At 49.0% G+C, this 56,721-nt stretch carries 58 protein-coding genes, 4 tRNA genes, 1 pseudogene and 2 CRISPR repeat arrays (2 of these 65 running past the window's edge); of the genes and pseudogenes, 47 read left to right on the top strand and 16 right to left on the bottom strand.

Annotated features, from left to right (window positions below; translation table 11 throughout):
* From ACX1DY_RS12895 to ACX1DY_RS12875, 5 genes are all read left to right on the top strand, one after another.
* A protein-coding gene (locus tag ACX1DY_RS12895; RefSeq protein ID WP_458964627.1) for an MFS transporter crosses the window boundary here: on the top strand, positions 1-555 show its end. Its footprint begins 606 nt before the window's first position; 555 of the gene's 1,161 nt are visible here — the last part of the coding sequence; the start codon falls outside the window, past its left edge; the stop codon is at positions 553-555.
* Positions 556-745: 190 nt separating this feature from the next.
* Positions 746-1,330 (top strand): sigma-70 family RNA polymerase sigma factor, encoded by a 585-nt coding sequence (locus tag ACX1DY_RS12890; RefSeq protein ID WP_458964590.1) that lies wholly within the window; start codon positions 746-748, stop codon positions 1,328-1,330.
* Positions 1,327-2,292 (top strand): DUF4367 domain-containing protein, encoded by a 966-nt coding sequence (locus tag ACX1DY_RS12885; protein ID WP_458964589.1) that lies wholly within the window; start codon positions 1,327-1,329, stop codon positions 2,290-2,292. Before ACX1DY_RS12890 ends, ACX1DY_RS12885 begins: the two co-directional genes overlap by 4 nt.
* Before the next feature lie 457 nt (positions 2,293-2,749).
* Positions 2,750-3,136: a MerR family transcriptional regulator gene (locus ACX1DY_RS12880; RefSeq protein WP_458964588.1), complete on the top strand. Its 387-nt coding sequence runs from the start codon at positions 2,750-2,752 to the stop codon at positions 3,134-3,136.
* Positions 3,137-3,197: 61 nt separating this feature from the next.
* Positions 3,198-4,022 carry an NAD(P)-dependent oxidoreductase gene (locus tag ACX1DY_RS12875; protein ID WP_024630035.1) on the top strand — a complete coding sequence of 275 codons (825 nt, stop codon included), beginning with the start codon at positions 3,198-3,200 and terminating at the stop codon, positions 4,020-4,022.
* A 318-nt stretch (positions 4,023-4,340) separates the two neighbouring features.
* Here the strand turns inward: ACX1DY_RS12875 and tnpC are convergent, their stop codons facing one another.
* The 3 genes from tnpC to tnpA form a co-directional block, all read right to left on the bottom strand.
* A complete protein-coding gene (tnpC, locus tag ACX1DY_RS12870; RefSeq protein ID WP_458964587.1) occupies positions 4,341-5,909 on the bottom strand; it encodes an IS66 family transposase in 1,569 nt (522 codons plus the stop codon).
* Positions 5,910-5,971: 62 nt separating this feature from the next.
* Positions 5,972-6,325, bottom strand: coding sequence for an IS66 family insertion sequence element accessory protein TnpB (gene tnpB / locus ACX1DY_RS12865; RefSeq protein ID WP_458964586.1), 354 nt, complete (start codon positions 6,323-6,325; stop codon positions 5,972-5,974).
* Positions 6,319-6,645: an IS66 family insertion sequence element accessory protein TnpA gene (tnpA, locus tag ACX1DY_RS12860; RefSeq protein ID WP_458964585.1), complete on the bottom strand. Its 327-nt coding sequence runs from the start codon at positions 6,643-6,645 to the stop codon at positions 6,319-6,321. The genes tnpB and tnpA overlap by 7 nt, the downstream gene beginning before the upstream one ends.
* A 37-nt stretch (positions 6,646-6,682) precedes the next feature.
* On the opposite strand from tnpA, the gene ACX1DY_RS12855 reads away from it, so the two are divergent.
* Positions 6,683-7,027, top strand: coding sequence for a hypothetical protein (locus ACX1DY_RS12855; protein ID WP_458964584.1), 345 nt, complete (start codon positions 6,683-6,685; stop codon positions 7,025-7,027).
* 266 nt (positions 7,028-7,293) lie between these two features.
* On the top strand, positions 7,294-8,157 hold the full coding sequence (locus ACX1DY_RS12850) for an AraC family transcriptional regulator (RefSeq protein WP_458964583.1): 864 nt from the start codon (positions 7,294-7,296) through the stop codon (positions 8,155-8,157).
* A gap of 92 nt (positions 8,158-8,249) precedes the next feature.
* Here ACX1DY_RS12850 and ACX1DY_RS12845 read toward each other — a convergent pair whose 3' ends face one another.
* Complete coding sequence (locus ACX1DY_RS12845; protein ID WP_458964582.1) at positions 8,250-10,313, bottom strand: methyl-accepting chemotaxis protein; 2,064 nt, start codon at positions 10,311-10,313, stop codon at positions 8,250-8,252.
* A gap of 239 nt (positions 10,314-10,552) precedes the next feature.
* Between ACX1DY_RS12845 and ACX1DY_RS12840 the strand changes: the two genes are divergently transcribed.
* The 14 genes from ACX1DY_RS12840 (at position 10,553) to ACX1DY_RS12775 (ending at position 28,099) form a co-directional block, all read left to right on the top strand.
* Positions 10,553-11,869, top strand: a complete 1,317-nt coding sequence (locus ACX1DY_RS12840; protein WP_458964581.1) for an ABC transporter substrate-binding protein — start codon at positions 10,553-10,555, stop codon at positions 11,867-11,869.
* Positions 11,866-13,569, top strand: a complete 1,704-nt coding sequence (locus tag ACX1DY_RS12835) for a methyl-accepting chemotaxis protein (protein WP_458964580.1) — start codon at positions 11,866-11,868, stop codon at positions 13,567-13,569. The genes ACX1DY_RS12840 and ACX1DY_RS12835 overlap by 4 nt, the downstream gene beginning before the upstream one ends.
* Before the next feature lie 135 nt (positions 13,570-13,704).
* A complete protein-coding gene (locus ACX1DY_RS12830) occupies positions 13,705-14,547 on the top strand; it encodes a methyl-accepting chemotaxis protein (protein ID WP_458964579.1) in 843 nt (280 codons plus the stop codon).
* 11 nt (positions 14,548-14,558) lie between these two features.
* Positions 14,559-15,767, top strand: a complete 1,209-nt coding sequence (locus ACX1DY_RS12825) for a hypothetical protein (protein WP_458964578.1) — start codon at positions 14,559-14,561, stop codon at positions 15,765-15,767.
* A gap of 161 nt (positions 15,768-15,928) precedes the next feature.
* Positions 15,929-17,014, top strand: coding sequence for an outer membrane lipoprotein-sorting protein (locus tag ACX1DY_RS12820; protein ID WP_458964577.1), 1,086 nt, complete (start codon positions 15,929-15,931; stop codon positions 17,012-17,014).
* Positions 17,015-17,250: 236 nt separating this feature from the next.
* Positions 17,251-18,432, top strand: coding sequence for an alanine racemase (alr, locus tag ACX1DY_RS12815; protein WP_458964576.1), 1,182 nt, complete (start codon positions 17,251-17,253; stop codon positions 18,430-18,432).
* A 211-nt stretch (positions 18,433-18,643) separates the two neighbouring features.
* Positions 18,644-18,925 carry a CopG family ribbon-helix-helix protein gene (locus ACX1DY_RS12810; RefSeq protein ID WP_028530971.1) on the top strand — a complete coding sequence of 94 codons (282 nt, stop codon included), beginning with the start codon at positions 18,644-18,646 and terminating at the stop codon, positions 18,923-18,925.
* A gap of 3 nt (positions 18,926-18,928) precedes the next feature.
* Entirely contained in the window at positions 18,929-19,279 is a 351-nt protein-coding gene (locus ACX1DY_RS12805) for a type II toxin-antitoxin system PemK/MazF family toxin (RefSeq protein WP_019913013.1), read from the top strand.
* Between the two features lie 379 nt (positions 19,280-19,658).
* A complete protein-coding gene (locus tag ACX1DY_RS12800) occupies positions 19,659-20,261 on the top strand; it encodes a TetR/AcrR family transcriptional regulator (protein WP_458964575.1) in 603 nt (200 codons plus the stop codon).
* Between the two features lie 151 nt (positions 20,262-20,412).
* A complete protein-coding gene (locus ACX1DY_RS12795; RefSeq protein ID WP_458964574.1) occupies positions 20,413-21,624 on the top strand; it encodes an MFS transporter in 1,212 nt (403 codons plus the stop codon).
* A gap of 144 nt (positions 21,625-21,768) precedes the next feature.
* Positions 21,769-23,934, top strand: a complete 2,166-nt coding sequence (locus ACX1DY_RS12790; protein WP_458964626.1) for a Tex family protein — start codon at positions 21,769-21,771, stop codon at positions 23,932-23,934.
* A 525-nt stretch (positions 23,935-24,459) separates the two neighbouring features.
* Positions 24,460-25,374, top strand: a complete 915-nt coding sequence (locus ACX1DY_RS12785; RefSeq protein ID WP_458964573.1) for a GNAT family N-acetyltransferase — start codon at positions 24,460-24,462, stop codon at positions 25,372-25,374.
* Positions 25,375-25,604: 230 nt separating this feature from the next.
* On the top strand, positions 25,605-26,900 hold the full coding sequence (locus ACX1DY_RS12780) for a GntP family permease (protein ID WP_458964572.1): 1,296 nt from the start codon (positions 25,605-25,607) through the stop codon (positions 26,898-26,900).
* A gap of 50 nt (positions 26,901-26,950) precedes the next feature.
* The gene (locus ACX1DY_RS12775) at positions 26,951-28,099 is read left to right on the top strand and encodes a glycerate kinase family protein (protein WP_458964571.1); all 1,149 of its coding nucleotides are present in this window, start codon (positions 26,951-26,953) and stop codon (positions 28,097-28,099) included.
* Between the two features lie 149 nt (positions 28,100-28,248).
* On the opposite strand, the gene ACX1DY_RS12770 is transcribed toward ACX1DY_RS12775, so the two are convergent.
* Positions 28,249-29,277, bottom strand: a complete 1,029-nt coding sequence (locus ACX1DY_RS12770; protein WP_458964570.1) for a CdaR family transcriptional regulator — start codon at positions 29,275-29,277, stop codon at positions 28,249-28,251.
* 174 nt (positions 29,278-29,451) lie between these two features.
* Here ACX1DY_RS12770 and ACX1DY_RS12765 point away from each other — a divergent pair, with 174 nt between their 5' ends.
* Positions 29,452-30,186, top strand: coding sequence for a hypothetical protein (locus ACX1DY_RS12765; protein WP_458964569.1), 735 nt, complete (start codon positions 29,452-29,454; stop codon positions 30,184-30,186).
* A 675-nt stretch (positions 30,187-30,861) separates the two neighbouring features.
* Here the strand turns inward: ACX1DY_RS12765 and ACX1DY_RS12760 are convergent.
* On the bottom strand, positions 30,862-31,737 hold the full coding sequence (locus tag ACX1DY_RS12760; RefSeq protein ID WP_458964568.1) for an S-layer homology domain-containing protein: 876 nt from the start codon (positions 31,735-31,737) through the stop codon (positions 30,862-30,864).
* A 205-nt stretch (positions 31,738-31,942) separates the two neighbouring features.
* Positions 31,943-32,920, bottom strand: a complete 978-nt coding sequence (locus tag ACX1DY_RS12755; RefSeq protein WP_458964567.1) for an S-layer homology domain-containing protein — start codon at positions 32,918-32,920, stop codon at positions 31,943-31,945.
* Positions 32,921-33,148: 228 nt separating this feature from the next.
* Between ACX1DY_RS12755 and ACX1DY_RS12750 the strand changes: the two genes are divergently transcribed.
* The 3 genes from ACX1DY_RS12750 (at position 33,149) to ACX1DY_RS12740 (ending at position 35,181) form a co-directional block, all read left to right on the top strand.
* Positions 33,149-33,418 carry a hypothetical protein gene (locus ACX1DY_RS12750; RefSeq protein WP_458964566.1) on the top strand — a complete coding sequence of 90 codons (270 nt, stop codon included), beginning with the start codon at positions 33,149-33,151 and terminating at the stop codon, positions 33,416-33,418.
* Positions 33,419-34,131: 713 nt separating this feature from the next.
* A complete protein-coding gene (locus tag ACX1DY_RS12745) occupies positions 34,132-34,581 on the top strand; it encodes an NUDIX hydrolase (RefSeq protein WP_458964565.1) in 450 nt (149 codons plus the stop codon).
* Positions 34,582-34,611: 30 nt separating this feature from the next.
* Positions 34,612-35,181, top strand: a complete 570-nt coding sequence (locus tag ACX1DY_RS12740) for a histidine phosphatase family protein (RefSeq protein WP_458964564.1) — start codon at positions 34,612-34,614, stop codon at positions 35,179-35,181.
* A 245-nt stretch (positions 35,182-35,426) separates the two neighbouring features.
* A CRISPR array of direct repeats spans positions 35,427-36,191; the repeat unit is 32 nt; unit sequence GTCGCTCCCCGTGCGGGAGCGTGGATTGAAAT.
* Positions 36,192-36,271: 80 nt separating this feature from the next.
* Here the strand turns inward: ACX1DY_RS12740 and ACX1DY_RS12735 are convergent.
* Positions 36,272-36,514: a hypothetical protein gene (locus ACX1DY_RS12735; RefSeq protein WP_458964563.1), complete on the bottom strand. Its 243-nt coding sequence runs from the start codon at positions 36,512-36,514 to the stop codon at positions 36,272-36,274.
* Between the two features lie 126 nt (positions 36,515-36,640).
* Here ACX1DY_RS12735 and ACX1DY_RS12730 point away from each other — a divergent pair, with 126 nt between their 5' ends.
* Positions 36,641-36,934 carry a phosphatidylinositol kinase gene (locus tag ACX1DY_RS12730; RefSeq protein WP_458964562.1) on the top strand — a complete coding sequence of 98 codons (294 nt, stop codon included), beginning with the start codon at positions 36,641-36,643 and terminating at the stop codon, positions 36,932-36,934.
* 153 nt (positions 36,935-37,087) lie between these two features.
* Here ACX1DY_RS12730 and ACX1DY_RS12725 read toward each other — a convergent pair whose 3' ends face one another.
* The gene (locus ACX1DY_RS12725; protein ID WP_458964561.1) at positions 37,088-37,321 is read right to left on the bottom strand and encodes a helix-turn-helix domain-containing protein; all 234 of its coding nucleotides are present in this window, start codon (positions 37,319-37,321) and stop codon (positions 37,088-37,090) included.
* A 157-nt stretch (positions 37,322-37,478) separates the two neighbouring features.
* Between ACX1DY_RS12725 and ACX1DY_RS12720 the strand changes: the two genes are divergently transcribed.
* The 7 genes and pseudogenes from ACX1DY_RS12720 (at position 37,479) to ACX1DY_RS12690 (ending at position 43,476) form a co-directional block, all read left to right on the top strand.
* Positions 37,479-38,138, top strand: a complete 660-nt coding sequence (locus tag ACX1DY_RS12720; RefSeq protein WP_458964560.1) for a hypothetical protein — start codon at positions 37,479-37,481, stop codon at positions 38,136-38,138.
* A 411-nt stretch (positions 38,139-38,549) separates the two neighbouring features.
* Positions 38,550-39,373: a CRISPR direct-repeat array (repeat unit 32 nt; unit sequence GTCGCTCCTTATGCGGGAGCGTGGATTGAAAT).
* Positions 39,374-39,493: 120 nt separating this feature from the next.
* Complete coding sequence (locus ACX1DY_RS12715; protein WP_458964559.1) at positions 39,494-39,748, top strand: hypothetical protein; 255 nt, start codon at positions 39,494-39,496, stop codon at positions 39,746-39,748.
* Between the two features lie 294 nt (positions 39,749-40,042).
* Positions 40,043-40,444: a DUF6809 family protein gene (locus ACX1DY_RS12710; RefSeq protein ID WP_458964558.1), complete on the top strand. Its 402-nt coding sequence runs from the start codon at positions 40,043-40,045 to the stop codon at positions 40,442-40,444.
* Between the two features lie 56 nt (positions 40,445-40,500).
* Positions 40,501-40,758 (top strand): hypothetical protein, encoded by a 258-nt coding sequence (locus tag ACX1DY_RS12705; protein ID WP_074110628.1) that lies wholly within the window; start codon positions 40,501-40,503, stop codon positions 40,756-40,758.
* Positions 40,755-41,141, top strand: coding sequence for a retropepsin-like aspartic protease (locus ACX1DY_RS12700; RefSeq protein WP_458964557.1), 387 nt, complete (start codon positions 40,755-40,757; stop codon positions 41,139-41,141). The genes ACX1DY_RS12705 and ACX1DY_RS12700 overlap by 4 nt, the downstream gene beginning before the upstream one ends.
* Positions 41,142-41,331: 190 nt before the next feature.
* Positions 41,332-41,418, top strand: a pseudogene (locus ACX1DY_RS12695) (Rpn family recombination-promoting nuclease/putative transposase); the annotation flags it as partial.
* A gap of 1,014 nt (positions 41,419-42,432) precedes the next feature.
* Complete coding sequence (locus tag ACX1DY_RS12690) at positions 42,433-43,476, top strand: GGDEF domain-containing protein (protein ID WP_458964625.1); 1,044 nt, start codon at positions 42,433-42,435, stop codon at positions 43,474-43,476.
* Between the two features lie 34 nt (positions 43,477-43,510).
* Here the strand turns inward: ACX1DY_RS12690 and ACX1DY_RS12685 are convergent, their stop codons facing one another.
* Positions 43,511-44,086: a CGNR zinc finger domain-containing protein gene (locus ACX1DY_RS12685; RefSeq protein ID WP_458964556.1), complete on the bottom strand. Its 576-nt coding sequence runs from the start codon at positions 44,084-44,086 to the stop codon at positions 43,511-43,513.
* Positions 44,087-44,297: 211 nt separating this feature from the next.
* Here ACX1DY_RS12685 and ACX1DY_RS12680 point away from each other — a divergent pair, with 211 nt between their 5' ends.
* Positions 44,298-44,789: a DinB family protein gene (locus ACX1DY_RS12680; RefSeq protein ID WP_458964555.1), complete on the top strand. Its 492-nt coding sequence runs from the start codon at positions 44,298-44,300 to the stop codon at positions 44,787-44,789.
* A gap of 128 nt (positions 44,790-44,917) precedes the next feature.
* Here ACX1DY_RS12680 and cmpA read toward each other — a convergent pair whose 3' ends face one another.
* Both cmpA and ACX1DY_RS12670 read right to left on the bottom strand, forming a co-directional pair.
* Positions 44,918-45,055 (bottom strand): cortex morphogenetic protein CmpA, encoded by a 138-nt coding sequence (gene cmpA / locus ACX1DY_RS12675; protein WP_458964554.1) that lies wholly within the window; start codon positions 45,053-45,055, stop codon positions 44,918-44,920.
* Positions 45,056-45,175: 120 nt separating this feature from the next.
* Entirely contained in the window at positions 45,176-45,535 is a 360-nt protein-coding gene (locus ACX1DY_RS12670; RefSeq protein ID WP_458964553.1) for a hydrolase/acyltransferase, read from the bottom strand.
* 119 nt (positions 45,536-45,654) lie between these two features.
* Here ACX1DY_RS12670 and ACX1DY_RS12665 point away from each other — a divergent pair, with 119 nt between their 5' ends.
* Positions 45,655-46,140: a SprT family protein gene (locus ACX1DY_RS12665; RefSeq protein ID WP_458964624.1), complete on the top strand. Its 486-nt coding sequence runs from the start codon at positions 45,655-45,657 to the stop codon at positions 46,138-46,140.
* On the opposite strand, the gene ACX1DY_RS12660 is transcribed toward ACX1DY_RS12665, so the two are convergent.
* Positions 46,133-46,771 carry a pentapeptide repeat-containing protein gene (locus ACX1DY_RS12660; protein WP_458964552.1) on the bottom strand — a complete coding sequence of 213 codons (639 nt, stop codon included), beginning with the start codon at positions 46,769-46,771 and terminating at the stop codon, positions 46,133-46,135. The genes ACX1DY_RS12665 and ACX1DY_RS12660 overlap by 8 nt on opposite strands.
* A 37-nt stretch (positions 46,772-46,808) precedes the next feature.
* Complete coding sequence (locus ACX1DY_RS12655) at positions 46,809-47,237, bottom strand: Lrp/AsnC family transcriptional regulator (RefSeq protein WP_458964551.1); 429 nt, start codon at positions 47,235-47,237, stop codon at positions 46,809-46,811.
* A gap of 127 nt (positions 47,238-47,364) precedes the next feature.
* Between ACX1DY_RS12655 and ACX1DY_RS12650 the strand changes: the two genes are divergently transcribed.
* From ACX1DY_RS12650 to ACX1DY_RS12640, 3 genes are all read left to right on the top strand, one after another.
* Positions 47,365-48,117, top strand: coding sequence for an MBL fold metallo-hydrolase (locus tag ACX1DY_RS12650; protein WP_458964550.1), 753 nt, complete (start codon positions 47,365-47,367; stop codon positions 48,115-48,117).
* A gap of 88 nt (positions 48,118-48,205) precedes the next feature.
* Positions 48,206-48,281 (top strand) — tRNA-Asn (locus ACX1DY_RS12645).
* An 8-nt stretch (positions 48,282-48,289) separates the two neighbouring features.
* A tRNA-Ser gene (locus ACX1DY_RS12640) sits at positions 48,290-48,378 on the top strand.
* A 370-nt stretch (positions 48,379-48,748) separates the two neighbouring features.
* Here ACX1DY_RS12640 and ACX1DY_RS12635 read toward each other — a convergent pair.
* Positions 48,749-49,336 carry a TetR/AcrR family transcriptional regulator gene (locus tag ACX1DY_RS12635; protein ID WP_458964549.1) on the bottom strand — a complete coding sequence of 196 codons (588 nt, stop codon included), beginning with the start codon at positions 49,334-49,336 and terminating at the stop codon, positions 48,749-48,751.
* Positions 49,337-49,494: 158 nt separating this feature from the next.
* Between ACX1DY_RS12635 and ACX1DY_RS12630 the strand changes: the two genes are divergently transcribed.
* The 8 genes from ACX1DY_RS12630 to ACX1DY_RS12595 all read left to right on the top strand — a co-directional run bounded on the left by ACX1DY_RS12630 (position 49,495) and on the right by ACX1DY_RS12595 (position 55,790).
* The gene (locus ACX1DY_RS12630; protein ID WP_458964548.1) at positions 49,495-50,379 is read left to right on the top strand and encodes a ketopantoate reductase family protein; all 885 of its coding nucleotides are present in this window, start codon (positions 49,495-49,497) and stop codon (positions 50,377-50,379) included.
* Between the two features lie 416 nt (positions 50,380-50,795).
* Positions 50,796-51,707: a branched-chain amino acid ABC transporter permease gene (locus tag ACX1DY_RS12625; protein WP_458964547.1), complete on the top strand. Its 912-nt coding sequence runs from the start codon at positions 50,796-50,798 to the stop codon at positions 51,705-51,707.
* Between the two features lie 12 nt (positions 51,708-51,719).
* Positions 51,720-52,688 carry a branched-chain amino acid ABC transporter permease gene (locus ACX1DY_RS12620; protein WP_458964546.1) on the top strand — a complete coding sequence of 323 codons (969 nt, stop codon included), beginning with the start codon at positions 51,720-51,722 and terminating at the stop codon, positions 52,686-52,688.
* The gene (locus ACX1DY_RS12615; RefSeq protein ID WP_458964545.1) at positions 52,657-53,439 is read left to right on the top strand and encodes an ABC transporter ATP-binding protein; all 783 of its coding nucleotides are present in this window, start codon (positions 52,657-52,659) and stop codon (positions 53,437-53,439) included. The genes ACX1DY_RS12620 and ACX1DY_RS12615 overlap by 32 nt, the downstream gene beginning before the upstream one ends.
* A 5-nt stretch (positions 53,440-53,444) precedes the next feature.
* Positions 53,445-54,146 carry an ABC transporter ATP-binding protein gene (locus ACX1DY_RS12610; protein WP_458964544.1) on the top strand — a complete coding sequence of 234 codons (702 nt, stop codon included), beginning with the start codon at positions 53,445-53,447 and terminating at the stop codon, positions 54,144-54,146.
* A 73-nt stretch (positions 54,147-54,219) separates the two neighbouring features.
* Positions 54,220-55,419, top strand: coding sequence for an ABC transporter substrate-binding protein (locus ACX1DY_RS12605; protein ID WP_458964543.1), 1,200 nt, complete (start codon positions 54,220-54,222; stop codon positions 55,417-55,419).
* A 163-nt stretch (positions 55,420-55,582) separates the two neighbouring features.
* Positions 55,583-55,657 (top strand) — tRNA-Glu (locus ACX1DY_RS12600).
* A 50-nt stretch (positions 55,658-55,707) separates the two neighbouring features.
* Positions 55,708-55,790 (top strand) — tRNA-Leu (locus ACX1DY_RS12595).
* A 156-nt stretch (positions 55,791-55,946) separates the two neighbouring features.
* On the opposite strand, the gene ACX1DY_RS12590 is transcribed toward ACX1DY_RS12595, so the two are convergent.
* Positions 55,947-56,426: a glutathione peroxidase gene (locus tag ACX1DY_RS12590; protein ID WP_458964542.1), complete on the bottom strand. Its 480-nt coding sequence runs from the start codon at positions 56,424-56,426 to the stop codon at positions 55,947-55,949.
* A gap of 286 nt (positions 56,427-56,712) precedes the next feature.
* On the opposite strand from ACX1DY_RS12590, the gene ACX1DY_RS12585 reads away from it, so the two are divergent.
* Positions 56,713-56,721, top strand: partial view of a hypothetical protein gene (locus tag ACX1DY_RS12585; RefSeq protein ID WP_458964541.1) — the start only. Its footprint extends 270 nt past the window's final position; the window shows 9 of its 279 coding nt (coding positions 1-9); the start codon lies at positions 56,713-56,715; its stop codon lies off the right edge, out of view.

The following is a 56,721-nucleotide window of genomic DNA, read 5'->3' as shown; positions in this document are numbered from 1 at the left end:
ACTCCTGTGCTGCGCCGCCGGGCGATTTATCAAGCCAGTCTGTTCGGAACCTTCAGCTTGTTCTGGACTACCGTTTCCTTGCGGCTGGCCGATACGTATCATCTGACCCAGCAGGGTATTGCGCTGTTTGCTCTGGCCGGTGTGGCTGGGGCCGTCGCCGCTCCAATCGCCGGGAGATGGGCTGACCGGGGCTGGACGAGACCACTGACCGGGCTTGCGTTTATACTTGCGGCGGCGGCTTTTTTACTCGCATATCTGTTTCAGAATGATTCCAGAGTCACTCTCGGGCTGCTGGTTCTGGCGGCTATTCTGCTGGATATGGGCGTTTCGGGCAATTTGGTGCTTGGCCAACGGGCGATTTATTCACTCGGCAGCGAAGCAAGAGGCCGCTTGAACGGACTGTTTATGGCGATTTTCTTCATCGGCGGAGCCATTGGCTCCTCACTGGGGGGCTGGGCATATGCTTACGGCGGCTGGGGGTTGACCACCCTGCTCGGAATGGCCCTGCCGATTGTGGCATTCCTGTACTATTTAACGGAGCGTAAACAAGCGTAAGGCATCAGCGTAAAGGTTGTATTGTTTGAAGAAGTGCCCCGGCAGGCTGCATGAGTCAGTCTGCCGGGGCACTTCTTTTTTTGCGAAACAATCCATGATACTAATGTAATGAAACAGCAAATACTTGCGTATTAGCTGGAGTAAAATTACTTGGCCAAGTGAAATTATGCAGGAAAGGAGAGCTTGAAGGATGCAAGAGCGCGCATTGTTACAATCTTTTAGGCAAAAGAGCATAAAGGAAGAGACAGATACAGATACAGCAGCAGAGGCAGACAGGTTCTTTACGACGATTTTTGAAACGTACTATACAAGAATATTCAACTATACCGCCTACCGTGTCAGTTGCCGTTATACGGCCGAGGATCTGACCAGTCTGGTCTTCGAAAAGACATTGTCCAAGCTGCACAGCTACTCCCCGGATAAAGCACCGCTGGAGGTATGGCTGTTTGCCATAGCCAGAAATGTAGTGAACGACTATTACAGAAGCTTGAAGCGGACCCGTTTCTTCCCCCTAGAGATGATCCGGGAACTGGTTTCGAGCAGACAGGTGCCGGAGGAGCAAATGCTTGAGGGAGAGCGAAGCGACCGGTTGAGCCGTGCGCTGGACACCCTGAGTGCGAAAGAGCGGAATATTGTGGCGCTGAAATTCGGGGCTGATCTGAAGAATAAGGAAATTGCCAGCCTCACAGGGATTTCCGAGAGCAACGTCGGCGTCATTCTTTACCGAAGCATGAGAAAGTTAAAATCTGAAATAGGGAGTGTGGAGCGGCTGTGAATACCAAAGATACGGTAGAGAGATTCTCCAGGGATATCGACGGAGGCCTTCATCATAAGGAACCCGCCCAGTGGAACGGTTCACCGGAATATCTTGAGCTGCTGGAGCTGAGCAAGGCTCTGTCCGGCAAGGATTTCAGCGGCACTTCCCCAAGGGCGGCCGTTCTCTCCAAGGTGCGGAACCGGACCCAATACGAACAGGAGGAAAGAAAAATGAAAATTAGACACAGTGTCAAACGCCCAGCTATGATCCTTGCTTCCATTCTGGTGGCAGGTGTGGTGAGTGTTACCTTCGTCAAACCATCCTTTGCCCAGGAGATGCTGGGCAGAGTACTGCAGACGATCAATTTGGGGAATATCATTGTAAGCGAATACGAGCCCGAGCAGGCTACGAAGTTTCCAGAGGCGTTAAAGGGCAAGCTGTATGACAAGGACGGCAATGTGATAACCTCTTATACAGAGAAGCTTGACAAGGTCTATAACGCCGATGGTGAGCAGATTGTTAACTTTGACGGAGATAAGCTGATTACGAAGAGCGAACAGGAACAGCGCGAAAAGGAAGCGGCGGAGAATGTGTTCGTTGCGAAGGAGCAGGCGGAGCTGGATAAATACGCACTCTTCAAGGTTAAGCTGCCGAAATATTTGCCGGAAGGGTTTGCTTTTGACCGGGGGGAATTTTATACCTCAGAGAAAGGAGCAGTAAACGGCAAGTATCTTAATTTGTACTTCACCAGTAAGAAGGAAGGCCAGGAAATCTCGATGCAGCTGCGCTATTCCGATGAAGAAACGGCTTTTGAAATGTCAACCAGCGGCAAGCTGGAAAAAGTGCAAGTGAACGGCGTCGATGCTGTAATGATGAACGGCAGAAGCCTTGATTGGGAATCGGACGGTGTGCTGTATGGCATCAATACCCGCGGCCTGGACCGGGCTGAAGTGCTGAAAATTGCCGAGTCTATCCGCTGATAAACGAATAGAAAGTGTGTAGAACCTTAATACACGACCCGTAAGCAGGAAACTTTGAAAAAAGCGGCCTGCTTGCGGGTCATTTTTGTCTAGGCGCCCAAGCTTTCTGATCATGAAGAATAAAGATTTATACACTTTTGAAGAGATTTTATTTTCACAAAGGTATATATATATAAATTAAGGACTGGTGAATGGCCTCCACCTGAGTGGAAAGGTTTTGAATGATGAGAGGGGAATATAAGTAAGCGTCAAATCCCGCACACCTAGTAAAGCGACGGGATTCATGCGATCATTTGCGTAGCTGAAAGTTACGCGCGCACGTAAGTAGATGCGAGTTATTTTTTGACCGCGGCCACTAACGGGCAGAATTTCGTGTGCCTTTACATAGCCCAATCAAAGTGCTATGATGCAAACATGACGTTAACGTTATATTCTATCTTGGAAGGAGTGATTGATCATGAACCGCATGCGCATCGGCGAGTTGACAGAACGGGCCGGGGTTACCCAGCGCACGGTGCGCTACTACGAGAGCATCGGACTGCTTCCTTCAGGCGAGCGCGAGGGCAACGGTCATAACTACTACACGGAAGAAACGATCGCCCGTCTGCGGAAGATCGATCAGTTGAAAAAGCTGGGCTTAAGCCTCGAAGAGATTCGGGATGTTATCGAGCTCTACTTCACGGACCCAAGCGGAGTGCAGCCGAAGCGGAAGGTTCTCGGCCTGCTGCGCCGGCATATGGCCGACACAGACGAGAAGCTCGAAGCGCTTGGGCAGTTCCACGCCGAACTACAGTCTCATATCGAACGCTTCGAGCGGTGGCTCGAGGCCAATGATCGTGACTAATTTTTTTTGCTAAAATCATGACGTAAACGTAATGTTTAAAAATTCGAAGGAGGTTATATTCATGAGAGAAAACATTGGTTTTATCGGACTCGGCCAGCTCGGGCTACCCATCGCTGCCAATCTGCTCCAAGCTGGTTATGCGCTGACCGTATACAACCGCACCGCGGACAAAGCGGAGCCGGTCGTTGCTCAGGGCGCGTTGCAGGCGGGAAGTCCCGCTGACGCCGTGACGGCCGGGGGCATCGTCGTCACCTTGGTGTGGGATGATGAAGCATTGGAAGACGTCGTCAGGAGCGAGGGTTTCCTGGAGAGACTGGGACCGGGCGGTATTCATGTGTCGATGAGTACGGTGTCGCCGGATAAGGGCAGGAAGCTGGCGGACTTGCACGCGCGGCACGGCTCCGTATATGTTGAGGCGCCCATCTTTGGGCGGCCTGAGGCAGCAACTGCCAGGCAGTTGTGGATTCCCGTTGCGGGTCCGCAGGAAGCGAAAGAGCGGGTGTGGCCGGTGCTGGAGGCTATGGGAGCCAAAGGGATCTTTGACTTCGGCGAAGGAGCCGGTACCGCCGTGCTAGTCAAGCTGATCGGTAACTTCCTCATCGTCTCCGCCGCACGCTCGCTGGAGGAAGCACTAGGAATGGCCGAGCGCGGTGGGGTCGATCCCAAAGCGGCGGTCAACATGCTTACGAGCACTCTGTTTACCGCCCCAATCTATCAAAGCTATGGCAAAATGATTGCAGAGAAGTCAACAACCATCTCCCAAAGCAAAATTCCGCAGAAGGATGTCGGCCTCTTCCTGTCGGCGGCGCAAAACGTGCAATTCCCTGCTCCGCTCGCCGGTCTGCTGCTCGATATGCTGGAGGACGGGGATCGGAGCAGACAATAGACAAAGCCGATTAGCAAAATTAGAAGGGGCTGTCCCAAGGTCACGAAAGTGATCCGAGGGACACCCCGTTTATTTCTTTCATCTTTCTACCGTATGGGGAGCATATCACCGTAGAGGGATGCTCCTTAAACTTGCCGTTAGAGACAGCGCGGTGAATCGTATCGCAGTAAAACATTACGCAACGGATACGATAGTTCAATGTCCGCCGAGGGCAATCCCAAAAAAGAGTTCCATTTAAACGATTTTATTATCAAGAAACACGAGTATTGAAGGAACACTGAATAGCCCCGTATTGGATGGAACGGAGCTGAACGATGCTTATTTGGAATAGACGCGGCATACAAGCGGCAATGAAGCTGACCAGGGAACAAGCTTGCTCAGTGCTTCAGGATCTGCTGGATTGGGAAGCTGTGGCAGCCGCTCAAACAGATGCTGCAAGTACAGATGTGGCTTGAGACCGTTAGCTTTAGCCGTCTCAACGATGCTGTAAATGATCGCGCTGGCCTTGGCTCCGCGCGGCGTATTGCTGAACAGGAAATTTTTTCGACCGATAACCACGGGCTTAATCGAGCGTTCGCTGCGGTTATTATCGATTTCCAGCCGTCCGTCCTGCAAGAATACGTTCAGCTTCTCCCACTGGTTCGTACAGTAAGTGATCGCCGTACCTAACAAACTTTTGGGCAGTACACGCGACCGCTGAGCTTCTAACCAAGCAGAGAACGCGTCCAAGATCGGTCGACTCTCCGCAAGTCGGGCTTCATAACGCTGCTCGGGCGTCGCATCTTTCCACTTACGTTCCACCTCAAAGAGAGCGTTACACAGGGCCAGTCCTTCCGCAGCCACTGTGTTGGAACGATGACCTGCAGGTAACGCTTGAAGGGCCTCGTGATATTTCCGCCTTGCATGAGCCCAACAACCCAACTGCGTGACACCTTCCACTTGATTGTAGCCGCTGTATCCATCGGTCTGCAGATAACCGGTAAATCCCTTGAGAAATTTGCCCGGATATTCGCTGCCTCGTCCCGTCTGGTAGTCGTACAGAATGATGTCCGGACCAACCCGGCCGGTGCGATACAACCACAGGTACGACTTCGTTTGCGCTGCACGCCCCGGCTCCTTGAGCACTTGAAGGGTTGTTTCATCCGCATGCGCAATGTCTCGTCTCAACAGTTCCTTATGCATGTAGTCATACAGCGGCTTCAGCCAGCGTTCTGCGCCCGCGATCATCCAGTTCGCTAGCGTTTGGCGTGACAGTTCAACGCCCAAACACAGGAACTGCTGCTCCTGCCGGTATAGCGGCAGGCTGTCCACGTACTTCTGGCTCATAACATACGCCATCATCGATGGCGATACCAGACTGCCCGGTACCACCGGTGTGGGCATCGGTGAGGTCACGATTGGCGTGGAAATCGCTTCTTGTTCGCAACGACGGCAACCGTACACATAGCGTATATGCTCCACTACATTCACTTGAGGAGGGATGAGCTTTAACTCCCGCTGCACTTCCGTACTCATTTCGTGCAGTTTTCCCGCGCAACACGAACAAACCTGCTCATCTTCGCTCAGCCGGTATTCAATCGTCTCAACTGGCAGCGATGCGAGTTTCGCTTCTCGACCGCCGACCGTTTTCTTGCGCTTGTAAGTGATCGTCTCCATCGTCGGCTCCGGGGCCGCTGGATTCGCTTCGGCCTCCGCTTCATTGAAAAGTGTGAGTTGATCGGGATGGGTTTGTTCACTTGACGCGCCGAAACGCCGATGCTGCGCCAGACGGAACTGCTCCTCGTACCACTTCAGCTTAGCCGACAATTCTGCAATTTGCTGTTCCTGCCTTGCCGTCTTTTGTTTCAGTTCTTCGATTGTAGGTGAGATTTCCGCACGTTTTTCCATACCGTTTCATTTCGTTTGTTCTTGGCATGATTCCTGCATGCTTATATGACGAAATGGCGAATCTAAATCACGGTTTCCACCATGACTCTTGCATGGGCTTGCCGCTGGCTAAGGGAAAGCCCGTCAAGCAGCCAGCGAAGCTCGCGAGAGGTGACCGTCACAACTTGTTCATTGCCGGTCGGCCACTGAAACGTGCCGTGTTCCAGACGACGGTAAAAAAGCCAGAAGCCGTTGACCTCCCAAAAGAGGAGCTTGAGCTTGTTACGCTCGCGATTGCAAAACACGAACAAGCTCGGAGAGAATGGATTCAGGCCATAACCTTCTTGGACGAGAGCAGCGAGTCCATCGATTGATTTACGCAAGTCCGTGGACCCGACAGCCAGATAGACAGGGTGTGCGTTTGAAAACGTCAGCATGATGAGGTTAAGGCTTCTACCACTTCACGAAGCAACTGCCGGTCAAATCCTTTTTGAAGGGTGATGCAGGCAGGCCCGACATGAATAACAAGCAAAGAAGTGGCAAGAGGAGCGTCGAGCTCCGTGACGGTAACCGGAATAAAGCGTGCCGAAGAAACGATGTCTGACGAGGCGATTTTTTTGAGTTTCCGTGTCCAATATTTCAATTGTTCCAAATTGACTTTATTGGCACTGCACCATGCCACCATCGTTAGTCCGCTGGCCTTATAAGCTTCAATGCGTTTCGCCCACTCATCTTGACGTTGATCTCTATTTGTCATGAGGCAACCTCCTCATCTAGGATGCCTTCATTTTCTCATGAGCTTGAGGCTCTTGAAAGGTGGGGAGTATTTTACGTTTACGAATATAATGGATACTAATTTAACTTTAGATAGGGTTTTAAGCATTGCCCAAGATTATAAAAGTAAATATGAGTTATCAGGTGATATTTCAGATAATTTGGAGCGAACTATAAAATTTTATAGTGAATTCGATGGCATCAATGGTTCAGTTTGGTTGGTTACAGTAAGTGTAGAACCAAATGATTTTTTTGCAGAAAATGAATACACAATTGTCATTTCAGATAAGGAAGCAACCGTCAAATATATTATCGACCCCAATGGTCATGTCTATTGTCCTCATTCAGAAACAATGGCTGAATAATAATTTTGCGTATTTAAAAAGGAAAAAGTGAAGATCGCTAATAGCGGAATATCTGTATGATTTCTGATTTACGAATAACAATGCTTGAAATATATAACCTAATTAACGCTATTCCGTTACACTAAGCAGGTCGATTATGGTCAGATACCACCATGATTGATCTGTTTTTTTGTTATGTTCGTTTTGAATTTAGCAATAAATGTCCTGTGCGGGATGGAAGCGATTAATATAATAAAGGTAATCGTTGCAACGAGGAAGTGAAGCGCTTGGATTATGGGTATATAGAACATTTGCAGAAGACCATTGATTACATCGAAGAAAATCTGAAAGGACCGATTTCCATTGAGGAGTGTGCGCAGCTCTCAGGGTTCTCCAAATTTCATTTTCACCGGATATTTGGCATTTACCTTGAGGTCACTCTGATGGAATATGTCCGCAAGAGGCGGTTAGGCTACGCGATGCTGGATGTTGTGCACGGCAAAAGAATTCTGGACATAGCGCTAGACTACGGCTACAGCTCAGAGAGGACGTTCAGCAGAGCCTTTCAGCAGGAATTTGGCCAATTGCCCAGCAGGTGCAGAAGCGCGAGGTACGCTTTGCCGCCCAAGCCGGTGCTGAAGGAACAAATTAAGCAATTCCAAGGAGGATTTCAGGTGGACTATTTAAGTGAGGTTACGATTGGCAGCTTGGATGCAATGAATGTAGTGAGCGGGGTTCGGATCAGCAATAACCCGGAAGATGAAGTAATCTGCTTTGTAACCGAATGGGCGGAAAAGGCAGGGATACCGCCTGAGGCAAGACGTTTTGGTTTTGATGTCCCTGTCGAGGGCGAGGATCAGGAGAAGGGGCTGCGGGGTTACGAATATTGGGTAGCGGTAGATGAGCAGCCTGCGGTTCTGGAAACCGGGCTTGTGTACAAGCATGTGGAGAGCTGCAAATATGCAATGCTGCGGATTACTGAGCCGATGGTCGATCCTTTCGAGCGTATTCCGCTGGGCTGGAAGAAACTCGCCGATTGGGTGAACAGCAGAGGCTACAAAACCTCCTGTGAGCAGGAACGCTTCTGGCTGGAGGAGGAATTCAAGAACGGTGAATCGGTCTACATGGACCTTTATTTCCCCATCGATTAGGAAAAAGCACATAGCCTGCAGTGATGCAGGCTCGTATATGCAAAGAGGGGGGTTCCGACACCCTGAATCGGCTGCCGGAACCCCCTTGTATGTTATTCCACCTTGAAGGTTGCGGCTGCGTTTGCCAAATCCTTGGTGAGCTGATCAATGGTTTCAACCATTTCAGCCAACTGGCGGACCGTAGCGGATTGCTCCATCATTGTAGCAGTCACTTCCTCCACCGAAGCGGAGACCTCTTCGCCTGTAGCCGAAAGGCTTTGCGCCGACTCCAGAACGCCATCCTTGTCCTTCTGCATATGGGCAACCTCGTCAGCCATTGATTTTATTTGATCCGTAATGTTCGTGATTTTCTCCAGAATGGTCTGGAATGCTTCCTGAGTCTGCGCTACAAGCTTATCCTGTATAGCGGAAATGTTATTGATTTCCATCACGCTATCATTATTCTCAGCTACAAATGCAAGATTCTGCTGAATAATGGAATAGATTTCATTCGATTGCTTCGAGCTTTGCTCAGCGAGCTTCCGAATCTCGGAGGCGACTACAGCAAAACCCCGGCCATGCTCTCCGGCTCTCGAAGCTTCGATGGATGCATTAAGGGCAAGCAGATTGGTCTGATTGGCAATCTGGCTGATTGCACCGGTAATATTGCTGATGCTGTTGGAGCTTTCTTGGAGCTTGATGGTGATGGCCGAGATTTTTTGAACCTCCTGTTCGTTCTTGTCACTGATTTCAATCAAATTCTCGACCACCTGATTGCTCGTATGGAAGACCTCAATAATCTCCTCTGCTCTTTCCCTAACGGATTGAGCTTTGCTGTTCATCTCCGCAAATTTCTCACCAAATCCATAGAACTTATCAACGATATGTTCGGTGTCATTGGACTGCAGCTCCATCGCCTGGGCGATGCCCATGGAGGTTACGGAGGTCTCATTAATAGAGCGGGCAGTCTGCTTGGAGGTTTCCTCAAGCTCATTGGTGCTTGTATGAAGCACATGAATGGAGTTGTTCATATTGGTGATTAGCGCTTTATTTTGCCGGACCATGCTATTGAAGCTGTCAGCCAGATCCTTGAACTCGCTTTGGTATTTTCCGTCGGCTTCTACGGTCAAATCACCCTGGGCTAAAGTCTTGAACAGCTTAGTTAACTTGACGATGGGATTCGTAATTGAACGGGATAACAATAGTCCAAAGCCAACGGCTACAAGCAGCGCCAGAACCGTAATCAGCAACACCTTATTCAGCATCTCGTTTACAGGACGTTTGATGTCGCTATAGGAATCAGTAACAGAAATTGTAAGATCCGCGTTTGGAATTTTACTGATTCGCAAATAATCCTCAGTCGTGTCTACCGTCTGCGTTGCAAGACCACCGGTTGCGCGAACCGCCAGCAATGCCTTCATTTGCGGACTGTCTACGCCGCTTTGCCCCACCTTGGCTGAGTCGGTTGAATGATACAAGAGTATTCCGCTCCGGCTAAGAACCTCGATTTGACCTCTGCCGTTAATTTTAATGTTACCCAGTTTATCGACAAAAAAGCTGCTGTCTACGGTCATGGCGAACACGCCAAGCACCTTGCCGTTCAAATCTTTGATGGGCTGGGCAAAAACAATCAGTATTTTCTCATTGATTTTAGACTTAATCGCATCGCTGATGAACGAAGCCCCTTTTATTGCTTTCGTATAGTATTCACGGTCTGATCTGGACTGCCCGATGGATTCAGCATTTGTTCCTGCAACAATAGTCCCTTTGGTATCGAGAACGATCATAGAGTCGCTTCCCCGTGTTCCTTGTATGCTATCCTTCAGGACCGTATTTGCTTTACTGAAATATGGATTTTCCGCGGAAAAGAATTCCTGATCCGGCAGAGTGCCTCCTGCTCTAAGCTTCAATAGTTCCTTGAAGGTATTATGTACAGAAATCACATAAGAAGTCTGTTCCTGGAGCTGCATTGCTGTCCACAGCCCTTCACTGATACGGTCGCTGTTGGCGTTAATTTCATCCTTGCTTTTTCTGAGCAATAAATCGGATGAGAAAAAATACACCGTAACTGATGTCGCCAGGAGCACGGCAGCAACAAGCAAGCTCAATAAAGCCGGAAGCTTAACCTTCAAAGAAACGTTCCTGATTTTGTTCAATAATTCGTTAGTAGTTCTCATGTAGTTAAGTCTCCCCTGTGATATATGTCATCCTGAAAGCGGATCTGTTAAATTATCGGCAGATTGATATACATTTTTAATGGTGAATATTTTACATTTCTCTGCGTTTTTTCTGCATGTCAGGTTGTTATTCAAAAAGCGTATAGACTATCCGATATAGAAAATAAGTTTTAGACACAAAACTGTGAAAAAGTTAATACTGCAAAGAATTTCAACAAGACGAGGCGGGGGCGTTGGGGATGAAGTCATCAAGGACATTTTTATGGGGATTGATTAGTCTTTTAGCACTATCGGTACTGGCGGGCTGCAATGGCCCGGAGAATGAGGCAAAGGAAAAAACTACAGATCAGCAAGTGAATTTGAAGTTTATTTGGTGGGGAAAAGAGAAGCGGAAGGAAGATACGCTCAAGGTTGTTGAACTGTATATGAAAAAGCATCCCAACGTGAAAATTACTACGGAAGATTTCCCGGGGACAGACGAGGTATCGACTCAATTGTCGATAGAAACTGCCGATCAGCAGACTGCTGATATTATTCAGGGGGATTATGATTTTATCTTTAATTACATTAACCGTGATTTAATTGAACCGCTCAATCCTTATGTAGAGAAGAAGATACTGTCCACCTCGGATATCTCACCGGAAACGCTGGCTCCAGGGATGAAGGGGAAGGAACTGTACGCCTTGAATATCGGAATGAATTCCGAAGCTGTGATGTATGATCCTGAATTCTTTCAGAAAGCGGGCATTGCAGTCCCGACGGAAGACTATACGATTGATGATCTGTACAAGACGCTTGTGCAGTTGAAGCAAACGATAACCACGCCTGATTTTTATCCTTTAGCAAATATGATTAGTGTGAATCATTACCTGAGAACCCGGGGAGTCTCGATGTATAATGCTGAGGGAACGGAGCTTGGGTACAAGGATGATCAGATTGTGGTCGATTATTTCAAGCTGTATAAAAAGTGGGTGGATGAAGGCTTAGTGAGCAGTGACTCATTAAAAACTATATCTGTTGATGAGAATCATCCCCTCATTACCGGCAAGTCTGCATTGTACATGAGCTTCAGCAACCAAACAACGGCACTTAGCAAAATCGCCGGCCATACGATTAAATTGCTGCCTTATCCTAAAATAACAAAGGAAGGAGAAGGAAGGTTTATTAAACCAGGTCAATTCCTGGCGGTTTCTTCCTATTCGAAATATCCCGAGGAAGCTGTCAAATTTCTCGATTTCTTCGTGAACAGTACAGAGGCAAATGATATTCTCTTGGGAGAACGCGGAATTCCTGTATCGAATGTGATCTCTGCAAGACTATCTGCAAAGCTGGATGAAGCGGGCAAACAGCAGTATAAGCTGCTTGACTACGTGAAGGCCCATTCATCACCAATTGATCCGCCGCCGCCGGGCAGTGCGGTAGTCATTAAAAACAGTTTTGATCTGATCCTGAACCACGTTCTCAAGGGCAACACTACCCCTGAGCAAGGGGCAAAGGATTACCGGGCACAGGCGCTTGAGCTGCTGCAGGGTCAAAAGGGGGCGGGAACGAAGTGAGCAAACTACTTGGCAGCTTTACAATAAGAAAGAAGCTCTACAGCGGCTTTGGATTGGTGTTAATCCTCCTGCTCATTGTAGCCTTCAGCAGCTATTCCTATCTCTCGAAGGTGAGCAATTCTTATACACATTTGCTAACGGATCAATCTGAGTCTGTTCAATTAATCAAGGATTTGAGAATCGCTGTGGAAGCGGAGGAGTCCAGCATCAACGGCTATCTGGTTAACGGCGACGAGCAAGGCCTGGAGGCCTTTAAGGATGCGCGCACGAAGTTTGGTACGGCTCTGGAGCAGCTAAAGGCGTTAATTACTCACCGCGACGACAAGCAGATTCTCGCTGGTCTGGATTTGCTGCAGGACCGATATAGCATCACGGCCATGAAGGTCATAGACAGCAAAAAGCAAAATGATACTGAAGGCTACTTGAAAATTCTTGAATCACAGCGCCCTGTACTGGATAAATTCAGCAGCACCGCAGAGCGGCTGGTAACCCTTCAAGAGAAGGATCTGACAGCGGAGGCCGATGCCACCTTCGATGAAGTCTCGCAAATCAAAATGCTGGTTCTTATATTGACAGGCGCAGCACTAATTATAGGAGCTGTTGCTTCTATTCTAATAAGCAGGGTGATATCGAATCCGCTCCTCAAGCTGCAGAAAATGGCTGTTCAGATTGCCGATGGTGACTTAAGAAATACGACGGTTGAGATCAAAAATAAAGATGAGATCGGTCACTTGGCGGTGTCCTTCAATAATATGGCTAACCATTTGCGGGTGCTGATTCAGGAGGTAGGCACGAATGCAGAACAGGTTGCAGCCTCTTCGGAGGAGCTGACAGCCAGTGCGGAGCAGACCGGACAAGCCACTGAGCATGTCGCTTCAATTACCGAGAAATTGGCTGAAGGCGCTCAGACACAAGTGAACAGCATTGCAGCCAGCGTTGTGCTCGTTCAGAAGATGGATGAGGAAGCTGCACAGATAGCAGATCGGGCCATTCATGTTAAAGAATCCGTAGATCAAGCCTCAAGCTTGGTCGCCGAAGGCATGCAGGCTGTTGAAACAGCGATTCACCAAATGTCGGCCGTATCGGCGAATGTTACTGATGTCTCCAAAGCGGTAAGTGTCCTAGGGGAAAGCTCCAAAGAAATTGGCGATATCATAGCCATTATTACGGACATTGCCAGCCAGACGAATCTGCTCTCCCTGAATGCGGCAATTGAAGCGGCGAGAGCGGGCGAGCACGGCCGGGGATTCGCCGTAGTGGCGGACGAGGTGCGCAAGCTGGCCGAGCAGACAACCGAATCCGGGAAGCGGGTATCCGAGGTCATTCGTTCGATTCAATTGGAAACCAGCCAGACGATTGCGATGGTGACACAAGGAGAGAAGGAAGTTGAGCGGGGGATTCACGCGGTGCAAACGGCCGGGCAATCCTTCTCCGAAATTGAAGCGTCCATTCAGGCCATCAATGAGCAGATCAGAAATGTATCGGATTCTTCTCAAGGAATGTCTCATGAAACCCATGAATTGGTTGTTGCTTTTGAACAGATTAATATGATTACAGTGGCATCATCCGAAGGGACACATGACGTCTCCGCTTCAGCAGAGGAACAATTAGCCAGCGTAGAAGAAATTGCAGCAGCTTCCAGATTGTTGTCCGAACTGGCGCAAGAACTGCAAGAGAGCATTGCAAAATTCTCAGTATAAGTTGGTATAACAGGAACAGCTTTGAGAGTCCGCCTTTGTGCGGGCTCCTTTTTGCTGTAACTCTTGTCCCTGATCCGAATTTTTTCCTATGCTATAATGATCACAAAAATTTGCTGTAATGGGAGCTGCTAAGCCATGAAAAGCCAAAATGAGACAGATATTGAACGGCTATTGGAATCTTTGAAACTATCACTGCCGCTAGTACAGCGCTTATTTCCGATTGACGTCATGTTCGCCTTGGCGGATAAGGAAAAGTTCATTTATTACCTTCCGGGAACGGAGCTGGATATCCGGATTCAAGAGGGCACGCCGGTCCCGCCAAGCGGAGGAATCCGGAAGGCACTCGAGACAGGGGAAGAGGTCAGTGCCAATATTCCGAAGGAAATCTACGGCTGGCCCTTCAAATCATCCTCCATACCCATTCATGGGGAGGGCGGGGCAATTACCGGTGTTTTTACGATTGGCATCAGCTTAAGCAATCAAGAAACGTTAAGCTATGCGGCTAATACCCTGGCGACCACCTCTGAAGAGATCAGCATGACCTCTGAAGAAATCGCAGGAACTGCCACCGATTTGGCGAATACCGTAAGTGATCTTAAGGTGCTTGGCCAAAAGGTTGTCGAAGAGCTGCATAAGACGGATGAGATTCTGGATTTCATTACCAAAGTGGCGGACAACTCCAACCTGCTGGGCCTTAATGCCGCCATCGAAGCTGCGCATGCTGCCGAGCATGGACGCGGCTTCGGCATCGTTGCGCAGGAGATCCGCAAAATGTCCGTCTCCAGCGCAGCCTCGGCCAAGGAAATCGCCGGCATCCTGGAGCGGATCAAGATGAACATTTCCCGGATGGATGCAACGCTGCTGGATTGCCTGGGGCAGAGCGAGCGCCAGGCTGCGGCGACGGAGGAAATCACCGCCTCCATGCAGCAACTCGCCGCTTCCGCCGTGGAGATTGAGAAGATTGCGCGGTTGATATGAGGAGAGATGTAATGAAAAAATTATTAAGTTTTCTAATTGTACTGTTGGTTGCCCTTGTTCCAATGAATCCTATGCCCGCTGCTGCAGAAGCAGTAACTCCCGTTGCCGGGACGGAGCAGCAACTCAAGCAGCAGGACCCGATCAACTTCCCCGTTTCTACTTATGGCTATAAGTATTTGGGAACGGCGAACGGACTTTTGTACTTCAAGGAGCCGCTTTTGAGCAAGAATCCGCGTAATGCCAAGGGGCAGATGCTTCAGGAGTATGTCGTTACCATCAATGCCAAGACGAATAAGGTGGAGTGGGAGCTTCCGATTTATGGAGGCTTCAAGTTCGGCGATCGTGCTTTTTTTGACATGGCAGGTAATTTGTATAGTCTCGTTGGCGCGGGGCTGAAGCAATTCTCTAATGAAACGTTTCTCTATTCCATTAGTCCCAAGGGGACAATGAATTGGGAGGTTATCTTTCCCAGACCGCTGGAGATTGACAGTCTGATCAACAATAAATTGTTTGTACATGACAACTCCTCGGTCTACGCAGTGAATCTGAACGGTACAGTGGCCTGGAGTAAAAGTTTCGAAAGGGAAAGAATGCAGCCTTCCCATTATCTTAGCGGGGTTGCCTTGAATGAAATATTGACGCTCAAATATAACTCGCAGCATATAGCAGCATCTTTTGACGTCCTGGACTGGAATCTCAAGAAAAAAATAAGCTATCCGCTAAACACGAGCAGTATAGTAGAACAAGCGCTCAAGCTTAACAATGATACATATATCCTCAAAATAAAGAAATCTGAGAGCACAACGCTGCTGGCTGCTATAGGAACAGACGGAAAAGTGAAATGGACAAAGGGAATTGACCCGACAACAAACATACTCTATATCGTGGACGGCAAACTTTTATTCGCCAATAATAAAGGGTTCTATGCACTGAATGGCAGCGGCGAACAACTGAATCATACCCCGCTTGCTCCCATATCTGTAAAAGGAATAGCCTACAGATTACGGCTGGATGATAAGTACATCTCTATTTCGTCCGATTACAGAATAGAAACGAAAACTGCGCTGACCGTGCTGGACCGGAAAAGCTACAAAACGCTGTATTCATTCGCATATCCGCTAAAAGTTGGAGAAAAGCCTGAGATCTATTTTGATGATATTTTCTTCACCCAGGGCAAGTTTTTCACCGTCTATAACTATCAGCTCATTCCGTTTCAATGATAATCAGTTCAGCAAGCCTGCGCCCTGCGCAGGCTTTTTGCTGCTGCCTTGGCAGACTGATTATCCTTCATGCTTGTCATGCCCGTCTGCATAATGCAGGCAAGTCCCTCATAGACATGTACTAATCAATGCTTTTCAAAACAGGTTAAGGGGATGATGTCATGCGCCGGATAACATGGGTACTCGCAATCATTATGAGCGTGACCCTGGTGCTCGCGGGGTGCGGGAAGAAGGATGCCGCTTCCGTGGTCAAGGATTTGAACAATGTGTCTGACAAGCTGGAGAGCAAGCAGGGGGCTTACCAGGGCTCGGGCACAATGACGCTGTACACCGGCGAGCAGCCGCAGGAGTATAGGGTAGAGGTATGGTACAAGAATCCTTCCTACTACCGGATCAGCCTGTCGAACCTCCAGAAGGATGTTACGCAAATTGTGCTGCGCAATGATGAGGGCGTATTCGTGCTTACACCAAGCCTTGGCAAAAGCTTCCGCTTCCAGAGTGACTGGCCCGACAATCAAGGCCAGGTCTATCTGTACCAGACGCTGCTCCGGGGCATAGTTGCCGACAACAACCGCCAGTTCGTGGAGGACGGCGACAATTATGTATTTGAGGTAGCGGCGAATTATCAGAGCAGCGCACTGGTCCGCCAGAAAATCTGGCTCGCCAAAAAAACCTATGAGCCGAAGCAGGTGCAGGTCTCCGATTCCGAAGCCAAGGTTGTGGTCAACGTGAAGTTCGACAGCTTCAAGTTCGATCCGGAATTTACCAAGGATTCTTTTGATATGCAAAAGAATATGACCGCCGGCACTCCGTCCAAGAGCACGGTGGCCGAGGTTGACGAGAACGGCAATCCGGTGGCTGCACCGGATAGTGGAGAACAGGCTGATCAGCCGGCAGCTGCCGAGCTTGGCGACTTCGGGATTATTGAACCCGGTTATATTCCGGAAGGTGTAAAGCTCAAAGACTCCAATAAAATCGAAGGCAGTAAGGATCATTCCGTGCTCCTCCGCTATGACGGAATATACCAGTTCACGATCATCGAAGCACGGCCGCTGGACCACACTGTATCGCTGGCTCCGGGAACACTCATTGATCTTGGGTTCACCGCAGGGGTTCTGACCGGTGACGAGCAGCAGACGCTGACCTGGATGAGCGATGGTGTAGAGTACCGGATTACGAGTGCAAATCTTCCTAGGGACGAAATGATGCAAATTGCCGCTTCTATGGAGGAACAATCGGGTAAGTAAATATCAGTAGGCGGATACTGCGCATAGTGGGAGCCTTTCCTCTACATGCAGTATCCGTTTTTTCTAAAAATATGGAGGTGAATATGCTGGGCGTTATACCTTTAGAGGATCAGCAGTAAGCTCGTCCGGGTCACATTGACAGCCGCCTTCCATTAGCATTACCATTGACAGTAAGACATCAGATCTATACGATGCCGCAGAGATGATTTACTACAATGTTAGAAGGTGACTCGGAAGTGCAAGCAAGCTATCGACCTACAGTAGCCGAGATTAATCTCGATGATCTGCGTGCCAATTACGAGGCCTTCCGTTCGGTATTGCCGGCGGAGACCAAGTTCATGGGATGCGTCAAAGGAAATGCGTACGGACACGGAGCAGTGGAAGTGGCCCGGGAGCTGGAACGACTCGGAGCGGATTATGTGAGTGTTGCTTTTTTGGATGAGGCATTGGAGCTGCGTCAGGCGGGAATACTAATTCCTATTCTGGTGCTGGGCTACACCTCCCCGGAAGGGATAGCCGCTGCCTGGAAGAACCATGTAACCGTGACACTGTTCACACCGGACGTGTTGGAGGCGATCAAACAGCTTCCAATTGATCCGGAGCACCGTTTGAAGGTGCACATCAAAATTGACAGCGGGATGGGACGGCTGGGGCTTTTTCCGGCTGACGCTCCTGATTTCATCGAAGAAGTGCATTCTGTAGCGCAGGCGGAGCTGGAGGGCATGTTCACACATTTTGCCAAAGCAGACGAAGAAGACAAAAGCTATACACTGATGCAGTACCGACGGTTCATGAGCGTGGCCGAAACGCTTCGGGACAGAAATATTGAAATCCCGATCATACATACGGGCAATAGCGCTACGGCCATTGATACACCTTTTCTATCCAGCAATATGGTGCGTGTAGGCATAAGCTTGTACGGTTTGTATCCCTCAACGGAAGTGAACCGCGAGCTGGTGAATTTACACCCGGTAATGAAGCTGAAGACGCAGGTAGTTTATATCAAAACCCTGCCGCCGGGCTCCGGCATCAGCTACGGCACCCGGTACTTCACGGACAGGGAAGAGATCATTGCAACGCTTCCTGTGGGGTACGCTGACGGATATTCCCGCATGCTAACGGGCAAAGCGGAGGTGTTAATACGCGGACGCCGCGTTCCTGTCGTCGGAACCATCTGCATGGACCAGTGTATGGTATCGCTCGAATCTTTCGCTGAAGAAGCGGAACAAATCAAAGCTGGCGAAGAGGTTGTACTCATCGGCCGCCAAGGCTCCGTGTCCATCACGGCAGATGAACTGGCTCTCCATCTTGGAACGATCCACTACGAGGTAATCTGTATGCTGGCTCACCGTGTACCCCGCGTATATGTGCGCGAAGGTGCTGCTCCGGACCTGATGAATCCCTTGCTGCAGGCCTAATCCCCGTGCCGTGTGACTTGTGCAGGAATTGAATAGGAGGATAATACCGTATCGGCTATGTGACTTATGGTCTATACGAACCGCCATTTCTAGTTTATAATTGAATGCAGCATACTTGATATACTGGCGGCATATATTCTTTGTATAAAATTCCTTGTATAATGCAACACTGGAACACAAGGGTAGAAGGTTTGTGGGGGTGGAAGAGAAGGTGGCCAATTTGCAGAACACCAAAAGAATCATGATCAGCTTGCCCGATCATCTCTTGCAGGAAGTGGATGGAATCGTCCAATTGGAGAACTCCAACCGGAGTGAATTGATCAGGCAGGCCATGAAGCTGTATCTGAGCGAACGGAGAAAACGCACCATCCGGGAGTCGATGCAGCGTGGCTACATGGAAATGGCTAAGATTAATTTGACCATGGCATGCGAGGCTTTTCTCGCGGAGGAAGATGCAGACAGCACTCTTGGCCGCTTAGTAAGCGGGGTGTAGATATTGATCGTAAAACGCGGCGACGTTTTTTTTGCCGATCTTTCGCCGGTGGTGGGTTCAGAACAGGGCGGAGTACGGCCGGTACTGGTCATTCAGAACGACATTGGCAATCGCTTCAGCCCGACGGTAATTGTGGCAGCCATCACTGCCCAGATTCAGAAGGCTAAACTGCCCACGCATGTGGAGATTGATGCGGCTGCCCACGGCTTTGACCGGGACTCTGTCATCCTGCTGGAGCAGGTTCGGACCATTGACAAACAACGCTTAACGGATAAGATCACCCACCTGGACGACGAAACGATGAAGCTGGTGGATGATTCGCTGCAAATCAGCCTGGGTCTGATTGATTTTTGAACCAGGCAGACTATAGATCACTGATCACGTAATGAGAGGCACACCGGATAAGCCGGTGTGCCTCTTTGAGATGGAGAGACCAGGACAATCTATATCAGTTGAACTAAAGAAAACATAAAAAGGGCAGAAGTGACGGAGGGGAAGTTTGGATACTTACGGAGCGTTAGCGTCCGCCTTTGTCTGCGGATTTCCACCGTGAAGAGCGGTAGTAATCAAGAAATCTGCAGACGGGCAGCGGCCGGAAGTCCAAACATTCCCTGCAGTTACGACCAGACCCCAATATGAAAAATCTATAGTTCAACTGATATAACGCCGATTGGAGTTGGAACAATAGGTATGCTATAATTAGACCGGTCGGTCGGTTTAGAAGGGGGTGGTCATGATAAAAGGACGTTCTGACGGAGAAGAAACGAAGAAACGAATTGTACAGCAGGCTTCGCAGCTATTTGTACAGAAAGGCTACGGAGCTGTGACGATGAACGAGGTCTGTTCGGCGGCCAAGGTCAGCAAAGGGAGCCTGTATCATCATTTTCCCAGTAAAGATGAGCTCTTTCTGCATGTGTTGGAAGAGGATCTGGAGCACTGGCTCTCGGAGTGGGAACAGAAGAAAAGCCTTATCAGCGATGCCGAGGAGCGATTCTATGCGCTTGGGGAGCATTATGCAAATGACTACCAGAATCCGCTGTTCCATGCGCTTGATGAATATTCAAGATCCAGAATCCATTCCGCAGAGGTGCATGAGCGTCTTGCACGGTTCTATGAGTACTCCTCGAAGGCTTGCCGCGATCTCCTACAGGAGAGTATGGATTCCGGGTACCTGATCAAGGGTGACCTGAATAATTATCTTATTGTGCTCAGCGGCTTGCTGGATGGGGTCGGCAGAATCTGCGAGATTATTTCCATTGACAAAGAGCCTGAGGGAATCATGAAATATTACCGGGAAGCAATAGGGCTGCTGCTGCAGGGAATACGTGCCCAGTAGAGCAGTCAGCATATCAAAGTCTACGCAGATGAGCGGCACTGACTTTCTAACGGCCGGTGCCAACGTTTCTGCTGGCAGTGTATAATTAGACCGGATGGTCGGTCTTATAGGTGTGCTAAGAAATGGTTTTGAAATTTCGGAGGTTAATCAAATGAAATTACTGCTTAGAAACAGGGGAGCGATGCTGCTCCTTATGCTAAATATTTTTCTGACGTTTACGGGAATTGGACTGGTTGTCCCGATTATGCCTACTTATATGAATGAGCTGCATATCGGAGGCAGTGTTGTCGGTCTGCTTGTGGCAGCCTTCTCCCTGACGCAACTGATTGTCTCCCCTTTTGCGGGCGGGCTGTCCGATAAGATGGGCCGTAAGAAAATCATTGTCGGCGGGCTGGTTGTATTTGCGCTGTCGGAGCTGCTGTTTGGTCTGGCTAATTCCACATGGGTGCTGTTTGCCGCCAGAATGCTCGGAGGTGTCGGAGCAGCAATGATTATGCCTGCGGTCATGGCTTATGTAGCGGATACAACCTCTATGGAGGAACGGGCCAAAGGCATGGGGCTGATCAACGCGGCTATTACTACCGGATTTATCATCGGACCGGGAATCGGCGGGTATCTTGCTGAGCTTGGCATTCGTGTCCCGTTCTTCACCGCCGCTGTGGTAGCGGCACTTGTTGCTGTGGTGTCTGTTATTGTACTGCCGGAATCACGCTCAAATGCACAGCTTGCCACCGCGAGGACCAGTCAGGAAAATAAGGAAAGCCTTGTTTCTCAACTGATGCGTTCCTACCGGGAGCCTTATTTCTTCGGACTTTTGATTGTTTTTGTGCTTTCTTTTGGGCTTGCCAACTATGAAACAGTATTCGGCTTGTTTGTGGATCACAAATTTGGGTTCAGTCCAAAGGATATTGCTTTTGTCCTGACCTTTGGCTCGATTTCGGGAGCGGTGATTCAGGTTACGGCGTTCAGTTGGATTCTGAAGCATTTCGGTGAGAACAGAGTTATTTCGGCTTCTTTGCTTGTCTCAGGCCTGTTCATCTTCCTGACATTGTTTGTGCACGGCTACTGGGCTATCGTTACCGTGACCTTTATTGTGTTTCTTGCTATGGATATTTTGCGCCCGGCTGTCGGTACCCAGCTCTCCAAGCTGGCAGTAGAATCACAGCAGGGCTTCGTAATGGGCATGAACTCGGCGTATACCAGTCTCGGCAATATTGCCGGACCTATCGTTGCCGGTGTCTTGTTTGACCTGGATATCAACTTTCCTTATGCCATAGCTGCGATCGTACTCGTTCTGTGTTTCCTGATGTCGCTAGGCTCAAGAAAGCGGATGAGCCGTCCCGATGTTGAGATGAAGGGGTGAGCGGCTGCTCTTCTGGACTTTGGTGGCGGGGTCAATCTGTGATACTATTTCAGGTAGGGATTATTTGAACACAGATTGTGTACGGAAAGAGGGATTGCATTGACGGTGGATACGAATCAAGCAGATAAGGCCGCTGAGGAAGCGTTGGCCCGGCAGGAGCAGGAAACAATCACCCAGGCGATAGCCAAGGAGCTTGGCATCAGTCTGAAGCAGGTGCGGACAACGGTAGGACTGCTGGATGAGGGGAACACCATCCCCTTCATCGCCCGGTACCGTAAAGAAATGACCGGTGAGCTGGATGAGAACATGCTGCGCGATATTGAAGAACGGCTAAGCTATCTTCGCAATCTGAGCGACCGCAAGAAGGATGTGCTCCGCAGCATTGAGGAGCAGGGCAAGCTGACGAAGGAGCTGCAGGAGCAGATTCTGAAGGCGGTGAAGCTGCAGGAAGTGGAGGATCTGTACCGTCCGTTCCGCCAGAAACGCAAGACGCGCGCCAGTGTCGCCAAGGAGAAGGGGCTGGAGCCGCTTGCGGATTGGGTGCTGGAGCAGCGCCGTCAAGGCGATCCGCTTCAGGAAGCGGCGAAATATGTGGATGCGGACAAGGGTGTCGAGAGCGCAGAGCTGGCGCTTCAAGGCGCGATGGACATCATCGCCGAGAACATCGCCGACGATCCTGCGATCCGCTCCTGGGTCCGCCAGTATACAGCCAGCCAAGGCGTGCTGGTATCGGAAGCAAAGGATACGGAGCAGGAGAGCGTCTACGAGAACTATTATAATTACCGTGAACCGGTACATAAAATGCCGCCGCACCGCATTCTTGCGATCAACCGCGGCGAGCGGGAGAATGTGTTGAAGGTCGGCATAGAGGTGACAGCCGACAAGATTCACGCCTTTATTCAGCGGAAGCTGGTTAAGGGGCCATCTCCGGTCAAAGAGCTGCTGGAAGCGGTGACCGAGGATGCCTACAAGCGGCTGATCGCGCCTTCCGTGGAGCGCGAGGTGCGCGGGGAAATGACGGAAAAGGGGGAAACGCAAGCGATTTCCATCTTCTCCGGAAATCTGCGCAGCCTGCTGCTGCAGCCGCCGGTGAAGGGTCGGAGCGTCCTTGGCGTAGACCCGGCCTACCGCACCGGCTGCAAGCTGGCCGTGGTGGACGACACCGGCAAGCTGCTGGAGGTGGCGGTCACTTACCCGACGCCGCCGAACAACAAGAAGCGTGAGGCGGCGGCGAAGTTCAAAGAGCTGATTGCCAAGTATGGCATCCAGCTCATCGTCATTGGCAACGGCACCGGCTCGCGGGAGACGGAGCAGTTCACCGCCGAGGTCATCGCAGAGATCGGCGATCCGGGGCTGGCGTACCTCATTGTCAATGAGGCCGGAGCCAGCGTGTATTCCGCCTCCAGGCTGGCGCAGGAGGAGTTCCCGGACCTGGATGTGGCGGAGCGCAGCGCCGCCTCCATCGCCCGCCGCGTGCAGGACCCGCTCGCGGAGCTGGTGAAGATCGACCCGAAGGCGATCGGGGTCGGGCAGTATCAGCATGACGTGTCCCAGAAGCATCTGGAGGAGAGTCTTAAGGGTGTCGTAGAGTCGGCGGTCAACCATGTTGGCGTTGACGTGAATACAGCTTCGGCATCCCTGCTGTCCTATGTTGCCGGAGTTAATGCGACGATTGCCAAGAATATCGTCAAATTCCGCGAGGAGAACGGCAAGTTCACCACGCGCAAGCAATTACAGAAGGTGCCGCGCCTGGGCGCCAAATCCTATGAGCAGTGCATCGGCTTCCTGCGCATCCCGGGCGGCGACAACACGCTGGACCGGACACCGATCCACCCGGAATCCTATCCGGTGGTGGACCGCCTGTTCCGTGAGCTGGGGCTGGATGTGGCTGCGCTTGGCAGCAAAGAGGTAGCCCAGCAGCTTCAGGCGCAGGACGCCGCCGAGCTGGCCGTGAGGCTGGATGTCGGCGTGCCTACGCTGCGAGACATCCTGGAGAGCCTGCAGCGTCCGGGCCGCGATCCGCGCGAGGAGCTGCCGCAGCCGATCTTCCGCACGGATGTGCTGAAGATCGAGGACCTGGTTCCCGGCATGGAGATGCAGGGAACCGTACGGAACGTAATCGATTTCGGCGCCTTCGTCGATATCGGCATCAAGAACGACGGGCTGGTGCATATTTCCCAGCTCAGCGGCAGCTTCGTGAAGCATCCGATGGACGTTGTCTCCGTGGGAGACAATGTTACCGTCTGGGTGCTGGGCGTTGACCTCAAAAAAGGCCGGGTCAGCCTGACCATGCGCCCGCCGCGCGAGTAGTGCCTGAAATGGAGTCATCTGCATGGGAGACCTGGCAGATGGCTTTTTTTGTTTAGGGAATTATGAGAGTGAAGTGGAAAAAGTAAACTTAAATGTACCCAAAATCGTTCCGCAGGGACGTTAGTTGGAATAAGTAAACTTAATTGGGGGGATTTCAGCTAGAATGCTACGAATCAGCCGAATTAGGTGGACTTTTTCCCACAAGCGCTTGCTTTGGAGTGTGAGGGTACAGAATTAAGTTCCCTTTTTCCACTTGGGTCTGTCCTCAAAGTACAAGTTGGCTCCAGCACTCCAACAATTTCCAAACTCAAAACTGCTGCACTATTCAGTTAACGACAGCGCGGCCATTTTGTTCTTCGGGAAATCATGATTTCCGGTAAGCTGCTTTTGCTTTTTGGCTCTAAATGATGAATATATCCAGCAGCCCACTCAACGTACTAAATAGTTTTAATCATTATTCCTCTACCTGGGCCTTGTTCGCCCGTGCTATGATTTGGGAAAATATAGATAGGCGGGTATCAACTATTGAGCGAAGTTGTGATTCGGAATTTTGAGCAGGCGGATATGCCGGCGCTTGGCGAGTTTTATAATGCGGTGATTTCAAGTGGACAGGCGATCTCTTGGTGGGTGGGCGAAGAAACGAACTGGGCGAATGTGTTTTGCGCTTTTGAAGGTAATCAGATGGTCGCAAAAGGCCAGGTTGAGGTGTTCAATATCATTCCAGAGGCAAGTACGCCGGAGTGCAAGCATAAGCTGCTCATCAATCTGAAAGCTGCACCCGGCAGGGAAGAGGATACGGCGCTGCTGGATGGGGTGTATAGCCTGCTGCTGGCCCGGGCCCGTGAATTGAAGGAGACACTGCCGGGCAGTCACAGCACCTTATTATGTGTGGGGAATTATGCGGTAGAGGAGAGCTACCACCGGTACTTTCAAGAGCGGCAGGGGTATCGGCCTCTGCAAAATCTGTACAGCATGGAGCGGGACTCGTCGGAGCCTATTGCGGAGCTAGTTCTTGCTGAAGGACTGGACTGCATGCATTGGAGCATGGAGACCCGCGAAGAACGGGACCTGTATTTGAAGCTGGAATCTGAGGTATGGCCAGATGCTCCGCTTGGAGCGAAGCGGCTTGCCGAGTATCGGGAGCATCCGCTGTGGACCGCGATCATTGCCCGCGAAGCAGGAACGATTGTCGGCAGTGCGATGGTCTGGCAGGAGGACGAGGGTGGCGTTATAGAGGATGTGTTCGTCAGAGAGGCCTGGAGAAGACGCGGCATTGCCAGCTTTCTGCTGGCTGAAGCCTTGAAATATTTGCAGGGACACGGGCTTGGAAACGTATCGCTGGTAGCCCGGACGGACAATGACTCTGCACTGGCCCTTTATACTACTGCCGGTTTTCAGACGGAAAGCGAAGAAACCAGATATTACATCGAGCTTAAATAATCCTCTGATTAGCACACTTTGGTCTAAACAACGCTAACAAACCTCCCGTTAATGACAGCCTGAAGCTGTAGTAGCGGGAGGTTTTCTTTTACCGCCTCTTTCAGAGGACGGCAAAGCCGTTTTTACTTGGTCAAATGCACAATGCATTTCGTCCGATCATCAATATTTTTTTATATAGGGCAGCCTTTATACTGAAAGCGTGTTCAACAAGAGCTATAGGGGGCTGTACAATGGAAGGGTTAACAATAGGTTGGTACGGGGCACTGGCGGGACTGGCGCTTGCGATCATTCTGATCCTGAGAAAGCTGAATCCGGTCTACGCGCTATTCCTGGGGGCTATCGTGGGTGCGCTGATTGGCGGGGCCAATCTGGAACAGACGGTCAGCATACTTGTAAGCGGTACGCAAAGTGTCATGGGCACGGTCCTGCGCGTGCTTGCCGCCGGTGTATTGGCCGGGGTGATGATGGAATCGGGGGCGGCTGAGACGATAGCCCAGGCCATCGTACGAAAATTCGGCGGCAGCAAGGCCATTCTTGCGCTTGCCCTGGCCACGATGATTATTACAGCGGTTGGCGTATTTATACCCGTAGCCGTGCTGATAGTGGCACCGATTGCTTTATCTGTAGGGAACAAAATGGGTATTTCAAAAACGGCGCTGCTGCTGGCACTCTCCGGCGGCGGGAAGGCAGGGAATATCATCTCGCCCAATCCGAATACGATCGCGGCTGCGCGGGGGTTCGATCTGGATCTGAGCCATGTGATGCTGGCCGGCTTCATTCCGGCGGTGTGCGGCCTGATTGTAACCGTTATTGTAGCTTCTCTTCTGAAAAATAAAGGTGTGAAGGTGCTTGATGAGGAAGCAGTATACAACGAAATCGACACCTCCAAATATCCTCCACTTGGCAAGGCTATCGTGGCACCGCTGGTTGCGGTCATCCTGCTGATGATCAACCCGATTGGTTCGTTCACGGGGATTGAGGCTCTGTCCAGCATTAAGGTCGATGCTCTGTATATTCTGCCGCTGGCCGGGATTATTGGTCTTTTGGCTATGGGGCAGGGGAATAAAATTCTGGCGTTCACCTCGTCCGGTCTGAATAAAATGACGGCGACAGTGCTGATCCTGCTCGGTGCGGGCGGGATTGCCGGGCTGATTGCCGCTTCCGACTTGTCCACCCAGATCGTCAGCCTGATTCAGGCGGCGGGGATTTCGGGAACCTTCCTGGCGCCGATTTCCGGTATTCTGATGGCAGCGGCAACAGGCTCGACCTCGACAGGCGTTATTTTGGCGACAGGTTCGTTTGGACAAGCGATTCTGAATATGGGCACGGCGCCGCTTGCCGCAGCGGTCATGGTGCATACAGGGGCAACCGTTATCGACTCACTGCCGCAGGGCAACTACTTCCACGTCACGGCGGACAGCATGAAAATGTCGATCAAGCAGCGGATGGGTCTGATCCCTTACGAAGCAATTGTAGGCGGAACGATGGCGGTTGCAGCGACGATCATATACGGCTTTTTGTTATAGGATACAGGTTCTCTAGGGTTTGGTTCTAACATCTGGTATGGGGTGAGGATATGAGAGAGAAAGAGAAAACATTTGTGTTGGCACCGGACTCCTTTAAAGAGAGCATGACTGCCAAAGAGGTTTGTATCGCAATGGAAAAGGGGCTGCGGAAGGTCTATCCGACGGCTAATTACATTCATGTGCCGATGGCGGATGGCGGGGAAGGAACCGTACAGTCGCTGGTCGATGCTTCAGGTGGAGAGATCCATTATAAAGAGGTGACCGGACCGCTTGGGCAAAAGATTACCGCGAAATACGGCATTCTTGGCGGCGGGCAGACTGCGGCGATTGAGATGGCTTCCGCAAGCGGCATCCATCTGGTGACCAAGGAAACCCGGAACCCCTTGATTACAACAACATACGGCACCGGAGAATTGATCCGGGAATGTCTTGACCGGGGCATCCACAAGATTATTATCGGCATCGGCGGCAGTGCGACGAATGACGGCGGCACAGGCATGGCCGAGGCGCTTGGCGCAAGATTTCTGGATGAGGCGGGAGCAGAGCTTCCCCGTGGCGGCGGCAGCCTGGACAGGCTGGCACGGATAGACATATCTTCGCTGGATGAACGCCTGCAGCATGTTCAAATGGTTGTGGCCTGCGATGTGACGAATCCGCTGTGCGGGGAGCAGGGAGCTTCGCGGGTGTTCGGCCCGCAAAAAGGAGCAACGCCGGAGATGGTGCAGAAGCTGGACGATAATCTTGCCCATTACGCACAGATCGTGAAGCAGCAGCTTCACAAGGATGTGTCGGAGCTGCCCGGTGCGGGTGCTGCCGGAGGCTTGGGCGCGGGACTCTTGATCTTTACTCAGGCGGTGCTGCAGAAGGGAATCGAGATTGTTATCGAAAATACCGGCCTGAAGGAAAAGCTGGCCGGCGCTGATATGGTGTTCACTGGCGAAGGCGGCATTGACTTCCAGACGAAGTTCGGGAAGACACCTTATGGTGTCGCCCGCGCTGCCAAAGCTGGCGGACAAAAGGTCATTGCCATCGCCGGTTACATCGGTGAGGGGATTGATGCCCTGTATGAAGAAGGCTTTACGGCGATCTTCGGTATTGTTCCGGGGGCCTCTGACCTGGAGAAGCTGTTAGCCGATGGGCCGAAGAACGTTGAGCGGACCTGTGAGAATATTGCACGAATCCTGAAACTAAGTGAATAGAGCACAAAAAAGTGGCCCGGGAGCATGCTCTCAGGGCCGCTTGATGTGTGGGGCTGCCATGTATATTGTTGGATGTTCGAGCAGAGTATACTCATTAGCCCGGAAGCCGCATAGCCACTCGCCTAATTTCGTTCGTTCTGCGGGTAGCATCACTTATAGAGCGCCAGCAAGCCGTGCGTCAGCTCGAAAAGCTGCAGCAGATTGCGCGGATCTTTGCCAGTGAGGGTCTGAATCCGCTTCAGGCGGTATTGCAGCGTATTGCGGTGAATATTGAGGTCATCGGCGGTGTGGGAGACACTGCAGTTATGATTGATGAAGCTTCTAAGCGTCTCTATCATATCCACGGCATCCTCCAGCTTGGCGGCGCTGTTGAGGTTGTTCGTCAGATTGGCATGGCTCAGCTTCACCAGGAACTCGGCTTCTCCAAAAGTTACGACCTGTGAAGCCGGCTTCAGCGCCAGATGAACATTCATGGACGATTTGGCCTGGCGGTAGCTCTCGGCAATACTGGCCTCCTGCCTGCCGGCAGCGATCAGTACCTTGGGACGGTTCTGCAAAAGCTGGCGGATTAGCGGTGCGGGGTCGCCAGTATTTTGAATGATCAGCAGATGCGTGTCTTCATCAATGGCGAAGCTGGGATAACGCAGCAGCAGCTTGTCCGTGTCCTCTTCGGCGCTGAAATGCTTGATGTACAGCACGATGCTTTTCAGAAGCAGGTCGATTTGGTAGGGCGCGGCTTCTTTTCTCAGCTTTTGGGAGTATGTCCCCTGATGGTTCAGCAGCAGCTCCAGAAAAGCTTTTTTGCGGCTGGCTTCATGTGCCTGATGCTCCAGGCTGTTGCGCTGCTCGATCAGCAAAGACACTGTGGTTCTTACAATATTGCAAAAAGGGCGGACCTCGTCCGGATTCCCGGAAATGCCGATAACCCCGACACGGGTATGACCGATGACAATCGGCTCATTGGTGCCTTTTTTCTCGAAGCGGCTGTCCTCCCAGACCTCAACTCTTTTGCCAGTGGACAGTGCCTTGACCGCTCCCGGATGAACCGTGCCCACCCGTTCCTTTCGGCCGCTGCCGATAATGATGCCGTCTGCATTCATGATATTAATATTGTAAGGGATGTCCATCATCATTTTATCCACGATTTCCTGGGCCTGACTCTCGGATAGCTGAACCAAATCAAGGTCCTCCTTTAGCAGTTCATGTACAGTTGTGCATCTGAACAAAAGTATAACGGATTCTCTTGCCGCTGTCAGTGGATCGCAATTTCCAGTTTTTTGCCATGATCTGCAACCTTACCCGGATTTACAGCGTCTAAGCAAGGGAGAAGCAGGGAGAGGAGGAGGATTTACTTGGTTGTTGCAAAAGGATTCGGACGTTCCGCCCTTGTAGCTGTCATGCTGGTCCTTGCGGCCTGCAACTCAGCACCTGATGCGGAACCGGAAGCAACGCTTACACCGGAACAGACGCAAGGGCAAGCTGAAGTGAAGCCATCACCAAGCCCGTCGCCAGCTCCATCGGAACCGGCAGAAAGTCCACCACCGGAGGCGGAGCCGCAGGAAGCGCCGGATGAAGGAGCACCGCCTACAGCTCTCGAAGCGGCGACCACAGTGATGCGGGCGCTCAAGAACGGTAACATGAATACACTTGCTTCCTGGGTGCACCGGGACAAAGGCGTCCGTTTTTCACCCTACGCCTATGTTGATACCACAACAGATCTGGTATTTACCGCCGATGAGCTGAAAGGTCTGATGAAAAATCCCAAAGAGTATGTATGGCGCGAATACGCGGGTTCAGGCGAAGCCATAAAGCTGACCTTTGCTGAATACTACAAACGTTTTGTATATGATGCCGACTTTTTTAATGATGCGGAAAAGGCTCTGAACAAGGGATTGGGGCAAGGAACGACAGTCAACAATATCAATGAAGTCTATCCCAGAGACAGCTACGACTTCGTCGAATATCACATCGCCGGCGTCGATCCTTCCGCGGAAGGCATGGACTGGCGCAGCCTGCGGCTCGTTTTTGAACGAATCGGGCAGGACCACGCTCTCGTGGGCATCGTTCATGATCAGTGGACGCCATAAAAGGTAAGAGACGGACGCACCGCTGGTTGATTCGAGTGGCTGTGTCCGTTTTTATGCGTGTTGTTCAATTGGCTGCGCTTAAGACTAAGCACATTCGGCTTCGTGGGGATTAGGTGGAAAAGGTAACACTAATTCGACCATATAAACTGTATCGTGAGATTTAAGTGGAAAAAGTAAAACTAATAATTTTGCTGCGTGCGGTTTAGAGCTAATTTTGCCGTATTCCGATAAATTAAGCGCATACATTCCACCTGAATTGATGAAATGAATGATATTCAGAAAATTAGTTGGAGAAAATCCACTATAGATTAAAACATGAAATCCCTAGGGTGGCTCGCTCCTTGCTGCAGAAGGGATTTGAAGGCTTTTAGAGAATATCTCTTTGAAAGATTTTTTGGATTAAAGAGGTTTGCACTTTAGCGCTCTGAGCCTTTACCTAGTAAGGGATTTCAGACGAGCTGTCGCTCCCCGTGAGGGAGCGTGGATTGAAACAACCAAGCAATATCAAAGAGTCAGGGATATGGAGAAGAGGTATTGAAAAGGCTCCTAAATTCCGTAGGGCACGTAAAAAGGCCGCGCCCCCATAGGCACGGTCTTTTTGGAGTGCGCCCGGCATGGGCGTCATCTCTGGGGTGAAGCCGAACGGGACTAGTAAGCGCCCTGCCGTTAACTGCTTTACTTAGTACTGTATTTCTGGAGCACTTCTTTCTTATCTAGCAGAAGGTAGATGCGATCCAGGATGGTTACCATCTCCGCTCTTGTAATCGGTGCAAGGGGTCTGAAATAACCATTGGCATCAGCGGTGATGATACCCTGAGATTGCATACTTGCAATGGCTGATGCCTGTACTGATGAAACATCGTCATTTATGTAGTGGACCCCTGTTTTTTCAACATTAAAAAGGATTGGGAATACCTTTTCATTCGTATTCGTTGCTGCCCCGGTAGAAGCACTGTAACGTCCATCCGTACTTCTATACTGATCAAAATCTTTTTCACTAGAAAATTCTTTGATAGGTATATCCTTGAGCCCTTTCAATGATTTGAACTTTTCGTCGCCACTCATTTCTGTGATTAGCTCTTCATCGAAAAAGGAGTACAGCATATTCGTGAGGGAAAGACGGGTAATTCGAGCTTCTGGCTTAAAAATAAACTTGCCCGACTCGTTTGCTGAAATCGCTCCGCCCCAATTGAAAGTATAGTCGTAGATCGCAGATATCTCCTTATAGGCCCAATAATTCTTTGGAACATCAGGATAGCCAAGAATCTTTTCATAACCTGTAGCTTTTAGGTTTGGTCTGTACTTATCGAAAAGACGGTAAACCATGACCGAAAACTCCGCTTTGGTAACAGTTCCTTCAGGTCTAAATGTTCCGTCTGGATACCCCTTGAGTATGTCATTATCATCCATAAAATTGATTGACTGCATAGCCCATGCATACTTCTCCTCATTAATGTCGGTATACCTTGTTTCGGCATGGGCCGTGGGAGAAAGAAGCGAACCGAGAAGTATAATGATCATTACTAAGCTTGCGAAAGTTTGTTTAACCATGATTGTCCTCCAAAGTAGTTGTGTATGTATTCCCAGATTTGTTTTTCCTTTGAAAGGTATCACCGGCAGGTATAAATTGTCAATCAGTAAAATAAATACTCGTAAGTTGTGGAAAATTGTTACAAAAACAAATAATGCCCTTCCGGCTTCCTGTTAGGAAGTGAAAGGGCTGAAAGGTTTACTTTCCCGTGATCTCAATCGCAGCTTACATCCGGCTGGAAGCAGGAGGTGATGTGGTGCTGGACAAAGACTTGGCTACCGCTGTATAGCCTTCTGGCAGGTACGTTACTGCGGTGGCTTTGGAGATGACCTGCGGGTACATTTGGCCGGGGGCAGGTTTGGTTACGGTGAAATAAATGACCGCTGTTTTGTTCTTGCCGAACTCAATCCGCTCGATGGAGAGTCCGTAGCCGGGATTGGGCAGATTGTTTACGGCCAGCGTAGCTTTGTTTACGCCGTCGCCGGCTTTTTCGAGAGTGACTGCAGCCTCGTAAGCATAGGACGGAGCGGCGCTGCCGTCATCCGGTTGAATTACTGTTGCAGCGAATTTTACAGCATCATAAATCCAAACAGCGGCTTCGGCGCGGGTAACGGCATCATTCGGGCGGAAGGTGTTATTTTTCTCCAGCGTCACCAAATGTGTATTCACCAGAATCTGCAGGCTGTTCATTTCCGCTGTGGTCAGCTTGCCGCCATCCGAGATAACGGCGAACATTTCCGTTACCGCGAAATTCCCCTTGCTCTGTAAAGCCTGAGTCAGCAAATGCGCGAACTGGATGCGTGTCATCACAGCATTCGGATCGACAGTCTTGTCCAGAGACAAGCCGTTTTGCTTCGCAGTCAGGAAGGCGGGGGCATACCACGCTTTATCCTTCACTTTGTCAAAATAACTGCTTGCCGCATTTGAGCTACCGCCGGCAGATGCCTGCGGGGACAACTGAAGTCCGCTGACGATAAACTGGATGCCTTGGGCAAAAGTCAGCTTCGATTTTGGCGCAAATCTATCGCTTGTCACTCCATTAACGACTCCTTCAAGATGCAAAGCGTTGATTTTTGATTCGGCTGGGTTGCCTTTTAAATCGGTAAAAGCAAAAGCAGATGCTCCAAAAGACATACTTGCCGCCAGAATTCCGCACGCCAAAGTTATTTTTTTCGCGCTGGTCTGGATAGATTTATTCTTCATTGTGCCTCACCTCTTATCCTCTTAGATGGCGGAATGCCGCAAAATGTTGCAGATTCGCACAAATTAAATGTAATGTAGAATGGTAGCGCTATTATCATGACTTTAGTTTGCGACAGGAGAACGTAGATGATTCAGCAGCAGGGGAACAAGAAGAGAGATATAGCTGCTGGAATGATTCAGGTCATTCCCTTGTATAATGAGATACTTTGATTAAGCGGAGGAGTACACATGATCATTTGGGGGACACTTATCGGCATTGCGGCTGCTGTGATTTTATCGCTCGTTCTGGGACCCTATGGCATCCTGGTGTTACTTGCTACCGGGTTTGGAATGGTGCTCAGCACCTATGTCAAAACCAAAGAAATCCACGCCGATGTCCAGCGGATCAAAGAAAAGCTTGGAATCACAGACGAAGGCGAACCGGTGGTGAGCAACGCAGAAATCGAAGCGGAGCTGGAGCGTGCGCTTTTGATAGATCAGGGGAAGACGACAAATTAGAGGGTGCGCGAGAAAAGTGATTATGATTCGAAAAATAGATACTGCTTGCTTGTTGCCGGATAGAGTACAATAAACGGTGTACCAGCATCTGGAACTTAATTTTGTGTTGCGAATGTATAGCGTACATAAAATCGCCGGGTCCTTCGCACCGGTTTTTTTACATTATGTGTATGAAAAAAGTGTGCTGGTCTAGTGCTTCAAGAATTGAGCGGATTTTTAATGTAGAAAAAGGGTTGTTTTCCTTTTTTGGCTGAAAATCGCTGTCGCTTCCTATGTGGAAGCGTGGATTGAAATCTGCTGGCTCCGGTGGATCACCCTGGAAGTGTGTGTCGCTCCCTATGTGGGAGCGTGGATTGAAATCGGTTGGAGTCGGCATCCCCGGCAAGAACGGCATCGTCGCTCCCAATGCGAGAGCGTGGATTGAAATAGGCAAGGTCATTTGACGGCTGTACGAGTTTGAACGTCGCTCCCAATGCGAGAGCGTGGATTGAAATCAGCCAGTTCGTTGGCTATCGCTCCGGGAATCTTGTCGCTCCCAATGCGGGGGCATGGATTGAAATCCTACGATTCACTTCTTTTTCGCCGGATATGAGGAATGCCCTTCGGACGTCAGAGCCGAGCGTACCCGCCGGGACGTCAATTCGCTGGATCAGACCAGATATATTCTCAATGTGCGCAAGGTGCTGCAGGGGTAAGTATGAGGAGGGACTCGAGTGGGAAGAGCTGAGTTTCAAGTTTTAGTTATTCCTTATAAAATCACGTTCTCTAAGCATTTGTTATTTTCCATCCTAAAAAGAGAAGGGGAAGGTTATTGGCAATGGATCGCAGGTGGAGGAGAAGAGAACGAAAGCATTATTCAAGCTGCGAAAAGAGAAGCCTTTGAAGAAGCAGGAATCGATCCGGAATGCAATTTTATGAAATTAGATTCGTTAGCTATGGTTCCCGTCACTCATTTTAAAGCTTTTAAGAATCGGACAGATATATTTGTTATACCGGAGTACTGCTTTGGAGTAAATGTCCATGATGAAATACTACTATCTGCTGAACACACTGAGTACCGTTGGGTTAATTTTGAAACGGCCATGCAGCTTTTAAAATGGGATAGCAATAAAACAGCGTTATGGGAACTAGATGCAAGAATATCAAGGAGTATGCTTTCTTAAGCATTATTTTTTACATGCGGAGGCAACAAAGTGAAAACGACAATCTACCTGATCCGCCATGCGGAATCGCCATATGCAGAGGGGCAGGAGCGGGCCAGAGGACTGTCTGAACAAGGGAAGGCCGATGCCGAGCGGATCAGGACTATTTTGCAAAAGAAACCTATTGACCTGTTGTTCTCCAGCCCATACGCACGGGCCATTCACACCCTTCAACCTCTTGCTGATGAGCTTCATAAGGAGATTGTTCTGGTCGAAGGACTGCGGGAACGGGGGATTGGAGATATAGCGGATATGAGTTTTACTAATGCCAAACGGAGCGTATATGAGGATTTTTCGGTTGCTTTTGAGGGCGGAGAGTCCAGCATAGAGGCCCAGGCGAGGGGAATCCGAGAACTGAAGCTTTTTTTGGAAAAGTATGCAGGCAGCACCCTGGCCATCGGCACGCACGGTGACATTATGACGCTGATGATGAATTATTTTGACTCCCAGTATGGCTTTGAGTTCTGGCAATCCACAACGATGCCGGATATTTACAGGCTTGATTTTGTAGGCAAGGAACTGATGGAGATTACGAGGGAGTGGGGAACTAATCGGCAGTAAAAAATTTTGAAAATAGCACGGTAAGATTGGAGAAAAGATACTGCTTGCTTTGTTACAGAATGACGTACAATAGACTGTGTACCAAAGTGCGAATGTATAGTGCACATGAAATCCCCGGGTCCTTCGCACCGGATTTTTTACATTATATGTATGGAGATGAAGTGCGTTAGTTTATTGCTTCAAGAATTAAGCGGTTTTATACTGTGTAAAAAGGCTTTTATTCCTTTTTTTAGTTAAAAATCGCTGTCGCTCCCCGTGCGGGAGCGTGGATTGAAATTTGCTGGGTCACTCATTCCGGGCTGACTACGATCGTCGCTCCCCGTGCGGGAGCGTGGATTGAAATTCCATCCCAGATATTGAGCAGTATGCAAAGCTTGTAGTCGCTCCCCGTGCGGGAGCGTGGATTGAAATTTTCGTTTCGTTGATCCATTCAGTCATTTTTCTTTGTCGCTCCCCGTGCGGGAGCGTGGATTGAAATGTTCTCATCATGCACAACGATCTGGCGATACTCGTCGCTCCCCGTGCGGGAGCGTGGATTGAAATATCGCTTAAATCATAAAACCATTGGTTTGTTGAGTCGTCGCTCCCCGTGCGGGAGCGTGGATTGAAATGGTAAGAGATGGATCGGCAACGCACGCAGCGCCTTGTCGCTCCCCGTGCGGGAGCGTGGATTGAAATATCACATCGCGAGTTAAGCCAAATCGCTCCTGGTGTCGCTCCCCGTGCGGGAGCGTGGATTGAAATTTGCAAATGGTTTTTATAATGGATCTGCGCTCGGGTCGCTCCCCGTGCGGGAGCGTGGATTGAAATACACTCAACGGGGCGGCAGACGATGTAGTAATTGTCGCTCCCCGTGCGGGAGCGTGGATTGAAATTCGGTGATGTAATCAGCCATTTTTTCAGGGTCTGAGTCGCTCCCCGTGCGGGAGCGTGGATTGAAATCCGTTCGCGGATCTGGACAGCAGTGAAACTCGCCAAGTCGCTCCCCGTGTGGGGGCGTGGATTGAAATTACCACGCTTATCAGCTCCTTTGTAGGGGAGAGGGTGTTAACCCCCGTTATTTCAGAATTCCAAGTCCTCTCGCACTGTCTCAGGTCATGTTTTCGTTGTTCCATTCAAACGGAAGGATTCTTTCTCGGCTGCTAGGTCGTAAAAATTTTCGGCTAATGCTTCTTCGAGGCATAAAATATTTCATAACTGGAGCTTTCCCCAATATATCCATCCACGTTAATGACAAAGATTTCGCCTCCACATCAATTTTTTGAAGGTGGATTTCATCGAGGTTTTTCTTTTGCTGTTCGGTCAATTTGACAAGCGTGATTACTTTCCGCATTATCTCTCCTCAAAAAGGACTAAATTTATCAGGAAATTTTTGAGCTATAGGCATATGCCGTGATTGATCTAGGTTGTAGTCCATAGACTGTTGTCGAGATATTATTTGAGGAGGTTATCCATATCTATGGAAACAAATTATCAACAAGTCGCCTGGAACTGCATGAATAAATATGTTGGTATAACAACAACTGACGGTCAATCTCACGATGGGTTTATTGCTCATGTTGATCAGGACTACATTACGCTTGCTATTCCCACAAACGAAATGATTGGACAAATGAACGGAATGCCCGCCAGAGAAGCTACGTATAGACAATTTGGCTTTTTTCCAGGCTTTTTTCCACGCCGCCGCTTTTTTCCGAGACGCATACCATTTGGTGCAGTTACCGGGTTGTTCTTGCTTCCGTTCTTCATTTGACCTGATTTAATGGTCGCTCCCTATGCGGGAGCATGAACTGCAACTCATACTTTCAAGCATTGTTATATAGTAGTTTTAGCGAGAAAGCCTACAGAGCAAAAAGCACCGAACTTCCACCCATTGAGAAGTTCGGTGCTTTTTATCTATCACAGATTATGCTTTGCGACGTACTTCGAATAAATCGTTAGGACTGACATCAAAATAAAGACATAACTTCATTATCAGCTCCGCTGAAATTTTCTTCTTTTCCATATTAGTGTTATGCATTAATTCCATTATCGTAGTTCTTCGGTGCCCGATCTCTTTGGATAATTTTAGTACGGATATATCATGCTCTTTTAATATTGTGTCTAATTTGCAGTAAAGTGTGTATTCGTTAAAGTCCATTTTGATCCTCCAGCGATTCGGAATTAGTTGCACTTTTAAAGTGCATGTAGTATATTGTTGATACAGAAGTTGAACTTTAAACGTGCAATTTATACATAGGAATTTTGTTGCCATACTGTTATAAATATCCTTGAGAGTAGACAACGGAGGAAGCCACATGTCCAAACGCCGCCCCCGCAAACTTAACACGCAAGCTATTCTTGACATCACTAAAAAAAACTTGGTCTGGCCAGAGTTAGATGAATCACAGAATGCAATACATTACTATCATCTCACTGATGCGCTTGGACGTAAATGGCAAACCATTGGTTGTCATGTTACGGATGCGATAAAAGTTTTTAAAATGGGTGAATATCCGCCATGGACATCAATAATAGAAACAGCGCCGTATAATCCAGATATTACTATAAAAGATATCGTGCCATTGTTAAACTGCAAAAATAAGGCCTTAATAAACGACATGCTAATCATATTAAATACATCTGTGCGATGTAACCAGTTTTTAAATAAAATTATTAATGTGAACTATTATAGTATCTTTCAGGTGTTATATGAGTTAAAAAATGAATATCTAATGAATGACCCGATATCAGTCTCAGCTTTTGAACATATGTACAGTATAAATCCAATCGAGGCACTTTCGCGACTCTATTTGGAAAATGTAGATACGTTGGACTATTGGGAGTGGCTACAAGCTGGAGGTTCCGCTGAACTGGCCATTAATTTCAGAAATATTAATCCTACACTAACGTTAATAGAAGCCATAGAAAAGGTGGAGAGGGTGCAAGGACTTTTTGGAACAGACTCTCGGGAGTAGTGGGGATTAATATTGATTCTGGTAACACGGACTTACAGTGTAAGTAGTTAGGATGCTTGATATGGAAAGTTTGACGCGAGCTTAACAAGTGGATATAACTTTTGTTAACTAATACAGAATGTAATTTGGAGCATGAAACTGTTTTTAGTAAAAGATACTACTTACTTGATATGAAATGACGTACAATAAATGGTGTACCAATTTTTGGAGGTCAGAAAAGGTTTTTTCGACATAGATTATCGTGAACGTCCGGTGCGAATGTAAAGCGCCCATGAAATTCCCGGGTCCTTCGCACCTGATTTATTACATTTTTTGTATGAAATATAGAGTAAGTACGTAAATCGAACTGAGAAATAAGCATTTTTCTGACTGTTATGAGGGTTTTCATCCTTTTTTTGGTTGAAAATCGCTGTCGCTCCTTATGCGGGAGCGTGGATTGAAATACGTATAGCCCACTCCGCCATTGACTCGACTACTTCGTCGCTCCTTATGCGGGAGCGTGGATTGAAATTTAACGGTGACGCCGAGATCAAGCGCTACAACTGTCGCTCCTTATGCGGGAGCGTGGATTGAAATTGGGATGCGCATTTGAAACGTGTTGACTGTCGCGTCGCTCCTTATGCGGGAGCGTGGATTGAAATCATGTTGTTCTCTACATCAAGGATCGCCCGTGTAGGTCGCTCCTTATGCGGGAGCGTGGATTGAAATCTGCATAAACCACAGATACCGGCACAATCTTACGTCGCTCCTTATGCGGGAGCGTGGATTGAAATATACAGTTTCTCGACGCAATTTAGCTATTTTTCGTCGCTCCCTATGCGGGAGCGTGGATTGAAATTGCCTTGATACGACTACAGATGTGTTAGTTACCTCGTCGCTCCCTATGCGGGAGCGTGGATTGAAATCCCGCTGACTGCCCGGCCATCGCTGGTTACGTTGGTCGCTCCCTATGTGGGAGCGTGGATTGAAATACGCAGCTAGGGTTTCCCGACCCTAAGCTGTTTACGTCGCTCCCTATGTGGGAGCGTGGATTGAAATCGTCGAGTTTCTTCAGCGATGCCCGTCTTAATGAGTCGCTCCCTATGTGGGAGCGTGGATTGAAATATCCGAACAATCCAGAGCTGCAGAAGCCGGTTGAGTCGCTCCCTATGTAGGAGCGTGGATTGAAATTACTGGGAGCACGTGGAGCTGCCCACTCAGCAAGTCGCTCCCTATGTGGGAGCGTGGACTGAAACTTCTAGTTCGGCTCCCCTCGGCTCCATATGGAGTAAGTAAAGAAGCCATTAACCAGTATTCTGGTTTGGGCTTTTTGGTATATTATAATAAACGCAAATTCGAATCGGAGGATAGTCCTAATGACTGTGGATCGCAAGCAAAAGGCTAATCAATATGCACGTAAGCAGGCCAAAGAGTCAGGCGCATCCATTTACTATATAAAAAATAACAAACGAGTTCGTGAGGATGCGGAAGGCAATAAGGTCGAAATTGTTTATGATGGGCTGGCAAGAGATAAGAGGATGCCTGCCATGATTGAGACAAGACCCGTAATGACGGTATTTGCTGGCATTAACGGGGCTGGAAAAAGCAACCTAAAATTATTGCAGAAATAAAGCATAACAAGATGGTTTATTGTGTGGAGAATGTGCCTGGTTGGTCTGCAGCGATTGTCTCTGGATATTGGTCATTTTGACATCAAAGCAATAGAAGGAAGGTATAGTCATTTTATTTATATAGCTTACCTAGTATTCTTTTCTGGTTAGCACCATTTACAGCCATTATATCCTTGAGCAAAGTAAAACTGGGCATTGTCTGTATCAATTCTATGTTGAGGTTTAATTTCATTTGTTGTTTTAAATCTAGCAAATAGGAAACACTAGTATTGTAGATTTGAAGGGGGAATAAGAATGGGAGCTTGTCGTATATCGATGGTAAGGATGGACACAGTGGGAAAGCATTTTCCAAAGAAGAGAGAAACGTTGTCTGAATATGCAGCATTAGAAAATGCCTATCTTGATGGAATGAGAGAAATACTGAGCGAGGTGGCTGCCAGAAGACATCTTGAAATATGGGGAATGCGATCTAACAATCCTCATATCAGGAAGGCTAACGAAGAGTCTTCTTATGCAATTGATCGCCTGCACAGTAGTTTAAACGAGACTCAACGTGAATTGTACGAACTCATGGAGGAGGCTATGAGCCTAGAACAGGGTCTCGAAGAAGAGGAAGCTTTTATAGTTGGATTTCTGGAGGGATACCGCTTTATAAAAGAGCTACAAAGATCGGGTGGAGGCCTGACTCTAGTTTAGATGTTGGAACCTGATATGCTATAATAATTGTAATTATTTAACCGGAGGTGTCCAAGATGCGATGGGATGAAGTTCAGGAGCGGTTTCCGAATGAATGGGTCGTTCTTGAGGCGACTAAGGCTTATTCTAAGGAAGGCCAGCGTTTTATTGAAGAAATGTCCGTGATCGACTCCTATGAGGATTCTACCAAAGCATTGAAGCGGTACAGTGAGTTGCACCAGGAAGATCCACACCGCGAGTATTGTTTTTTTCACACCTCCCGTCCTGAGGTTGTGGCACGTGAACGATATGTGGGAATTAGAGGACCGAGATGAGACTAACGGAAATTTATGGGCTTCCCTTCGTAAACATAACTGTTGTGTTTAGGGGGAGAGAGTTAAAGCTTGAGAAGGTGCTGCTTGACACAGGCTCTGCCAGCACGCTTTTGAATGCGGATATTGTGCAGGAGATTGGTATGGTTCCTGAAGGAAATGATATCGTTGATATGATACGGGGCGTAGGCGGTGTGGAGTATGTGTACACCAAGTACCTAGACTCGATTATAGTTGATGAAGCAATACTTAATGATTTTCAAGTGGAAATCGGGAATATGGAATATGGCATGGAAATCGACGGCATCCTTGGTTTTAACTTCTTGAAACAAGCGGAAGCTGTGATTGACACTGGAGAAATGCAATTGAAAACGAATGTTTGCTAAACGGCTATCTCGTACAATTCCAGCAGCAAACCCCGCCGAATTGTGGCTCTGCATGTCTCACCCCGCACCTCCATATGTAGTATAAGTGACAGACACCATTCGGTGTCTATTTTTGCTGGTTCGTACTCGAAGGGGGGCGAACCGTTTCGGCTCTAAGGATTCTGGTTTCTCTGTCTCCCCATACGACATATATAAGATGTTGAAAAAGTGCGTAACGATTAATATCCTAAACTATTCGGTTTTGCCTAATGACCAATATGATAACGTATTCCATGTTTTTCATTCACATCAATGTATCCACACCCTCCAGCCACCCTCCGTCTGTATGTAGTCCTCAGGATGAGTCTCGCGTCTTCGCTACTGAGCAGTAAGCACATGATTATGTCCGAAGCGAAAGTGTTGCCATTGTTGTAAAAAGACGTAAAATGAAATATGTACCAACTCATGGAGATCAGTAGAACAGTTTCGGCCGTTAACTTACTAACATGACGCTGGTGCGAATGTATAGCGCACATGAAATCCCCGGGTCCTTCGCACCAAAATCCTTACATTATTTGTATGATATCTAGAGGATTTTCATCCTTTTTTTGGTCGAAAATCGCTGTCGCTCCCTATGTGGGAGCGTGGATTGAAATAGTCTATTGGGTTGTATGATGAAACAGAAACCATAGTCGCTCCCTATGTGGGAGCGTGGATTGAAATGCACGATAGGAGGGGGTGGTCATGAGTAAATCATTGTCGCTCCCCATGAGGGAGCGTGGATTGAAACCGTCATGCGAAGTCCTATGTAGCATTGCATTGAAGTCGCTCCCTATACGGGAGCCTGGTTTGAAACCCCGGCGTCGGCGGTAGTCCCGTTGTGCCGCTGGTTCGCTTCTCCTGCGGGAGCGTGGATTGAACTCAGGGAGGCTGACGAAGCAATGACAGCAGAGGAGTCGCTCCTCGTGCGGAGCGCGGATTGAAATCAGGCGGCAACATCAGCCTGCAAACTTATCATCGACTCTCCCCCACACAAGCATGCATTGATTCCTTTATGCTATAATGTCAAGTGGAATGTTTTTTCCGCCCTCTATGTGCAGCATTTCCCCCCCCTTTTTATAGAGCATGGCTTGAAACACATCCAAGCTTAAACTACGAAGTATCAATTCCCCTCTGTATCATGGTAAAATATTGTGACTTGTGCAGTTACAGTCTACTCTATATTCAGCAGGTGACCGTTTTGAGATTACGAGATTTCATTGGCGCTTCGGCTACCTCGGCCTATCGGCAGGAGAAGTGGATCAAACGTTTTTTGCAGATATATTGGCTCGTGATTGCCTTTCATTTTATAGCGCAACTGGGCTCGTTTTTATTTCTCCCCTATGATAGGACGGCGCATGATTTTTATTTTAACGTCCTGCTGTATCCTACCCTGCTAATGGGGGCGGTTGTGGCCGTGGCCCAAGTGATGGATTATAGCGGCTCCAAGTATTCGATCCTCTCACTTTTTTTGGCGGGTACGATTATTGCCATGATGATTATCCATCTGAACATGGATATCCGTATTATTGGGGCGCTTATGCTGTTGCCGATTTTCGCGTCGGCGATTTTTTATAGGCTGGATTTAACCTGGTATACGTTTGCGCTGCAGGCGATAGCCTTTTTTGTGCTGTATCGGTGGGATTATTGGTTTAAGTTTTTTTTGAGCTCATTTGACCTGGTTGCCATTCCGATATTTCTTGTGATGGGCACATTGATCGCCAGCGTTATCATCATTAACGGGCGTGAGCTGGTAAGTGACCTGGAGACGACGCTGACGGCCAAGCAGGATTTACTGATTGAGAATGCCATCATACGCAAGCTGTCGACAACGGATGCTCTGACGGATCTCTATAATCATATTTCCTTCCACGAGTTCTACGACAAGGCATTGGAATATGGGGATCAAGGCGCTCCATTTCATCTGGCCCTGATTGATATTGATAACTTTAAAGTGATTAATGACAAATATGGACACCGGACAGGGGATATTATTCTGGCCAGGGTAGCCAAGGTAATACGGGAGATGATTTCACCAGCGGATATTGCTGCCCGTTATGGCGGCGAGGAATTTGCAATTCTGCTCTTTGAGAAAACCTTTGAAGAGGCGGCTGAGATGGCGGAAAAGATTCGCTTCCAGCTCTCGGATACCCCACACGAAGAAATGGCGGGCGGGGTGGTCACAGTCAGTATCGGGCTTGGGAGCTACGCCAAAGGGACAAGTAAAGAGAAGCTGTTCGAGGAAGTAGATGCCCTGCTCTATACCGCGAAACGCTCCGGCAAGAACAGATTGATGGCCCTGGTCCATCAGGTATAGCTGCACATAGTGCATCTAGGGTTTGAACGTTGTTCTATTCTTCTGTGGTGCTTCCTTTATCGCCTGCTTTTTTCCGTGCCCGAAAACGGCGGACCTTCATCAGATTGCCGCAGAGCTTATCGTCGCAGTAGCGCTTGGAGCGGTTGCGGGTGTCATCGTAATAGACCCAGAGGCAGTCCGGATTTTCGCATATGCGGAAGCGGGAAGTCTCTTTCTCAAGTACGGCAGCGGCAAAAGAGGACGTTATCTCCGCCATCACCTGCCCCCAATCGGCACGCTGCGGCAGGAGGGAAATTTCCGCTTTACCGTCACCATTCCAGACAATCTGCCTTATGGTCGGCCCTTGGCTCATATATACATTCAGTTGTTCCAGCAATGTTTTGTCCGGGGCATGTCCCTGTACCAGCTTCTGCACCTCATCCCACAACAAGCCGCGGAGCTGCTGCAATTGCTCCAGCTCCGCAGGCTCAGGCGGCAGTGCCGCCGGCAACGAATGCTGCTTCAGCCAGTCCGCAAGCCATTCTGGCTCCTCCAGCTTGTCCCGGTCTTTACTGCGGTCGCCAGTCCGCCAATCCCTCCAGTAGCTGTTAATGAAATCATCCCACAGCATGTTCTATTCCTCCGTTCATTCGGTAACCCTTCTTTCGATTGTAACAGTTAAACATTGTTTTTGCTAGTTACTTGAACCGTACCAGTAATTGTGCTACATTTTCAGTGTAACTATTATTGGTAATATTAAGTCGTTACCGAATTTGAAATTGTTTTTTGGCGAATTGAAATCAATTTGAAACTGTTGTTACCAAACTCACAGGAGGTACAATATGCAAAATAAGATCAGTGAAGTTTTGCTGCAAAACTGGGATTATGCTATGGATATCGAGGATTGGTCGCCGCCGCTTAGCGCAGCGCTGGAAGGTGTGAGCAGCGATCAGGCGAGCTGGAAGCCGGAGGGTGTGGCTGGAAATACCATTTGGGAGACGGTCAACCATTTGACCTATTACAAGGAACGTCTGCTGAACAAGCTCAGAGGACTGCCGCAGTTGCCTCCCCCTGAGAGCAATGATGCTACTTTTACAGTTGCGGCGAGTGGTGAGGAAGCGTGGGGGCAGGCGGTAGCCAAGCTGAAGAGCGTTCACGCTTCATTGCGCGAGGTCATTGAGGCGCTGGAGGAAGGTGCTTATGACTGGGGCGGCTCGGGGCATGCTCCGGGTGAAGAAGTGATGAGCCTCATCCTGCATGATGCCTACCATACCGGCCAAATTGTGCTGGTTCGAAAGCTGCAAGGGTCCTGGCCGACGAACCGGAGCTTTTGACTAAAATCACGGCGAGCTTCACGGTCAGCGAACGTAATAGCCCTGTCTCCGCATCTCCGGGGCAGCAGCCGCCCAAACAAAACCCATCCCAGCTTCATCAAGCGGGATGGGTTTTGTTATACAGATACCTATACTTCCCGCTTAATGGAGTCACGGGATTCGGACGAATTGCGGTAAAAGAACCAGCATTCATTAAGCAGCTTGATCTGACGACGGTCCTTCTTGTAATAAGCCTTCATGAGCTGATGGCAGAGCCACTGCGGCAAGGGTATCCCTCCTCTGGCATGCTAACGTAAGATAGCATATGGGAGAAGTCGCCCAAAGGTGCGGCGGCAGCGCTTTATTTGAAGTAGAAGGTCTCCGCTTCGGTATCCCGATGGAGAGGCCTACAGCACGCTTTCTTCTTCCTCTTCGTACCACTGCTCAAGCTGGGCCTGCAGCGCGCGGATTTCCGTCAGCAGCGAGATGAGAGGGTAGCTGTTCTCCTGAATGGAGGCAAAAGCTCCCTCCAGCCGGTTGATATAAGCCAGCCCGGACTCCAGCGAGTGTTCCTCGCGCAGCAGCTCTAGCGAGTCGCATTCCGCAATAGCCAGCGGCAGGTCCGGCACATTATCCGCCGTCAGCTTGTCGATCTCTTTATTGAGGCGCAGATTGAGTGCGCTTAGCTGATAAGCGTATTCCTCCGGCATTTCCACGAATTGCAGTTCCTGATGCTGCTGCAAAATTACATACCGCATTTTCGGCATAAGTCATTCTCCCTCCGTACTTGTCTTCCTTCTTGACAGTGTAGCCTATGGGCAAGTTACAATTCAAGTAGATATATGAATTCCTGTGGAGAGGACTTGTGAGATTAGCGATGATAAGTATGAGCAATGAAGAGCTGCAGCAGTGGATCGAGCAGGTGTCGCAGATCAGCTTCGGCGTGCCGTTCCGGCACAAAGCCAGCTTTAACAGCAGACTGAGCACAACGGGCGGGCGATATTTTACCAAAAGCCATAACATAGAGATCAATCCAATGCAGCTAGAGATGTTCGGGCGCGAAGAAACCGAGCGGATCATTAAGCATGAGCTGTGTCATTACCATCTGCATCTGGCGAAGAGAGGATATATGCACCGGGATGCTGATTTTAAAAAACTGTTGGCTATGGTCGGCGGCAGCCGCTTTTGCCAGACCTTGCCCGGAGCGAAGGCCCGCAAGCCGCAGCCTTACCGGTACAAGCTCGTCTGCACCGCCTGTGCAACCGAATATCCGCGCAAGCGCAAAGCCGATCCGAAACGCTACCGCTGCGGCAACTGTGCCGGCAAGCTCAAGCTGGTCCCGCTGGAAGAGGGAAAAGGCAAGGCTACTTAATTACAAGACCGAGAAGTCCGGCGAAGGAAGCAGCCTGTTCAGCAGAGATTATGCAGCCTGCAAGATCCTGGGTATCGACATGCAGACCGGTGAACTGGCAATCGCTCAGGTCGATTTCTTTTAACTTGCAGCCCGCAAGTGTAGCCTGGTCGATATCGCATTCCGAGAATTCTACGTTGTTCAAGCTGGCCTGATAATAATCGCTGCTGACAAGCCGGCAGTTCGCAAAAGCCGTCCCTTTAAATGTGCCGAAGCGGAAGCTGGCGAAATCCCCGATAGAGTCCACAATCCTGACATTCTGAAACCGCCCCCTGCTGAAGTCCGTCCCAGTCAATTTACAGTTCCGAAACTCCGTCCGATGCACAAAAGCTCCGCTGAAATTCACGTTCGACAGATCGCAATTTTCAAAAATCACATCCGTAAGCTCAATAGATTCCAGGCTGGATTCCGTAATCGTCACATTCCTGAAAATCACCTTATCGAAGGAGACTCTGACGGCTTCCTGATATTCGATGAGACTGTCGCTGATGATGCAGCGGCTGAACTCCTCTTTGGATTGCAGGGCGTGCACTTGCTGCGGGAGGAGAGCGGCAGGCTCGGGGATTTTGGGCAGATCAATTTTATTCTTCATATATGTAGACCTCCGTGTGATAAATTTTTTGCCAGGATTATTTCAGTTGTCCCATTCCGAGATTGACCCGATAATTGCCATACTCCAGCAGTTGGTCCAGAAAAGCATTCAGCTCCTCCTGATCTCTCAAGCGCACGCGCATCCAGTAACAGCCTTCTCCGCTGACACGATGCAGCTCGGCCACACCGCTGTGATCCTGCGCAAACTTTTGAAATAGGGGATGGGCCGCATTTGAACTCAAAAACACTGTGATAAACGCATGAATATCCAGCCCGACCTTCTGGGGACTCCAGCGCACAGTGTAGCCTTCAATAATCTCCAGTTCCCGCATTCTGCGGATTCGTACGCCTACAGCCTGACCTGTCATGTGTACAAGCTCTCCGATTTCCTTGTGGCTCCGCGTCGAGTCTTCTATAAGATACTGCAGGATGCGGTAATCTGTATCGTCTATTAAGTAAGGAGTCATCTTCATAAAATCCTTTCCGGGTGAAAGTAGAACAGGCGAATCTCTTTCGCCGCACAATGTATTCTTGAGCGAGTGGTGTCTATAATTGATTGTAGCAGAAGACAGCAAGAAGAAAGAGGTGTTTATGATGAAAATTCAACTCATCCGCAATGCAGCCCTGTGGCTGGAATACGGCGGCGTTACTTTCCTGATCGACCCCATGCTTAGCGAAAAAGAGGCTAACCCGCCGATTGCGAATACGGAGAATCAACGTAGAAATCCGCTTGTAGCTTTGCCGGGACCGGCTGAGCAGTGGCTTGCACCGGATGCGGTTCTGGTTACACATCTTCACCCGGATCATTGGGATCAGGCGGCAGTGTCGCTTTTGTCCCATGAGCTTCCCGTGTTATGCCAGGATGGAGACGAAGAGACTATCGCGGCGCAGGGTTTTAAGCATATTTCTGTGATTGACGACAGCGAGGAGCTGCAGTTTCAGGGAGTGACCCTGAAGCGGACTGGCGGCCAGCATGGAACGGGAGAGATCGGGAAGCTTATGGGCAAGGTGTCCGGTTTTGTTTTCCGGGCTGAAGGAGAGCCAACCTTGTATCTGGCAGGAGACACGATTTGGTGTGAGGAAGTCAAGCAGGCCCTGGATGAGCATAATCCAGAAATAGTCGTAGTCAATGCCGGTGGAGCACAGTTCTTAACCGGGGGACATATTACGATGAACGAGCAGGATGTTGTGGAGCTGTGCCGCTATATCCCGTCAGCTTCCGTTATTGCGGTACACATGGAGGCCATCAATCACTGTCTCGTCACCCGTGGGGAGCTTAAGGAGCGGTTGGAGCAAGAAGGGTTATTGGAGCGTGTCGCGATTCCGCTGGATGGGGAATGGTGTTAGGGATATACTGAAAACGATATCAAATTTATTTTTTCAGGCTTGACTAGACCAGAAAATCATGATAAATTATTTCTTGTTCACGTAATGTTCCCTGATAGCTCAGTTGGTAGAGCACTCGACTGTTAATCGAGTTGTCACAGGTTCGAGTCCTGTTCGGGGAGCCATTTTTTTTGGAGAGATACCCAAGTGGCTATAAGGGGACCCTCTGCTAAGGGGTTAGACTGCGTAAGTGGTGCGAGGGTTCGAATCCCTCTCTCTCCGTTGGAATACTTCCCTGTTGGCGATGAGAACCCTCAGTGGTTCGTTGGAGCATAAGCTTCGATAGCAATACATCGCAATCTCTCACGAAGTGAGAGTATCCCTATCTCTCTCCGTTGATAAACTTCCCTGTTGGGGATGAGAACAATTAACTAATTAATACAAGAAGAGCTTCCAGACGGAGCTCTTTTTTTGTTGTTCAGAAAATTATGATTTTCTTTCGTTGTAGGTAGATGGAGTCGTCCGCAAGGCGACAGTGTTGGGAACAACGGCAGAAATACCGTTGTTGGAGCCGAAGTGGCGGGTTAGAGTAGGAACAACGGCAGAAATGCCGTTGTTGAAACGCAAAGCCGGATCGGTTAATTATTCTCCACTATTCTTCGCAATTGTAATCCAGCCCCAGACCGTTCATTACATAGGGACGAACAATGTCTACTAGTAAGTCAGTTCGATTATTTTTCCCGACGGTTACTGAGTAATGGGTAGCGCCATAGATCGCCGAGCTTGTCATGGCCGAAATGATCTCTGTATGATGGCGGTCTGCCATGTGGTAGTTACTCCCATTCGATAATATGCTTTCTATTGTCTGCTGCAGCATTTTCTTTATTTTTTCATCCACAATCGTAGCAATCGATTTGGAATCCATTCTGCATATCTGATAAAAATCTACGATGTATTGGTGTGTGTGCAAGATCAGTTGGTCACATATTTCACCTGTAAACTCACGCGCATTCGTCACTTCTTCGGGAATCATCTCGCGAAAAGCCTGTTCTGTGAATTCTTCCAGTAAAGCATATTTATCTTCATAATGGGCATAAAAGGTGGCACGGTTAATGGTAGCTCCCTGTGCGATATCGTTTATGGTGATTGAATCAAATCCTTTGCTCTGCAACAAATCTCTGAATGCATCCCTTATTAACTGCCGTGTGCGCACAACCCTTGGATCTTGCTGATTTACCATATCCATCCCCTTCTTAAACATCAAATATCACAATGTGTTGCCTATGCAACTTTCCGCTTCATCTGCCGGTTGAAATCATAAGAATGCAGTACTATTATTTTAACCGACAGGCGTTGCTTAAGCAATTTGTGACTAATTTGTTGAAAGGAAGGATCATAATGAACAAGAAACAAAATAGACTCTTGATATTTGGCGCTGGTGTGATTGGCAGTGTATACGCGCTCCGATTTGCACAGTATGGGCTGGATGTCACCTTACTGGCGCGAGGAAAGAGACTAGATGCGCTGAAAAGGAACGGACTAAGATATAACGATAATGGAACGATAAAACAAATACCAATCAAGACGATAGAAAAGCTGGATAACGACGACATTTATGATTTCATCTTTGTCCCTGTACGATATGATCAGGCCGAGTCTGCCTTGAATGCCATCAAGAATAATCAGAGTAAAACTATTGTCACCTTGATTAACACCGTTGGATATGACATCTGGCTTGAAATCGTGGGCGACCGGTTACTCCCGGGATTCCCGGGTGCGGGTGGAGATATCAAAGAAGATGTTCTTTACGCTCAGTTTGGCTCTGAAAAACATCAAGGGACTATTTTTGGTGAAATAAATGGACTGAGGACCGGAAGAGTGAAGGAGCTTGCCGAAATATTTGAATCGGTGGATTTGCATTATGAAATACAGACAGACATTCAAGCATTCCATGTTTCGCATACTGCGTTGGCTATCGTAAACAAGCATTTCTATACGAATAACGGAATGGTGGATATAGAGACTGCAAGAAGCGAAAGCACTCTAAGCAAGATAGCCGCAGATATTAAACAAAACATTCACCTGGTAGAGCAAGCCGGAATTCCGGTAATCCCACCCGAAACGAAGGTAATGGGAGAATGGCCTGACAGCGATATTATTTCATGGTACCGCCAGATGCTGAGCAATGACTTTATAATTGATGTAAAGCTTGGGAACCATGCCGTCAGCCAAAAAGCAGAAATAATGTTATTGAACGAGGTGTTTCATAAAGAATTATCCTAACGGGGAATGTTAGTTCAACAAACAGTGGCAGTCTAGGGCTTGTTTCGGTCCAAGGCTGCTGCTGTTTCTAAATTAAGATGGTCTAATTATGAGCAAAGAGACAAATGTTATATGAATTACGGTAAAGTGAAGCATTATGATAAAAAAGGAAAAAACTGAAGAATGCATATACTTTTAAATCCTCTGATTTTCTCCAGATATCTTCGAATTACCCCTCGATGACGATTGTGGATTACACCAATATGCCGCGATTATGTAAGATTAAGTTACACAAATTCCGAATTTTATATTACGCTCCAAGTTTTTTGGTGACGGGATTGTGGGTATGTGTTAGTATAAATGACATAAAAATGAAATTGAATAAAAAGAATCCAAGGAAAAAGAAAGGGTATTATGGATATTTATAGGAAGAGGGGATGGCGTTGGAGTATTTCATTCAGCAATTAATTAACGGGATTTCCGTAGGCAGCATTTATGCTCTGATCGCCCTGGGGTACACGATGGTCTACGGCATTATCAAGCTGATTAATTTTGCGCATGGCGATGTATTTATGGTGGGTTCTTTTATCGGATTGTACAGCGCGGGTTATCTGGCAAACGCAGGTTTGCCCCCGGTGGTCGTCTTGCTGCTGTCACTTGTCATTTCGATGACGGTGAGCGCGCTGCTGGGCATCACGATTGAGAGGCTGGCCTACAAACCGCTCCGCAAGTCGACGCGTATTGCAGCATTGATTACCGCGATTGGCGTATCCTTTTTACTGGAGTATACCGGAGTGCTCCTTCTTGGGCCGCAGGCTAAAGGCTTCCCGGATATTATGGAGAAGAAGCAATACACCTTGTTCGGCTCATCCATTCAAGTGGAATCGAACCAAGTAATGATTCTTCTAACAACGATAATTCTTATGATTATCCTGCAATATATTGTCCATTACACCAAAACTGGCAAAGCGATGCGGGCGGTATCGTTCGATGTGGAGGCGGCTCGCCTGATGGGGATCAACGTGGATCGCACCATTTCGGCAACCTTTGCTATCGGTTCGGCACTTGCAGCAGCGGCAGGCGTGATTTTTGGCATGACTTATAACACGGTGGATCCTTTGATGGGCGTTATGCCAGGTCTTAAAGCTTTTGTAGCTGCGGTACTCGGCGGAATCGGAAGTATCCCGGGAGCGCTTGTAGGCGGATTGCTGCTTGGAACGGTAGAGACGGAAATTTCTTCACTCGGATTTTCCTCCTGGCGTGACGGTGTGGCTTTTGCCGTGCTGATCCTGATCCTTATCTTTAGACCATCCGGGCTGTTCGGCAAGAATGTCCGGGAGAAAGTATAGGAGGGGAGCGGCGTGAAAAAGCTGAACAAAAATTTCTGGGTCGGCATTATTGTTGCTCTCGCGTTCTATGCCATTGTACAAGTTCTGCTAACAACAGGAATTCTCAGTGATGTGAACAGATCCACACTGCTGTTGATCGGTGTCAACATCATGCTTGCGGTATCGCTCAACTTGATTACAGGGATCACCGGACAATTTTCCATCGGTCATGCAGGGTTTATGTCAGTGGGGGCGTATACCTCGGCTATCCTGACGCTGGATTACAATGTTCCATTCATTGCGGCGATTATTGCCAGCGGGCTAGTGGCAGCGGTGTTTGGGGTCTTGATCGGTATGCCTACACTGCGGCTCAATGGCGACTATCTGGCGATTGCCACCCTTGGGTTCGGTGAGATTATCCGCATCATTATGCTGAACACGGAATACGTAGGCGGGGCTTCCGGGCTTAGCGGCATTCCGGCCAAAACCACATGGACCCTGCTGTTCTTATTCACCTTGATTACGGTTGTAGTGATCAATAACTTTATCAGATCCACCCACGGCCGGGCCTGTATTGCGATACGTGAGAATGAAATTGCCGCTGAGGCGATGGGGATTAATACGACACGCTACAAAATTATCGCTTTTACCATCGGCGCTTTGTTCGCCGGTATTGCGGGCGGATTGTCCGCGCATACGTTCTACGTGATTACTCCAGGGAGCTTTAACTTCCTGAAGTCCTTCGAAATCATCGTTATGGTTGTGCTCGGGGGGCTCGGCAGTACCGCCGGCTCCATCGTTGGCGCGGTATTCGTTACCCTGCTGTACACCTATCTGCGTGAAGTCCCGGAATGGCGGATGATTATTTATTCGATTGTGCTGATCCTGATGATGATCTTCCGTCCAAGCGGCCTGCTTGGCAGTACTAAATTTTCGCTGGGCAAGTTCGGTAAAAAGGAGGCAGAGTCAAATGACGCAATCAAAGGCAGCAGTACTTCTTGATGTTAAGGAGGCTAGCCGATCTTTTGGTGGACTTAAGGCGCTGTGTGAAGTGTCCCTTCATATTGACCGGGGTGAGCTGATTGGCCTGATCGGGCCTAACGGTGCCGGGAAAACAACGCTGTTCAATTTGCTGACAGGGGTATACCCGCCCTCTACAGGCAGCATCATCCTTAACAACGAATCCATCGGCGGTATGAAGCCCTATAAGATTAACCACAAGGGAGCCGCACGGACCTTTCAGAACATTCGGCTGTTCACATCAATGACCGTATTGGAAAATGTCAAAATTGCCTTTCACCAGCATGCCGGACACTCTCTGCTCACCTCCATGCTCCGGTTGCCGAAGCATTTCAAGGAAGAGGACGAAATTACGCGGAAGGCTATGGATATTCTGAAAATATTCAATCTTGCTGACCAGAGCGAAGAGGTTGCCAGCAATCTCAGCTATGGAAATCAGCGGCGTCTTGAAATCGCCCGGGCGCTTGCCGCCGGTCCCAGGCTGCTATTGCTTGATGAGCCGGCAGCAGGCATGAACCCGAATGAAACGCGTGATCTGATGAACCTGATCGCCTGGATTCGCAAGGAATTTGACCTTACCATTCTCCTGATTGAGCACGATATGTCGCTTGTGATGGGAGTATGCGACCGGATTTATGTGCTCGACCGCGGCATGCTGATTGCAGAGGGGACGCCTCTGGAGATTCGCAGTAATCCCAAGGTTATCGAAGCGTATTTGGGACAGGAGGCGTAAGGGCTATGCTGAAGGTACAAGGAATCAACGTTTATTATGGGGCTATTCATGCTCTGAAAGAGCTTAGCATTGAAGTCAAACAAGGAGAAATTGTGACGCTGATCGGTGCCAATGGTGCCGGCAAATCTACGCTGCTCAAGACACTTTCAGGGCTGCTTAAGCCGAAGATGGGCAGCATCGACTTTCTGGATAAATCAATCACCGGCCAAAGTGTTCAGGCCATCGTTAAGGAGGGCTTGATTCATTGTCCCGAAGGACGGCGCGTATTCGCTAATATGTCGGTAGAGGAGAATCTGGAGCTTGGCGCTTACTTGCAGGATTCCACAAGCCTCCCGGCTGATTTTGAAAAAGTCTACACGACCTTCCCGAAGCTTCTGGAGCGTAAAAAGCAGCAGGCCGGCACCTTATCCGGCGGCGAGCAGCAGATGCTGGCTATGGGGCGGGCACTTATGGGCCACCCTAAGCTGCTGCTTCTCGATGAACCATCCATGGGCCTGGCCCCGCTGCTGGTACAGGATATTTTCAACATCATCAAGGAAGTTAATGCTGCCGGCACGACAGTGCTGCTGGTTGAGCAAAATGCGCATCAGGCACTAAAAATCGCCCACCGCGCTTATGTGCTGGAAACCGGAAGAGTGGTGCTGGAAGGCGACGCCAAGGAATTGGCTGATTCGGAGGAAATCAAAATGGCATACCTCGGACATTAGTGCCGTAGCCTGCATGTAACATCACAGAAACAACATATATAAAATTTATTTATTCGGGAGGCTGGGAGAAACTATGAAGAAAATTGGGGCCATTATTTTGTCGACGGTACTGATAGCGGTATTAGCTTCGGGCTGTGGCAGCAACAACAAAGAGAGCAGCGGCAACTCTGCAAGTGGAGGCAATGCTGGCGGGGATACCATCAAAATCGGTGCTGACCTTGAGCTTACAGGCGGCCAGGCTTCTTTTGGCGACTCCGCATCAAAGGGCGCGAAGCTGGCGGTGCAGCAGATCAACGACGCAGGCGGTATACTCGGCAAGAAGCTGGAGCTTATTGTAGCCGATAATGCCTCGAAATCTGAGGAAGCCACACAGGTTGCCCAGAAGCTGATAACCAATGATAAGGTTGTGACGATCATCGGAGCCTCCACATCGACGAATACTTTGGGTATCGTTCCTGTAGCCACAGAAAAGAAAATTCCGCTCGTTTCAGTGGGAGCTACCAACCCTAAGGTTACGGTTGACGAACGTACCAGCAAAGTGAATGAATGGGTGTTCCGCGCGGCCTTCATTGATCCTTTCCAAGGGCAGGTTATGGCAAACTTTGCAACAGACTCCCTGAAAGCCAAAACAGCGGTAATCTACACCGATACTTCGAGTGACTATTCCAAAGGTCTGCAGAAGTTTTTTGAAGAAACCTTCAAGTCAAAAGGCGGAGAGGTGCTGAGCCAAGAGTCTTACCAGCAAAAGGATTCTGACTTCAAAGCCGTGCTGACACGGATCAAGGCCGCGAACCCGGATGTTATTTATCTGCCGGGCTATTATGAAGAGGTGGGTAAAATCCTGAAGCAGGCCCGTGAAATGGGCATCACTGCTCCGTTCCTGGGCGGCGATGGCTGGGATTCCCCGCAGCTTGCGGAAATAGCTGGTGCAGATGCGCTGAAGGACACTTACATGTCCAATCACTACTCGCCGGAGGATACTGCCACAGAAGTCAAATCTTTCGTTGACGCCTACAAAGCAGCCAATGGCGGCGCGGTGCCGGACGGCATGGCAGCTCTGGGCTATGATGCGCTGAAGCTGGTTGCCGATGCAATTTCCCGTGCGGGTGAGGCTGACCCTGCCAAGATCAAGGACGCTTTGGCAGCGACCAAGGATTTGCAGCTGGCTACCGGCAAAATTACGCTGAACGAGTCCCATGACCCGGTTAAAGCGGCTGTTGTTCTGAAATTCGTTGATGGAAAACAAACTTTCGAAACCAAGGTCAATCCTTAAGAGTTAAAATCCGAGGGTCCGGTTGGTCTATTGCGGAGGGTTTCTGCCCTCCGTATTTTCTTTGCTGCGCCTGAAAAAGACATCTCCCAAAAAAACATCTTGTCAAAATCCTCGGAGTTTGATATACTCATTTTTGTTGTGACAAGGACATACTTGTTAATATGGCTCGTTGGTCAAGGGGTTAAGACACCTCCCTTTCACGGAGGTAACATGGGTTCGAATCCCATACGAGTCACCATTTCTTCTTCGAGTTTTGGGATGAGAACCCAGAGGTTCGTTGGAGCATATGCGGTAGTGGTGGAATGGCAGACACGCTATCTTGAGGGGGTAGTGGGTGTATACCCGTGGAGGTTCGAGTCCTCTCTACCGCATATAGTAAGAACAGAGCAAAGTCCTTCGTGAGAAGGGCTTTTTTTGTATGTATTTTAGCAACTGGCGCAGGCGCATATTCTGCAAAAAAAAGATACTCTTCGCACTCGGCAATGGCCGCGCGTGAAGAGTATCTTTTGGCGTGTGGCGGCCCGAGATTAACCCAGCAGTTTGGCGATGTCCGCTTCAATCTGATCCGGGGTGGTTTGCGGGGCAAACCGCTTCAGCACACGGCCCTCCTGGTCCACCAGAAACTTGGTGAAATTCCATTTGACGCTTTTCGAGCCCAGGACGCCTGGTGCTTCTTTGGACAGATATTTGAACAGCGGATGCGCTTCGTTGCCTTTTACATCAATTTTTTCATACATCGGGAAGGTTACACCATAGTTGATTTCGCAGAATTCGGCGATGTCCTCACTGTCTCCAGGCTCCTGTCCGGCAAACTGGTTGCTCGGAAAGCCCAGCACTTCAAAACCGCGGTCCTTGAACTTATCGTACACTTCTTGAAGACCTTTATACTGAGGTGTAAATCCGCACTTGCTGGCTGTGTTCACGACGAGCAGCACTTTGCCTTTGTACTTGAAGAGCGTTTCTTCCTGGCCCCGCAGGGTATTCACTTCAAAATCATAAATACTCATGAGTAATACCTCCCGCACATATATTTATAACAATTTAATTGTACACTATTTATTTTAAGAATCAAGTCGCTAACCCATGAAAATTTGAACCCTGAGTAAGGCTATGGGGGCATGTTCCTGGGAATAATGTCTAAATAGAGACGCAGAAATAAGGAAGAATAATAAATAGCCGGCAGTAAAGCGTACTTTGGTTGACATCACCCCTAAAATTCTTTACTATGTCTAAGTATCTGTTAATGTCGCGTGTGCTATTAACTACCAAAAATTTAAATAATGGGTGATGAAGATGTCTTAT

This window comes from Paenibacillus sp. BAC0078 (assembly GCF_054483875.1).
This window is presented reverse-complemented; position numbering and strand designations above follow the sequence as displayed.

Excerpts from the sequence above, each read along its gene's own strand:
- ACX1DY_RS12795 (WP_458964574.1), top strand. The coding sequence starts at position 20,413 with ATGAAATTACTGCTTAGAAACAGGGGAGCGATGCTGCTCCTTATGCTA.
- ACX1DY_RS12780 (WP_458964572.1), top strand. The coding sequence starts at position 25,605 with ATGGAAGGGTTAACAATAGGTTGGTACGGGGCACTGGCGGGACTGGCG.
- ACX1DY_RS12830 (WP_458964579.1), top strand. The coding sequence starts at position 13,705 with ATGAAAAGCCAAAATGAGACAGATATTGAACGGCTATTGGAATCTTTG.
- ACX1DY_RS12680 (WP_458964555.1), top strand. The coding sequence starts at position 44,298 with ATGCAAAATAAGATCAGTGAAGTTTTGCTGCAAAACTGGGATTATGCT.
- ACX1DY_RS12615 (WP_458964545.1), top strand. The coding sequence starts at position 52,657 with ATGACGCAATCAAAGGCAGCAGTACTTCTTGATGTTAAGGAGGCTAGC.
- ACX1DY_RS12845 (WP_458964582.1), bottom strand. The coding sequence starts at position 10,313 with ATGAGAACTACTAACGAATTATTGAACAAAATCAGGAACGTTTCTTTG.
- tnpC (WP_458964587.1), bottom strand. The coding sequence starts at position 5,909 with ATGGAAAAACGTGCGGAAATCTCACCTACAATCGAAGAACTGAAACAA.
- ACX1DY_RS12685 (WP_458964556.1), bottom strand. The coding sequence starts at position 44,086 with ATGCTGTGGGATGATTTCATTAACAGCTACTGGAGGGATTGGCGGACT.
- ACX1DY_RS12760 (WP_458964568.1), bottom strand. The coding sequence starts at position 31,737 with ATGGTTAAACAAACTTTCGCAAGCTTAGTAATGATCATTATACTTCTC.
- ACX1DY_RS12825 (WP_458964578.1), top strand. The coding sequence starts at position 14,559 with ATGAAAAAATTATTAAGTTTTCTAATTGTACTGTTGGTTGCCCTTGTT.
- ACX1DY_RS12725 (WP_458964561.1), bottom strand. The coding sequence starts at position 37,321 with ATGGACTTTAACGAATACACACTTTACTGCAAATTAGACACAATATTA.
- ACX1DY_RS12880 (WP_458964588.1), top strand. The coding sequence starts at position 2,750 with ATGAACCGCATGCGCATCGGCGAGTTGACAGAACGGGCCGGGGTTACC.
- ACX1DY_RS12705 (WP_074110628.1), top strand. The coding sequence starts at position 40,501 with ATGCGATGGGATGAAGTTCAGGAGCGGTTTCCGAATGAATGGGTCGTT.
- ACX1DY_RS12875 (WP_024630035.1), top strand. The coding sequence starts at position 3,198 with ATGAGAGAAAACATTGGTTTTATCGGACTCGGCCAGCTCGGGCTACCC.
- ACX1DY_RS12605 (WP_458964543.1), top strand. The coding sequence starts at position 54,220 with ATGAAGAAAATTGGGGCCATTATTTTGTCGACGGTACTGATAGCGGTA.
- ACX1DY_RS12840 (WP_458964581.1), top strand. The coding sequence starts at position 10,553 with ATGAAGTCATCAAGGACATTTTTATGGGGATTGATTAGTCTTTTAGCA.
- ACX1DY_RS12625 (WP_458964547.1), top strand. The coding sequence starts at position 50,796 with ATGGCGTTGGAGTATTTCATTCAGCAATTAATTAACGGGATTTCCGTA.
- ACX1DY_RS12660 (WP_458964552.1), bottom strand. The coding sequence starts at position 46,771 with ATGAAGAATAAAATTGATCTGCCCAAAATCCCCGAGCCTGCCGCTCTC.
- ACX1DY_RS12855 (WP_458964584.1), top strand. The coding sequence starts at position 6,683 with ATGAGCTTGAGGCTCTTGAAAGGTGGGGAGTATTTTACGTTTACGAAT.
- ACX1DY_RS12630 (WP_458964548.1), top strand. The coding sequence starts at position 49,495 with ATGAACAAGAAACAAAATAGACTCTTGATATTTGGCGCTGGTGTGATT.
- ACX1DY_RS12720 (WP_458964560.1), top strand. The coding sequence starts at position 37,479 with ATGTCCAAACGCCGCCCCCGCAAACTTAACACGCAAGCTATTCTTGAC.
- ACX1DY_RS12590 (WP_458964542.1), bottom strand. The coding sequence starts at position 56,426 with ATGAGTATTTATGATTTTGAAGTGAATACCCTGCGGGGCCAGGAAGAA.
- ACX1DY_RS12665 (WP_458964624.1), top strand. The coding sequence starts at position 45,655 with ATGAGCAATGAAGAGCTGCAGCAGTGGATCGAGCAGGTGTCGCAGATC.
- ACX1DY_RS12635 (WP_458964549.1), bottom strand. The coding sequence starts at position 49,336 with ATGGTAAATCAGCAAGATCCAAGGGTTGTGCGCACACGGCAGTTAATA.
- ACX1DY_RS12710 (WP_458964558.1), top strand. The coding sequence starts at position 40,043 with ATGGGAGCTTGTCGTATATCGATGGTAAGGATGGACACAGTGGGAAAG.
- ACX1DY_RS12890 (WP_458964590.1), top strand. The coding sequence starts at position 746 with ATGCAAGAGCGCGCATTGTTACAATCTTTTAGGCAAAAGAGCATAAAG.
- ACX1DY_RS12670 (WP_458964553.1), bottom strand. The coding sequence starts at position 45,535 with ATGCCGAAAATGCGGTATGTAATTTTGCAGCAGCATCAGGAACTGCAA.
- ACX1DY_RS12655 (WP_458964551.1), bottom strand. The coding sequence starts at position 47,237 with ATGACTCCTTACTTAATAGACGATACAGATTACCGCATCCTGCAGTAT.
- ACX1DY_RS12700 (WP_458964557.1), top strand. The coding sequence starts at position 40,755 with ATGAGACTAACGGAAATTTATGGGCTTCCCTTCGTAAACATAACTGTT.
- ACX1DY_RS12715 (WP_458964559.1), top strand. The coding sequence starts at position 39,494 with ATGACTGTGGATCGCAAGCAAAAGGCTAATCAATATGCACGTAAGCAG.
- ACX1DY_RS12750 (WP_458964566.1), top strand. The coding sequence starts at position 33,149 with ATGATCATTTGGGGGACACTTATCGGCATTGCGGCTGCTGTGATTTTA.
- ACX1DY_RS12730 (WP_458964562.1), top strand. The coding sequence starts at position 36,641 with ATGGAAACAAATTATCAACAAGTCGCCTGGAACTGCATGAATAAATAT.
- ACX1DY_RS12775 (WP_458964571.1), top strand. The coding sequence starts at position 26,951 with ATGAGAGAGAAAGAGAAAACATTTGTGTTGGCACCGGACTCCTTTAAA.
- ACX1DY_RS12610 (WP_458964544.1), top strand. The coding sequence starts at position 53,445 with ATGCTGAAGGTACAAGGAATCAACGTTTATTATGGGGCTATTCATGCT.
- ACX1DY_RS12755 (WP_458964567.1), bottom strand. The coding sequence starts at position 32,920 with ATGAAGAATAAATCTATCCAGACCAGCGCGAAAAAAATAACTTTGGCG.
- ACX1DY_RS12650 (WP_458964550.1), top strand. The coding sequence starts at position 47,365 with ATGAAAATTCAACTCATCCGCAATGCAGCCCTGTGGCTGGAATACGGC.
- tnpB (WP_458964586.1), bottom strand. The coding sequence starts at position 6,325 with ATGCTGACGTTTTCAAACGCACACCCTGTCTATCTGGCTGTCGGGTCC.
- ACX1DY_RS12735 (WP_458964563.1), bottom strand. The coding sequence starts at position 36,514 with ATGCGGAAAGTAATCACGCTTGTCAAATTGACCGAACAGCAAAAGAAA.
- ACX1DY_RS12820 (WP_458964577.1), top strand. The coding sequence starts at position 15,929 with ATGCGCCGGATAACATGGGTACTCGCAATCATTATGAGCGTGACCCTG.
- tnpA (WP_458964585.1), bottom strand. The coding sequence starts at position 6,645 with ATGACAAATAGAGATCAACGTCAAGATGAGTGGGCGAAACGCATTGAA.
- ACX1DY_RS12800 (WP_458964575.1), top strand. The coding sequence starts at position 19,659 with ATGATAAAAGGACGTTCTGACGGAGAAGAAACGAAGAAACGAATTGTA.